Raw genomic sequence first — 57,044 nt, 5'->3', positions numbered from 1 at the left:
CTGCACATTCACGGTATTCAGGGCCATGTCGCTTACCCGCACCTGGCAGATAACCCGGTGCATCGCGCCATGCCGGCGCTCAATGAACTGGTGGCGATCGAGTGGGATCGCGGCAACGAATTCTTCCCGCCAACCAGCATGCAGATCGCCAACGTGCAGGCCGGTACCGGCAGCAACAACGTGATCCCGGGCGAGATGTTCGTCCAGTTCAACTTCCGTTTCAGCACCGAGTCGACCGACGCGACGATCAAGCAACGTGTGGAAGAATTGCTCGAACGGCATCAGTTGAACTACAGCATCGAATGGCGCCTGTCGGGTCAGCCGTTCCTGACCGCGCGTGGCGCACTGGTGGACGCGGTAGTTAACGCCGTCGAACATTATTCTGAGCTGACGCCGCAGTTGCTGACCACCGGCGGCACTTCGGACGGCCGCTTTATCGCCCAGATGGGGGCGCAAGTGGTTGAGCTGGGGCCGGTTAACGCGACCATTCATAAGGTCAACGAATGCGTGCACGCGGCCGACCTGCAACTGCTGAGCCGCATGTATCAACGCATCATGGAGCAATTGATCGCATGATCACGCCAGAAATGCTGACCGGGCGCTCGACCGACCATCTGGCGCCGCTGAGCGGTAACCACCGCATGCAGCCTGCCGCGGTGGCCGCGTTTCTCGCCATGCAGCAGGCAGCGCTTGCCGCCGGGTTCGATCTGCAGCCCGCCAGTACATTTCGTGATTTCGAGCGGCAACAGGCGATCTGGAATGGAAAATTCTGCGGCGAGCGACCAGTATTAGATAAAGACAGTCAGCCGATCGACATCGCTCCGCTGTCTGCCGCCGAGCGCTGCGAAGCGATCCTGCGCTGGTCGGCCCTGCCGGGCGCCAGTCGCCATCACTGGGGCAGCGACCTGGATGTCTACGATCCCTCGTTGTTACCCGAGGGGCAAAAGCTGCAGCTGGAACCCTGGGAATATGAGCAAGGCGGTTACTTTTACCCGCTCAATCAATGGATGACGGAGCACATGGCCGAATTTGGCTTTTACCGTCCGTTCACCGAAGTCGGCGACGGTGTCGCGGTGGAGCCGTGGCACCTGAGCTACCGCCCGCTGGCGCGCGAAGCCGAGCATCTGCTGACGCCGGCGCTGCTGTTGGCGGCCTGGAAAGATAAGGACATTGCCGGTGCCCAATGGCTTGAAGCCCATTTGCCGGCGATATTTTCGCGTTTTATACGCGCCGAAGGAAAGGAGTGAATATGGAATGGTTAGCTGACTACTGGTGGATTATCCTGCTGATTTTAGTGGGGATGATCATCAGTGGGATCAAAGAGCTACGCCGTGTCGACGTGAAAGGCTATCTGGCCGATAAGCCGAAACTGCCGCCGCATCGCGATAACAACGCCGAGTGGGACGACGAAGACGACTGGCCGAAGAAAAAATGACATCAGGGCGCATCATGCGCCCTGAAGCTTATTTAAAGGCGACCAAATCGCCGCGTTTGCCGAACATCGCCTCTTCCCAGTAGCGCTGCGGCACATAGTAATGCAGCCGTTCAAGCGCGCTGTTCATCATTTCCTGATTGATGGCATGTCCCACGTCCTGTTCCACATCCAGCGTAAAATCGACGCCGTTGGCCTGCAGCCGTTCCGCCGCCGCCCGGGCATGTTGCACCGAGATCACCGCATCCTGCTCACCGTGGATCAAATGCACCACGCTGTCGCCGAACGCCCTATCGGGCAGGCTGGCAAAGCGGCCGCTGAAAGCTACCACGCGGCCGGCCAGATTGGGTTCCACCTTCAGGGCTTCCAGCGCCATGATAGATCCCTGAGAAAAGCCCACCAGCGCCGTAGCGGCATCCTTCACGCCGCTCTGTTGCTGCCAGTAACGCACGGTTTCGACAAACTGTGGCATCACTTCGGCGATGCGCTCGGCTCGGTTCTCTTCGGTTACGTCCTGCACCGAAAACCACTGACGGCCATTGCCGTTACCGAAGGCAAAAGGCCCCCCCACGCTGACCACCAGCGCCTGCGGAAACTCTTTGGCGAAATAGCGGCCAATTTCCCCCATTGCTACCGGGGTATCGCCAACACCGTGAAACAGCAGGATCAGCTGTGCAGCCGGTGTTGCCGGGCTCTGGACAACGAAATGCTCATGTTTCATCGGTGACTCCTCGTGTGATTAAGATCCTGTCCGGCGCCAGATGCCCCGGTTTCTGCCAGCTACTATACGCCGTTGAGAAATCAGGAAAATCGGGTTTTATTGAGCAACATCTTCAATTTATTGCAACGACTGCGTCCACGCTTTCCAGCGCAGGCAGTGTGGTGCCTCCAGCTGTTCAAGCGCCAACCCCGCCTCCTGCCGCCAGCGGCGCAGCAAAACCTTTTGCCCGCTGAACCCCAGCAGTTCGACGCAGGCGGCCGGCGGCAACTGCTGTTGCAGATGCATGCGCAGCGCGGGCAACGGCAAGGCGCTGGCCAGCAGTAAACGTTGCAGCGCCCCCAGACTGGCTTCCAGCGGCCGATGGGCGAAGGCAAACCCGGCCAGCTCACGCCAGTCGTCTTCCCCCAGCTGCGTATCGCCGTCGTCACCGGTGATTTCTAACTGCAACTCGATACGCGGCTGCAGCCAACGCCAATCACGTGCCAGATGTTTATGGGCCGCATGGCGCAACGCCTCGCCCTGTTCGCTCAACGGCAAGATGGCCATGGCGGTATAACAACCGCTGCTGGCCTCCGTTTTGCTGCCGATGCGCGCCAGTTCAAAGCCGCAAGATTGCCAAAAACGCCACAGCGGTTCGGTGTAGCCAAAGCTGACCGAGAGATAATCCAGTCCCTGCGCTTGTCGGCGCTGCTGTTCTATCAGCTCGCGGGCAATGCCCTGTTGACGTAACGCAGGCAGTACCGCAATGCGGGTGATACGTCGCGAACGCAGCGTCGGTGCCCACCACTGGCCGCCGTGTGCCGCCAGCGATTGCGCCACCAAATTGCCGCGCGGTCGCCGCCGACCGGCCCACACCTCGTGTGCCAATTCGGCGCTCAAACCGCCTTCTTCAACCAGCCACAGGGCACCCACGACCTCATCCTCTACCTGTGCCAGGCCAAAGTGCATGCCGGGCGCATCCATCAGCCGCCGTAGATCCAGCGGTGAAGTCCGGTAATGGGCGCTGCTCAGCAAAGCGTAAAAACGCGCTAACCGTTGAGGATCGGCGCACAGCATCCCCTGTTCAGCCCCGCTGATGCTCACCGTCTTTTCCGTCGTCTGCCAGGGCGGTTGTTCGTTGAACAGCAACGCGTTGTCTATGACGCGCTCCAGGGCATCCCCCTGCGCCCAACGCATTGGCTGCTGTAGCCCCAGCGGCTGGAACGCGGGCAGTCCGGCGCAAAATTTGAGTAAAAAGCCGCGGCCGGTGCCTTCATAACCCTGCACCGTGGTGGTCAGCAACACGCGCGGGAAATGGCTAACCAGTTGCTGTAACAGCGGTCCGGGGATTGCCGCAGCTTCATCCACCAGCAGCCAGCCCACCTCGCTGACGTCATGTTCGCGGCAATGGGCCAATAATGCGTCCGGCGCCCAGAATTGCGCACGGCCCTGCGCCCATTCGGCGGCAACGTCGGTAGCGGCGCGGCTCGGTCCGGTTAACCAGCAGGTGAGTGAGGTGTTCGCCACCAGCATCCCCGCCACCGTGGATTTGCCACGCCCACGTGCCGCGGTCAAAACCCAAACGCCTGACTTGGCACTCAATAATTGCGCCAGCAGCCGTTGCTGTTCGAGGGTCGGTTGGCCATTCGGCGCCTGCCACTGCGGGCGCGTCGGCAATGGCGCCAACGTCAGCGCCTGATCCTGTCGCCAGATAGTGACTTCGCTGTCCGCCGCCAGGTGCTGCTGCAGATGATGAATAAAATTCGGGGTCGTGATCGGCTGTGGGCAGTCGCTCCAGCGCAGGCTGTCGTGGTCTGGTTGTTGCGGCCACTGCCGCCACGGCGGCGTCAGCAACAGCAGCCAACTGCCGGCACGCAGCGTGCCCGCCAGCGCGGCCAGCGCTTCAACGTCCAATCCCTTTGTCGCATCAAACGCCGCATGCAGCCGCTCTTGCCCAAGCAGTGTCCGCACCGCGCCACTCGCCAGCGCCGACATCCCCGGCGGCGGGTTGTCCCCCACCCACGGCCAGTCGCCCGGCAGGGTTGCCGCCAGCTGTTGCGCCTGCTGGCGACACCATTGCGGCTCGCCACTGAGCACCAGCAAGCGCCTGATGCCCTGCTGCTGCATAAGTTGTTGCATTACCTGTAACATAACCGAGGATCCACACCTGAAAAAAATGCCGGAGTCAGGCTCCGGCATTGCATGTTAACGGGATGCGAAAGTGTTGCAGGTGTTAGGATCGCCGCTGTCGAAGCCCTGTTTAAACCAGGTGTAGCGCTGCTGCGAAGTTCCGTGGGTGAAACTGTCCGGCACCACGCGTCCCTGTCCTTGCTGCTGCAAACGGTCGTCGCCGATCGCCTGCGCGGCGTTCAATGCCGCCTGCAAATCGCCCTCTTCCAACATCTGCTGCTTCTCGGCATATTTGCCCCACACGCCGGCAAAGCAGTCCGCCTGCAGTTCCATTTTCACCGACAGGCGGTTCACTTCCGCCTGGCTGGCGCCCTGCTGCATCTGACGCACTTTCGGCTCGATGCCCAGCAGGTTTTGCACATGATGACCGACTTCGTGCGCCACCACATAGGCCTGCGCAAAATCGCCGCCGGCACCCAGTTTGGTTTTCATGTCCTGATAGAACGACAGATCGATATAAACCGTTTTGTCACCCGGGCAATAGAATGGCCCCATAGCCGCCTGGCCGGTACCGCAACTGGTCCGCGTCACGCCGCGATACATCACCAGTTTGGGTGGCTGATAGGTTTTGCCCATGCGCTGGAAAACTTCTTTCCAGTTATCTTCGGTAGAAGCCAGCACTACCGAGGTAAATTTAGCCAGCTCATCGTCTTTTGGACTGATGCTGGCACTCTGCTGTTGAGTTTGCGGGCTAACGTCGCCGCCATTCAACAACGGTGAGAGATCGATGCCATAATAACCGGCCACCAACACCACGACCAGAATAGCGATACCGCCCTTGCCACGAGGAACACGGAAACCGCCGCCACCGCCACCCAGACCTGAAGACTGCCCGCGACGATCCTCAACATTGTCACTTTCCCGACGCCCTTGCCAACGCATAAATAAACTCCAGATTAGGTTTTTGTCATGTTACGTAGATCATTATAAATGCTCAGCGGCAAAGGAAATGTAGAATTTTTCTGGAAATGCAGACAGAAGGAACAGACGGCGAGGAAAGTCAGGAAAATGACGGGGCCGGAGAGACCCCGTATAGCGAGAAAACGCTTAGTCGAGCTTGACGCCGATGCGGCGAGCCACTTCTTCATAGGCTTCGATCAGGCCGCCCAGGCTCTGGCGGAAACGGTCTTTGTCCATCTTGTCCAGGGTGTTCTTGTCCCACAGACGGCTGCCGTCTGGGGAGAACTCATCACCCAGCACCACTTCGCCGTTGAACAGGCCGAATTCCAGCTTGAAGTCGACCAGGATCAGGCCCGCGTCGTCAAACAGTTTGCTCAGCACGTCGTTCGCCTGGTAGCTCAGCTCGCGCATGCGCGCCAGATGCTCTTTGTTCACCCAGCCAAAGGTTGCACAATAGGATTCATTGACCATCGGATCGTGCATGGCATCGTTTTTCAGGAACAGGTCAAACAGCGGCGGGTTCAGGACCAGGCCTTCTTCAATGCCCAGACGCTTCACCAGTGAACCGGCGGCGCGGTTGCGGATCACACACTCGACCGGCACCATGTCCAACTTTTTCACCAGCACTTCGTTGTCTGACAGCAGGCGTTCCATTTGCGTCGGGATGCCGGCCTCTTCCAGTTTGCTCATAATGAAATGGTTAAACTTGTTGTTCACCATGCCTTTGCGATCGAACTGCTCAATGCGCTGACCATCCAGTGCTGACGTATCGTTGCGGAACTCCAACACCAGCAAATCAGGGTTTTCGGTGGTGTAGACGGTTTTTGCCTTTCCGCGATACAACTCAGCTAGCTTTTGCATCTTACATACTCCAATAAAGAATTGTTTTAAAAATGCTTTAACACACAGGCGTGATATACCCAAAATAATGGGAGTTACAGCAAGGCGGCAGGTGCGGGACTCCCCGCGAGCTTACTCAAGTAAGTGACAGGGCGAATGCACGTAGCCAACACGGTTGTAGCTTCAAAAATGATGGGTATATTGTGCCAAAACTGCGACGCAAACGATACCGTATTGTTCAAAGAAAAAGGGGCCGTAGCCCCTTTTCCGTTAGTTTACGCTGGTTTTACTGAATGCTGCCTGGAAGGCCGCAACCAACCCGTCGTTTTGCGACTGGGTCAATGGCTTCCCTTTAGGATCGATAAATTGCAGGCTGGTACGGTTGTTCAAATCCCCCACCTGCAGTTTGTAATCGCCTTCTTTCAGTTCAGGATCCTTGGCGCCCAACGCATCCCAATCGCTACCGCTCAGGGATTTGTAGGTGACGGCGACGGTGCCCTGCGGACGGCTGCGGTCACCCACTTTCATCCCCAGTTTCTCCAACGCCGCAGGCAGGCGATCCCACACCACGGTGTACGGACCGCGAACTACCAGCATCGGCAGGCCGGTATCATCCGCGCTGCTCTGCACGTCCAGCACGCCGAAGCGGTTGGCCGTCTGGCTGCTCGCCAGGTTGTCCTGCTTGTCCAGACCTTCGACGATGGTATTCATCATCATGCCGTTATAGCGCTGCACTTCGGACGGGTCGGTAATCTGCTCGGTTTTACCCTGTTGCTGCAGACCCACGGTTTTCACCGTCAGTGCCTGCTGGTAACCCTGCTGCTGCACGCTGATCTGATAGCGGCCTTCGTACTGGTTGTCTTCATCCAGACGGTTCCACTTCACCCAGTCGGTGGTCAGGGTTTGACCAGCGTCCTGACGTGAGGCGATCGCAATGTTTTTCGTCTGCAGCATGCTGACAACGCGCGACCACAGGTTCTGGTTCTGCGGGCTGTTTTCCAGCAGCAGCGTACCGCTGTCGCCGGCATATTGCGCGCGTGAACCGCTCAGCAATGCCAGTGGTTGCACTGGCGGACGAATATCCAGTTGCTTGCCGACGCCGCCTTTCAGCGTGGTGGCCGGAACATCATAATTACCGCTTTGCACCGGCAGGATCATACCGGCTGGTGCGTTCAGTGGCTTGAGCACCGACGCATCGAGGTAAGACTCATCGCCGCTAACCTGGCGTTTGTAACGCTGATCGGTGGTACAGGCGGCCAGCATCATAACCAGCGAAATACCCACGACTTTTGCTACCGTCGACTTTTGCAATGAATAAACCATCAAATTTCCCTTAGAGTTACAGCAAACCGGCGCTTTTCAACGCGCGTTCCACTACCGGACGGGCAGCGTCGGTCAACGGCGTCATAGGCAGACGCATCGTATCGGTTGCCATCAATCCCAATGCCTTACAGGCCCATTTCACCGGAATTGGGTTTGCTTCTACAAACAAATCCTGATGCAACGGCATCAAGCGCTGATTTAAGCGGCGTGCTTCAGTAAAGTTGCCCTGTGCAGCCAGCGCGCAAAGTTGCGCCATTTCACGCGCCGCCACGTTGGCCGTCACGGAAATCACCCCTTTGCCGCCCAGTTGCATGAAATCCAGACCGCTGGCGTCATCGCCGCTCAGCAAAATGAAATCTTCATCATCAACCAGCACTTGGATCTGACTTACACGACTTAAGTTCCCTGTTGCCTCTTTAACAGCAACAATATTCTTAATTTTTGCCAAACGCGCAATCACCGGCGGCAGCATGTCACACCCGGTGCGCGAAGGCACGTTATAGAGGATCTGCGGCAGCGCGGTGCTGTCGGCAATCGCCTTGAAGTGCTGATACAGCCCTTCCTGAGTCGGTTTGTTGTAGTAAGGCGTGACCGTCAGGCAGCCCACTACGCCGCTATTTTCAAAGCGCTGGGTCAGCGAAATGGCTTCAGCGGTGGCGTTGGCACCGGTACCGGCGATCACCGGAATACGGCCTGCGGCCAGTTCCAGCGTCTGCAATACCACGTCAACGTGCTCGTCATGGGCAAGCGTTGCGGACTCGCCGGTAGTCCCTACGGAAACGATAGCCGCAGTTCCACTGGCTACATGATAATCAATCAATTTTTTTAGGCTCGCGCGATCGACAGCACCTGTGTCGTCCATCGGCGTAACCAGTGCAACAATACTTCCCGTAAACATTGGCCGTCCCCTCCACAAACAAGTCACTCATGGTACTTTTGCTGCCTATCCAAAAGCAAGCAAACAACGGTGTTGTAAGCGCTTGGCAGGCGGTTTTTTTTATGTTTACCATGGTAACCCCATTGAGCACGACAGGAAGCTCCATTTTGCCTAAGCCAGATGAACACTATCTCGTGATTACCGCGCTCGGCGCCGATCGCCCCGGAATCGTCAATGCCATCACCCGCCACGTCAGCAGTTGCGGGTGCAATATCGAAGATAGCCGTCTGGCCATGCTGGGTGAAGAGTTCACTTTCATCATGCTGCTTTCCGGCAGTTGGAACGCCATTACCCTGATCGAATCGACCCTGCCGCAAAAAGGCGCGGAGTTGGAACTGCTGATTGTGATGAAGCGCACCAACTCGCACGAGAGGCCACCGATGCCGGCCACGGTGTGGGTGCAGGTAGAAGTGAAAGACTCGCCGCACATCATCGAGCGCTTTACCGATCTGTTCGACTCCAGCCAGATGAACATTGCCGAGCTGGTGTCGCGCACCCAGCCCGCGGAAGGCGACTTGCCGCCGCAGCTGTATATCCAGATCACCGCACACAGTCCCGGCAATCAGGATGCATCAAATATTGAACAAGCCTTTCATCGCCTATGTACAGAATTGAAAGCACAAGGCAGTATTAGCGTTGTGAACTATCCACAGCATGATGAGAAAGATGGAGAGTAGTGATGAGCCCATTGAAAGCCGGTGACACAGCGCCGAACTTTAGTTTGCCTGACCAGGACGGTGAGGAAATTAATTTGGCCGACTTCCAGGGACAGCGAGTACTGGTTTATTTTTATCCCAAGGCGATGACGCCGGGTTGTACCGTACAGGCCTGCGGTTTGCGGGATAACATGGACGACTTGAAAAAAGCCGGTGTCGAAGTTCTGGGCATCAGCACGGATAAACCAGAGAAGCTGTCGCGTTTTGCCGAGAAAGAGTTGTTAAACTTCACGTTGTTATCTGATGAGGATCACCAGGTAGCACAGCAGTTCGGCGTTTGGGGTGAGAAAACCTTCATGGGCAAAACCTATGACGGCATTCACCGCATCAGCTTCCTGCTCGACACCAACGGCAAGGTTGAAAAAGTGTTTGATGATTTCAAGACCACCAATCATCACGACATCGTTCTGAGTTACCTGCAACAATAATTCTCACGAAGCGCAGCGGCCTGCTGCGCTTCGTCATTTCGCTTATTCCTGTTCCGTCTCCACCCGCAGTTCGTCCGGCCAGGCATGGATCACCGCCTTCACCAACGTCGCCAGCGGGATAGCAAAGAATACCCCCCAGAACCCCCACAGCCCGCCGAAAATGATCACCGACAGAATAATCACCAGCGGATGCAGGTTAACCGCCTCAGAGAACAAAATCGGCACCAACAGGTTGCCATCCAGCCCCTGAACGATCAGATAGGCGACGATCAGCGTCCAAAAGTCGGCACCGACACCCCATTGGAACATCGCCACCACCACCACCGGAATGGTCACCAGCACCGCGCCGATATAGGGGATCAGCACCGAGAAACCGACCAGCACCGCCAGCAGCAGCGAATAGCGCATATCCAGCACCACGAACACCAGATAGGTCGCCACACCGACAATCACCATCTCCAGCACCTTGCCGCGAATATAGTTGGTGATCTGTTGGTTCATCTCGATCCACACCTGCCCGGCCAGCCCGCGATTGCGCGGCAGCACCCGCCGCACGGCGTTGAGCATCTGCTCTTTGTCCTTCAGCAGGAAGAACATCATCATTGGCACCAGGATCAGGTAAATCGCCAGCGTCAGCAGACCGACCAACGAGGCCAGCGAGAACTTCACTACCGACTCGCCCATGCCCGACAGGCGGCCGCGCAGATTTTCCGCCATCATGTCGATGATGCCGGCATCCACCAGCGCCGGGTAACGCTTGGGCAGCGTCGCAGCAAAGTTATAGAACTGATTGAGCATGCCCGGCAGATCGGTCATCAGGTTGATGCCCTGCTGCCAGGCCGTCGGGGCCACCACAAACACCAGCAGCATCGCGATGCCGGCAAACATGATCATCACCATGCTCGCCGCCCAATTACGCGAACAGCCGATGCGCTGCAACCGCGCGGTCGGCCACTCCAACAGGTACGCCAGCACAATAGCCACCAGCAGCGGGGTCAGAATGCCATGCAGAAAATAGAGAATGAGGAACCCGGCGAGCAGGATCACCAACAGCGCGATGGCCTGCGGGTCGGTAAAACGGCGGCGGTACCACTGTAATAACATCTCCAGCATCAGAGAAGGCTCCTAGAGGTTTGACTGGCAGGCATTGCTGTTCCTGTAATAAGTATATTGACCGAACTCTGGCTAAGCCAAAAAGAGGAAAGGCTGAAGACCGGGTATTAAGCGTATGGTTGTACCATGACGCCCCTTTGCCATCCAGCGATGGATGGTACAGACAGGGGGAAAGAAAAAGATCGGTTTATTGCAGGGGGTTACAAAGACGGCTTTTCAGGCCCGCTGATGCGGGCTTTTTACTGATATCGGCGCCTGAGCCATTATTTCAACGCTTGCTCAGCGAGCAGCCCGATAGCGATGATCACCATGGCAGCGCCAGAAAAACGGCTGACAACCCGCGCAGCCTGTGGGCGCGTCTGCAATACCGACTGCGAGCCAAACCCCACCGCCAGATAGACCAACCCACAGCTGATCAGATGCAACAGGCCAAGCACGAGGATCTGCATCGGAATCGACCAACTGGCGTTGGCGTCGGTGAACTGGGGCAGAAGAGCCAAAAACAGCAGAAAAACCTTGGGATTCAGACCGCTGACGCAAACCCCTTTGCCGGCCCAACGCAGCCAGGAGCCGCAATCTTGCCCCTCGCCAGAATTCGGTGTCTGCGGATGGCGCAGCATGCTAAAACCGATCCAGAGCAAATATGCCGCACCAATCAGAGTCAGCGCCGTGAGGGCCATGGGCGTTCCGGCGACCAAAGTGCCCACCCCCGCTGCCACGATCGCGATGGCGATAAGGTGCCCGAACAATAATCCCACCACCGCAGGCACCACCACCCGGCCGCGCATACCGGCCGATAAGATATAGGCCCAATCCAGGCCTGGCGTAATCACAAACAGGATCGAAACGGCCCAAAACGCCGCAAAAATGGCGGGCGTCATGAACACAGCGCCTTATACAGTCGCCGATACGCGGTGGGTTGGCTTATCCGTTTAATCATTTAACGCGCCTCCGGTGGACAATCCAACGGCTAAAAAGCCAATAATGTCCAAAATTGTTCAATTATTGAAAAGAATATCCTCAAGTTGTTAGAATGTGGTTTCAATTATTTGCTTATAAATCGCAAATTGAGGGAAATTTTTCCAAATGGATAAGATAGACCGCAAAATCCTTGCTGAACTTCAGTTTGATGGGCGTCTTTCTGTTACCGACCTGGCTGACCGAATTGGGCTCAGCGTTTCCCCCTGCCACCGCAGGGTGCGTGCGTTGGAACAATCCGGGGTGATCAGAGGCTATCGTGCCCATCTCGATCCCGGCAGCCTGGGCTTTAACTTTTCCGCACTGGTTTTCGTCACCATGCGGGAAGGGGATCGCCAGGCTGTTGAAGCCTTCGAAAACGCCATGGTGGATATTCCCCAGGTTATTCAGGCGCAGCGGTTGTTCGGCGATCCCGACTATCTGTTGCATGTCATCGCCCGCGATTTACCGGCTTTCCAGCGGCTTTACGACGAACAGCTTTCCGCCTTGCCGGGGGTTCAGCGTTTGACCTCCACTCTGGTGATGAAAAGCGTGGTGCAGGACCGCCCCTTTCTGCCGTTATAAAGCCCAATCAGACCCAAGAGGAAACAGTTATGAACAGTGGTTTCGAGGACTCAAAAGCCTTGTACATCGGCATATGCACGGTGGTAGGCGATGCCTTCCTGGCGTTGGCCAATGAAGAGCATGAAACGCAAAAAACGGACGTGATCAATGAGCTTAAAACGGCGATTACCCGCGAAGGCCGGGATGTCAATCTGGATGAAGCGCGCGAATTGGCGATTGAGTGGCTGGAACGATAAGCAACGCGGGCGAAATTATTGTTAACGACCACATGGCCTGATATTGCCAGGGCAAAAGTTTCATGGCGCACAGCGGCTGTCGATGCAAATTGCCGCCGGCCGCTCCGGCGATAAAAATGGGAGCGGAGACGCTCCCATGGGGCATCAAGGCACAATCACGAAATCGGGATTGGCAACGGCGAACAGCGCCTGGCGATCCGCTGCCGGCGGATAGATCCACTGAGTGTTGATTTCCTGTTTGATCTTTTTGCCCTCTTCACGCGTGAAGCGCACCTGGCGATCCCAACCTTCGGTGTAGAGCGCGCCCCAGGCACCGAGATCAAGACAGGTCACATACTTCGGCTGGCTGTAAGGATGCACCGGCAAGCCCACCAGTTCCGCGGCGGCATTATGGCCCGCCACCCGGCCCAGGCTCATCGCATGCTGGCAGGTCATCAGGCTATGATTGCCCAGTGGGTCGGTCGCCGCCTTGACCGTATCCCCGGAAACAAAAATGCCGTCCGCCGCTGGGGCATGCAGGAACGCATCGCCGATAATGCGCCCCGCGCTGTCACGTTCACCCGGGATCTGTTCGACCAACGGATGCGCCCGCACGCCGGCGGCCAGTATCACCGTATCGGTTGCAATGCGCTCACCGTTCGACAGCGTCACACTGCCGGCGTCGATCCCCGTCACCCGTACCCCGGCTCGTGACTCAACGCCGCATTCTTCCAATGCCTGGCGGATCACCACGGCAGGTTCTGCCCCCATTCCCGCGCCAACCTCGGCTGCGGTATCGACAATCACCACGCGGATATTGGCTTCGCTGCCCAAAATAGCGCGCAAGCGCATCGGCATTTCGGTGGCGCTTTCCAGCCCGGTCAGCCCGCCACCGACCACCACCACGGTATTACGTGCCGGGGTTTCCGGTTGCGACACCAGCGCTTTTAAATGGGTATCCAGCCGTTGTGCGCTTTGCAGCGTATCAACATTGAATCCATGCTCGGCAAAACCGGCCACCGCAGGAACGAACAATTGGCTGCCGGTCGCCAGCACCAAGCGATCATATTCCAACTGAAGTTTTTGCCCTCCGCTGCGCTCTACCACCAGCGTCTTGTTTTCACTGTCTATCTGCTCAACCAGACCGGCCAGGTGGCGAACGCCAATGGCGGCAAGCTGTGCCGAGATATCCGGACTCACATTTTCCAGCACGGCTTCGTACAATCTTGGGCGGATCGTGACATTCGGGGTCGGCGAGACCATCGTTACCTCAACGGCCTGTTCCTTACCGGCAAGCGATACGGCTCGCATGGCGGAGACGGCGGCCCAAAACCCGGCAAAACCAGAACCGGCGATCACTATTTTCTGTGTCATGGAATGACTCCTTCAAACACCTGTTGTCGAGCGCCTGAAGTATTTTTCAGGCGAGTTTTACCGCTCCGCGCCTGAAAAAAGGGTGCAGAAGGGTGACCGCCTGTGGCACACAGGCGGGAAAAGAATCAGAGAAAATGCGGAGGCGTTATTGTGGCTTGGCGCGGGCGGGCTTGCCGCTGCGAGTCGTGCGCTCGCTCAAACGATCATCAATCCAGATGTTGACCTCGCCAAAGAACCCCTCTGGCGCTTTGCGCCCAAAACGAGCGGCGACGGCGCCCAGGGTTTGTACCGCAAGGGCATCACGCATGGCCTTCTCGGCCTGCAGCATCACCGCATGAACCGCACACTTGCCGGATACGGCCCAGTCTGGCGGGCTATCGTCGAACACCGCGCAACGGCCGCGCACTTCCTGGCAATCGAACAACGGTTTATGCCCTTCAATGGCATCAATGATTTCCAGGAACGTGATTTCATCCGCAGGACGAGCCAACCGGTACCCGCCGCGTACGCCTTCGCTCGCCGCGACGATCCCGGCCTTCTCCAGCTTGGGGAAGATTTTGGCCAGAAAACTGGGTGAAATCCCCTGCAGTTCAGCGAGGTCGCGGCTGCTGAGCGCACGCTGATCCTCGCCGACCAACCAAAGCAAGCAGTGGATGCCGTATTCAACGCTGGTGGTGATGTAAGCCATAGTCTGTTTTGCGATGCACTTTTGAATTCAATAACGCAGACTATATTAGTCCACGTTTATTCTGTCAATTAAAACACAGACAAACTTTGTCTTTGTTTTTGAGTGGCCGTCGGAAAGACGTACGACAGAGACGCAAGTGCGTTGATCGCCAAGGGAAGATTCAGAAATGAAAAATAAAACAATTCTGTCTGATTATTGCCGAACAGAAGTTTCATTGTCGCTTTCGGCTGACTATGATGTTATCTGCCGACAGGATGCCGCAACGCGTGCAGTTTTGTGAGCCAACACGCTTTCACACTGATTGTTCTGGCAAGTCCGGCATGGAAAAAGAACTCTTATGTGATGCTGACGTCTTAGAAATGACTATTTAAGGGAAAGGCCTGACTATGACCACCCGGTTGACCAAAACAGCGATTGCAGTACTGTTGCTCGGCACGCTCAACGCCACGGCAATGGCGCCGGTGCAGGCGGAAACCCAGGATCAATTGCCGGATATGGGCACCTCTGCGGGCGGCACCCTGAGCATTGGCCAGGAAATGGCGATGGGCGATTTCTACGTGCGTCAGCTTCGCGCCAGCGCGCCTCTGATCAACGACCCCCTGCTGACTCAATACATTAACCAACTGGGTAACCGGTTGGTGGCGAGCGCCTATTCGGTGCGCACGCCGTTTCATTTTTATCTGGTGCGCAATGACGAAATCAACGCCTTCGCCTTCTTCGGCGGCAACGTGGTGTTGCACTCTGCCCTGTTCCGCGAAACCGACAATGAAAGTCAGCTGGCTTCGGTGCTGGCGCACGAAATTTCGCACGTGACCCAACGCCACCTGGCGCGGGCGATGGAAGACCAGCAACGCAACGCCCCATTGACCTGGGTCGGCGCCCTTGGCTCAATCCTGCTGGCGATGGCCAACCCGACCATGGGGATGGCGGCGTTGAGCGGCACGCTGGCCGGTACCCAGCAAGGCATGATCAGTTTTACTCAATCGAACGAGCAGGAAGCCGACCGCATCGGCATCCAGGTGCTGCAACGCGCCGGGTTCGATCCGGAAGCGATGCCCGATTTCTTGCAGAAACTGTCCGACCAGTCGCGGTACGCCTCCAAACCGCCGGAAATGCTGCTGACCCACCCCCTGCCCGACAGCCGTCTTTCCGATGCGCGCAACCGCGCCAACCAGATGCCAAAACACCTGGTGCAGTCCACGCAGGATTACCTGATGGCCAAGGTGCGTTCGCTCGGCATGTACAGTTCAGAGCGCTACGGCCTGCGCGAAGAACTGCTCGACGCTTACAGCAAAGGTAACGTGCGCGAACAGATGGCCGCCAAATACGGCCGCGCCATCCTGTTCTATGAGGCGAAAAAGTATGATGATGCCCGTAACCTCATTCAACCGATGCTGACGCAAGATCCAAAAAACGTTTGGCTGATCGATCTGATGACCGATATCGATCTGGGTCAAAAACGAGCACCGCAGGCGATTGCCCGTCTGCAAGCCGCCAATGCTGCCCAGAGCAACAACCCGGTGTTGCAGCTCAACCTGGCCAACGCCTATGTTGAGGGTAACCAACCGGCGCAGGCGTCTAAAATTCTTAACCGCTACACCTTCGCCCACCCGGACGACCCCAACGCCTGGGATCTGCTGGCGCAGGCAAGCGCCGCACAAGGGTTGCGCGATGAAGAGCTTTCCGCTCGCGCCGAAAGCCTGGCCCTGACCGGCCGTCTCGATCAAGCCATTGGTTTACTCAGCAACGCCAGTTCGTTGCAAAAACTCGGCAGCCTGAAACAGGCGCGTTATGATGCGCGCATCGACCAGTTGCGCCAGTTGCAAGAACGTTTCCGCCAGTACCAGCGCAGCTGATTTTCATAAAGGATGAAGTTAAATGAAAAACGTCACTATTTACCACAACCCACGCTGCTCCAAGAGCCGCGAAACCCTGGCGCTGTTGGAACAGCATGGCGTGACGCCTGACGTGGTGCTGTATCTTGAAACGCCGCCATCGGTAGACCAGCTGAAGACTCTGCTGAAAGAACTGGGTTTTGGTTCCGCACGCGAGCTGATGCGTAAGAAAGAAGATCTGTACAAGGAATTGAAGCTGGCGGATGAGAGCCTGAGCGAAACTCAGCTGTTACAGGCCATGGTGGATAATCCGAAGCTGATTGAGCGCCCTATCGTGGTCAAAGGCAGCAAAGCGCGTATCGGCCGACCACCGGAGCAGGTACTGGAGATTTTGTAAGTCCCCTATCCGGCACTCTATTGACCAACATTATGATAATAGCCCTTACCTGGGCTATTTTTAATTGATTGTTATATAAATACTTTTCATCATCCTCCTGAGTCCTGGCTGATATTATCCCGCCAATGTGTTGTTTTAACACACAGCCACTGTTGACATGTGTCAACACTTAAAATATCCTCAAAATGAAGGTAGGCGGGTGATGAAAAACCATCCTAATAAACATATTCAGGCTGCTTTAGCCTATGCCATTTCACGAGGATAAAGGAGGATCATCATGACACTCTATAATTTCTCGTTAACACTCGCCGGCGTGACGTCAGAGACCCCGGGTTTGGAAGACGCTCTCTACGCCAGTGGTTGCGATGACGGGTTGATTTGTTTTTATGGCAAAGCGGTCTACGTGGAGTTCGATAGAGAAAGCGATAGCTTCGCCAACGCCATTCTTGGGGCCATCAGGAATATCGAATCCGCCGGTTTAGACGCGCAGGTCATGGCGGTCGATTCTCATCTGGTAGGGTTAAGTGATATTGCCGAACTCACCGGCATGTCGCGACAAGCTATCGCGATGCTGAAGGACGGTACTCGCGGCTCTGGAGATTTCCCTTCCCCCATTCAAAGGCTAAAGGGGTCATCCCCGTTATGGCACTGGCACAGCGTCGCGGCCTGGTTGGCGAGTAAGGGGAAAATAGGCCAGGCACTGGCCGAGAATGCGCTGTTTCTGGAAAACATCAATCTGGCGTTGCAGCTCCGGGCCAGCAAACAACGTGGCCAGATCGAGAGCTACTTAACCTTGCTGGAGCACGGCGAAAATTAAGCCTGCGAGCCACAATTACAGCCCGAGGATCTCTTTCACAAACGGGATGGTCAGCTTGCGCTGGGCGGTGATTGAGGCGTGATCGAGTTGATCCAGCGTCATAAACAAGGTGCGCATTTCGCGATCCAACCGTTTCAGCAGGAAACGGCCGACGTCTTCCGGCAGTTCAAAGCCGCGCAGTTTGCCGCGCAGTTGCAGGGCCAGCAGTTTTTCTTCATCCGACAGTGGTTGTAGCTTGTAGATTTGCCCCCAGTCCAGGCGTGAAGCCAGGTCCGGCAGGTAAAGATTCAATTGGCGTGGCGGACGATCGCCGGTAATGAACAGGCGTGTGCGGCCAGTTTCCAGAATGCGGTTGTAGAGATTAAAGATCGCCATTTCCCACTCTTCGTCACCGGCGATACATTCGATATTATCGATGCATACCAGCGCCAGCTGCTCCATACCGTCCAACACTTCCGGCACGAAATAGGCTCGCTTATCCAGCGGCACATAGCCCACCGCTTCACCGCGCTGCGAAAGCTCCGCACAGGCCGCATGCAACAGGTGACTGCGCCCACCGCCCTCGCGTGACCAGAAATAGATATAGCTGCCATGTTCCTGACGAACGGCGGACTGGATCGCGCTCAATAGGGATGGGTTCTCCCCCGGATAAAAACTGGCAAAAGTTTCATCATCGGGAAGATAAAGTGGCAGTGAAAGCTGTGCCGGCGTATTCAGAAAAGCACCTCAACCAAAACTGGCAGGAAAACGCGGTAAGTCTACCACAGAAAACAGGCTCTGTTGAACCGGCAGGATTTTATGCCGTAATAGTGAACAAAGGCTCCCGACGAGGTAAATTTTTCCTGCGCTATCGTCGGTGAAATTTGTATTTTATCCAAGACTTATCCTAGTATAGAAAGGCGAAACGCAATCGCCATAACAAGGTTTCTACAAGGATATAGACAATGAAAGTATGGAATAAAGTGATTTTGGCCTCAATCATTGGGCTATTGCTTGCCGGCTGCGATGACTCATCCAAAGTCGACGCCAATCTTGAAAAAGCCAAAGACAGCGCAGAGCAGATGAAAGACGCCGCACAGAAAAAAGCGGACGATCTGACCGATAAAGCCGCCGCGGTGGCCAAGGACATCAAGAAAGAGGCCACCACCCAGGCCGATCAATTGAAAGACAAGGCCTCGGTGATTAAAGACGATGCCGCCAAGCAGGCGGATGCCATCACCAATGATGCGAAAGCCAAGGCCGCCGCCATCAAAGACGATGCAGCCAAACAGAGCCAGCAGTTGGTCGATCAGGCGAAAACCATTAAGAACGATGCCATTAATGGTGCCAACGATCTGACCGAACAAGCCAAAGCGAAAACCGAAGCGATTAAAAACAGCGCTGAGAATAAAGCGGAAGAATTAAAAAGTGATGCCGATGCAGCTGGGAAAGAAAATACCCCGCCGGCCGCACAACAATAATACTTAGCAACAAAAGAAAGGAGCAGTAAATGGGGATTATTTCCTGGATTATCTTCGGCCTGATCGCCGGTATTTTAGCCAAGTGGATTATGCCAGGCAAAGACGGCGGCGGTTTTATTCTGACCGTCGTCCTGGGTATTGTCGGCGCCGTGGTTGGGGGCTATATCAGCACCTTCTTTGGCTACGGCAGAGTTGACGGTTTCAACTTCGGCAGCTTCGTGGTGGCAGTGATTGGCGCCATCGTCGTGCTGTTTGTATACCGTAAAATCCGCAGTTAATTTATTGCGCACTGACAAAACGGGCAGCCCATTTGGCTGCCCGTTTTCATTACTGCTGTTCGGCCGACTCGTCCGGCGCTTCGATCACATCCTCTTCCTTGCGGTACAGGCTGATAACCTTAAACAGCAGGCTGAGGCCGATGCCGACAATGGTCGCCAGCGCCATGCCTTTCAACTCGGCAGCGCCGATGTGCACCTTGGCCCCGCTGACGCCGATAATCAGGATCACCGAGGTCAGGATCAGGTTTTGCGCCTTGTTGTAATCCACTTTGGATTCAATCAGCACGCGAATACCAGAGGCACCAATTACCCCGTACAGCAGCAGTGATACACCGCCCATCACCGGCACCGGTACCGCCTGGATGGCCGCAGCCAGTTTGCCGACGCAGGAAAGCAGGATCGCCAGAATCGCCGCACCGCCAATCACCCAGGTGCTGTAAACCTTGGTGATGGCCATCACGCCGATATTTTCACCGTAGGTGGTGTTGGGCGTAGAGCCGAAGAAACCGGAAATCACCGTCGAGATGCCGTTGGCGAACATCGAACGGTGCAGGCCAGGGTCACGGAGCAGATCTTTCTTGACGATATTCGCAGTCACCACCAGGTGGCCGACGTGCTCGGCAATCACTACCAGCGCCGCCGGCAGGATGGTGAAGATGGCGAACCATTCAAAACGTGGGGTGTAGAACGTCGGCAGCGCGAACCAGTGCGCCTCGCGGATCGGGGTCAAATCCACCACGCCCATAAAGAACGACAGCGCATATCCCACCAGCACGCCGATCAGGATCGGGATAATGGCCAGAAAACCGCGGAACAGCACCGAGCCCAGAATGGTCACGCCCAGCGTCACCAGCGAGATAGTGATGGTAGTGGTGTCTGCGCTGACGCCGTCGGCCGGCAGCAAGCCCGCCATATTCGCCGCCACACCGGCCAATTCCAGGCCGATGACCGCGACAATCGCCCCCATCGCCGCCGGAGGGAAAATGACGTCCAGCCAGCCGGTACCGGCTTTTTTGACCAGCAGCGCGACCAGGCAGAACAACACCCCGCACATGATAAAACCGCCCAACGCCACCTCATAACCCAGCGGCAACAGCAGCAGCACCGGGGAAATGAACGCAAAGCTGGAACCGAGATAAGCCGGGATCTTGCCCTTGCAGATAAACAGGTACAGCAGCGTGCCAACGCCGTTAAACAGCAGCACCGTCGCCGGGTTTATCTTGAATAAAATAGGCACCAGCACGGTAGCGCCAAACATGGCGAACAGGTGCTGAAAACTGAGCGGAATAGTCTGGAATAGTGGCGGGCGCTCGCTGACGCCGATCACGCGACGGGTCATGGATGTTTTCCTCTGGGTCGTTATCAGTTGTGTTGGTTTGACTATCAATGCTCAATGGATTTCAAGTTACAGTCAGGCTGCAAGGGTAATAACGCTGTAGCTTGAAAGACGACGAGCATTAAAAAGCCGACTCATCAGTCGGCTTATTTTTGTTATTTGGTACCAAATATCTTATCGCCCGCATCACCCAGGCCCGGTACGATGTAACCTTTCTCGTTCAGGCATTGATCGATGGAGGCGGTGTACAGCTCGACGTCCGGGTGCGCTTTCTCCAGCGCGGCGATACCTTCCGGCGCGGCAACCAATACCAGCACCTTGATGCTGTTACAGCCGGCTTTCTTCAGCAGGTCGATAGTGGCAATCATCGAGCCGCCGGTAGCCAGCATAGGATCGACAACCAGTGCCAAACGCTCTTCGATGTTGGAAACCAGCTTTTGGAAATACGGCACCGGCTCCAGAGTTTCTTCGTCACGGTAAACGCCAACCACGCTGATACGCGCGCTCGGTACGTTTTCCAGTACCCCTTCCATCATGCCCAGACCGGCACGCAGAATAGGCACAACGGTAATTTTTTTCCCTTTAATCTGGTCTATTTCAACCGGGCCGCACCAGCCATCGATGGTGACTTTCTCTGTTTCCAGATCGGCGGTCGCTTCATAGGTCAGCAAACTACCCACTTCTGAGGCCAGCTCACGGAAGCGTTTGGTGCTGATATCATTTTCACGCATCAGGCCAAGCTTGTGTTTCACCAGCGGGTGTTTCACCTCAACGATCTTCATCATTTTTCTCCTATTAAGGTGGTTTACGGCCAAAAAAATCGCCGGATTATACCTCCTTTTGCCGACTGCGCCACCCACAATAGCCCGATCGGGATCAACAAAAGTTTGAATAACAGTATAGATGACGAAAAAGCGGAGCTGGTTCACAAGCCACTCGCAAACGTTTGCCTGCGCTGTTAGAATTGCCGCGCCTTATTCCGGAATCAATGCCGGAAGCACAGTATTCAAACCGCAAACCGTCGTGGGGATCGCGCAGTGACCGACAAAACCTCTCTCAGCTATAAAGACGCAGGTGTCGATATCGATGCTGGCAATGCATTGGTAGACCGCATCAAAGGTGTAGTTAAACAGACCCGCCGCCCGGAAGTGATGGGTGGTCTGGGCGGTTTTGGCGCCCTGTGTGCGTTGCCGCAGAAATACCGCGAGCCGATACTGGTTTCCGGTACCGACGGCGTAGGCACCAAGCTGCGTCTGGCGATGGACCTGAAACGACACGACACCATCGGCATCGATCTGGTCGCAATGTGTGTGAACGACCTGGTGGTACAGGGCGCTGAGCCGCTGTTCTTCCTGGATTACTTTGCCACCGGCAAACTGGACGTGGACACCGCGGCCAGCGTGATCACCGGCATCGCCGAAGGCTGCAAGCAGTCCGGCTGTGCACTGGTGGGCGGTGAAACCGCCGAAATGCCGGGCATGTACCACGGCGAAGACTACGACGTCGCCGGCTTTTGCGTCGGCGTGGTCGAAAAATCCGAGATTATCGACGGCAGCAAGGTTCAGTCCGGCGATGCCTTGATCGCCCTGGGCGCTTCCGGCCCGCACTCCAACGGCTACTCGCTGGTACGCAAAATTCTGGAAGTCAGCAACACCGACCCAACTACCACCGACCTGGAAGGCAAACCGCTGGCCGACCATCTGCTGGCGCCGACCAAGATTTATGTGAAGTCCGTGTTGGAGCTGATCGAGAAAATCGACGTGCATGCTATCGCTCACCTGACCGGTGGCGGCTTCTGGGAAAACATCCCGCGCGTGCTGCCGGAAGGTATGCAGGCTGTGATCGATGAGTCCAGCTGGCAGTGGCCGGCCGTGTTCAACTGGCTACAGCAAAACGGCAACGTCAGCCGTCACGAAATGTACCGCACCTTTAACTGTGGCGTGGGCATGGTGATCGCACTGCCGGAAGAAGCCGTTGAATCTGCCATCGCATTGTTGACCGCTGCCGGTGAAAAAGCGTGGAAGATCGGTAAACTGACCGCCTCTTCTGACGAACAGCAAGTGGTTATCAACGGATGAAAAAGATCGTGGTGTTGGTCTCCGGCCAGGGGAGTAATCTCCAGGCGCTGATTGACGCCTGCCAGCAGGGCAGAATTGCCGGCGAGATTGTGGCGGTGTTCAGCAACAAGGCGCAGGCTTACGGCCTGCAACGTGCAGAAGCGGCCGCTATTGCCGCTCATGCGCTGGATGCCAAGGCCTTTGCCGACCGGGCAGCGTTTGACGTCGCCCTGGCGGATGCCATCGACCAATACCAACCGGATCTGGTGGTGCTGGCCGGCTACATGCGCATCCTCAGCCCGCAGTTTGTGCAGCGCTATGCCGGACGCATGCTGAATATCCACCCTTCCCTGCTGCCCAAATACCCAGGGCTGCATACTCACCGTCAGGCCATCGACAACGGCGACAGCGAACACGGCACTTCGGTGCACTTCGTGACCGAACAGCTCGATGGCGGCCCGGTGATCCTGCAGGCCAAGGTGCCTATCTTCCCCGGTGACGAGGAAGACGATGTGGTTGAGCGGGTGCAGGCTCAGGAACACACTATTTACCCGCTGGTGGTGAACTGGTTTGTCGAAGGGCGCCTGGCAATGCGCGATAACGCCGCCTGGCTGGATGGCGAACGCCTGCCCGAACAGGGGCATGCAGCAGATTAAAGCGCCAATCTAAACTCACTCGAAACGGTGCCGCTCACGGCGCCGTTTTTTTTCGCCGCAACCCGGTCACCGACGTTATACTTCCCCACAGTGGCAACCGCCCCCTATCTACAACGACATTGAGGAACACACATGTCCAGCACTACCAGCGTCAGGCTACGCCCACTGGAACGGGATGATTTGACGTTTGTCCACCAGATGGACAACAACGCCAGCGTGATGCGCTATTGGTTTGAAGAACCCTATGAAGCCTTCGTAGAACTTTCCGATCTTTACGACAAACACATCCACGACCAGAGCGAACGCCGCTTTATCATCGAACATCAGGGTGCCAAGGTCGGGTTGGTCGAACTGGTGGAGATCGACCATATCCACCGCCGCGCCGAATTCCAGATCATCATCGATCCGACGCATCAGGGCAAAGGTTACGCCACTATCGCCGCCAAGCTGGCGATGGAATACGGCTTCTCGGTGCTGAACCTGTACAAACTTTACCTGATCGTCGACAAAGAGAACCCGAAGGCGATCCACATCTACAGCAAGCTGGGCTTCGAAGTCGAAGGCGAGCTGATTGACGAATTCTTCGTTAACGGCGAATACCGCACCGTACTGCGCATGTGCATTTTCCAGCCGCAGTATCTGGCGAAGTTCAAAACGCCCGTCAGCGATAAACCTCTGGTGAAGTAATAAAAACCCGCGAAAGCGGGTTTTTACTGTCATGAAACAGGAAGTCTATCCCACCGTCAGGAAAGGATAACTGCCGCATCAGCCATAGCGCCCGGTAATATAATCCTCGGTGCGGCGCTGGCGCGGTGAGGTAAAGATACTGTCGGTGTCGTTGTATTCCACCAAGCGGCCCTGGTGAATAAACGCCGTGTAATCGGAGACGCGTGCCGCCTGCTGCATGTTGTGCGTCACCAGCACCACGCTGTAGTGCTGCTTCAACGCGGAAATCAGCTCTTCAATGGTCAGGGTGGAGATCGGATCCAGCGCTGAGGTCGGCTCATCCAACAACAACACTTCCGGCTCGATGGCTATCGCCCGGGCAATCACCAACCTTTGCTGCTGGCCACTGGAAAGGCGAAACGCGTTCTCGCGCAGCCGGTCTTTCACCTCGTGCCACAGCGCGGCGGCTCGCAGCGAGCGTTCCACGGCTTCATCCAGGATCCGTCGGTCACGCACGCCCTGCAGGCGCAGGCCATACACCACGTTTTCATAAATCGATTTCGGGAACGGGTTTGGCCGTTGGAATACCATACCGACCCGCCGCCTTAAGGCCGCGACATCGATTTGCGCATCGCCAATACTCTGACCGTTCAGTTGCAGATCGCCTTCAATCCGGCAGTTATCCACCAGATCGTTCATGCGGTTGAAGCAGCGCAGCAGCGTGGATTTACCGCAGCCGGACGGGCCGATCAGCGCCGTCACCCGGTGTTTGGGAATGCGCAGCGAGATATTGTGCAGCACCTGTTTTTCGCCATAAAACAGGTTGAGGTCGTTTACCGCCAGCGCGGTATGTTCATCATCAAGATGCTGGACATCCAGCCGGGGCAAACTGCCTGGCGTCATCAAACTCATTAGGCACTCCCCAGGAATAACGTCGTTGTTACTGCGACCATGCTCTGTACCGCTCCCTCAGCGAATGGCGAATGCCCATCGCCGCCAGATTCAAACCCACCACAATCGCCACCAGCAGGAAGGCGGTGGCGAACACCAGTGGCCGCGCAGCTTCCACGCTCGGGCTCTGGAAGGCCATATCGTAAATCTGGAAGCTCAGGTGCATAAACTTCCGCTCCAGATGCAGATACGGGAAAATATCATCCACCGGCAGCACCGGCACGGATTTTACTACGCCCACCAGCATTAATGGCGCCGTCTCTCCGGCAGCACGCGCTACCGCCAGGATCAGACCGGTCATCATCGCCGGTGCCGCCATCGGCAAGACAATACGCCACAATGTTTCCGCCCGGCTGGCACCCAGCGCCAGCGAGCCTTGACGTAACGAAGCAGGAATGCGCGACAACCCCTCTTCGGTGGCGACAATCACCACCGGCAACGTCAGCAACGCCAGCGTCAGCGCCGCCCACAACACGCCCGGCGTGCCAAAGGTCGGGTTGGGCAGCGACTCCGGATAGAACAGCTGATCGAGCGTGCCGCCAATCATATAGACGAAGAAGCCGAGACCAAACACGCCGTAGACAATCGAGGGTACCCCGGCCAGATTGACCACCGCGATGCGGATCAGCCGGGTCAGCAGATTATTGCCGGCGTACTCATGCAGGTAAACCGCGGCAATCACGCCAAACGGCATCACCACGATCGACATCAGGATCACCATCAGCACCGTGCCGAAAATCGCCGGGAATACGCCGCCTTCGGTATTGGCCTCACGCGGGCTGTCGCTGAGGAATTTCTTCACCTGCTCACCCCAGTGCACCAGTTTCTGCGTGGTATTCATCGCATTGGGATACCAGGCATCGCGCACCTGGCTAAGGGCAATGGTGTGAGTCTGGCCGTGCATGTCGCGCAGCAGCAGCGCATCGCGGTGGCGATCGCGGTTCAAACCTTCCAGCCGCTCTGAAAGCAGTCCGTATTGGCGTTGCAGTTCCAGCCGCTCGGCTTTGATTGATGCCTGCGCACGGGCATCGAGCCGGTCGTCACGCTGCAGGCTTTTCTCACGCAGGCGCAACGCATCGAACCTTTGGTTAATACGGGCCATATCGCGAAACTGAATATCATGGGCCTGGCGGGAAAGCGCGGCAATCTGCGGTAAACGCTGCAGCAGCGCCTGGCTGAGATTGCGGCCGGTCAGCGGCTGACCGTCTTCCAGCATTCCGGCCAGATAGCCGTAAGCGGTGCCGTTGTTGTTGCGCTCCAGTACCAACAGATCGCGCGGCGCGCTTTGGCGAACGATGTCACCGGCCAGCAACGTGCGGAAATCCTGCCCTTCGCTCTCGCGGTTGCCCACCTTGATCAGGTAGCGTTCAAAACTCTGCGCATCCCCCGGCGGCAGCGCGATGCCGGACTCCAGCAGTTGGCGGCGCGGGATGCTCTGCTGCTGATACAGCTCGCCAATCATCGTCACCGGCCCTGCCGAACTCTGGTTCAGCTCAAACTGATAAACCGGGCTGGGCCAGAAATAACGCATCCCCTGCCCGGCCAGCAACAGCATAATACCGATCAACGCCAACAGGCTGACGGCCACCGATCCGGCGGTCAGCCAGATCCACGGTGAACCGCTTTTGGCCCAGAGCTTCATGGCGCCTCCTGGTTCAGCGTGTAACGTTCACGCAGCCGCAGCCGGATCGCCTCCGCCAGCGTGTTAAAGACAAAGGTGAAAATAAACAACACCAGCGCGGTCAGGAACAGCACCCGATAGTGGCTGCTGTCGGCGACCGCTTCCGGCATTTCGATGGCAATATTGGCCGCCAGGGCACGCAGCCCCTGGAACAGGCTACCGTCGATAACCGGCGTATTGCCGGTCGCCATCAGCACAATCATGGTTTCCCCCACCGCACGACCAAAACCAATCATCAGCGCCGAGAAAATGCCGGCGCTGGCCGAAGGCAACACCACCCGCATGACGGTTTGCCACTGGGTCGCGCCCAGCGCCAGCGATCCCTGGCTCAGCGTGGCAGGCACGCTGAACAGAGCGTCCTCCGCCAACGAAAAGATGATCGGGACCAGCGCAAAGCCCATCGCCACGCCAACCACCAGCGCATTGCGCTGATCATAATCATCGCCCAGCCAGAAATGCAGCGGCTCACCGAACAGTTTCACCTCCAGCCACGGCCCCACGCTGAACGCCAGCCAGACGGTCAGTATCATCAACGGCAGCAGGATCAGCAGATCGACGCCCGGCGGCAGACGGCGCGGCGCAAACCGGTTAACCAGCGCACCGCAGGCCAGTACGACCGCCGCCAACAGCAGCGGCAGCGACAGCACTGCCAGCAGGTAATGTTCAATCACCGGCGCCAGCCAGATGCCGGCCACCAGCCCAATCACCACCGTCGGCAAGGCCCCCATCACCTCAATAGCCGGTTTAATCACTCGCCGCAGCCCGGCCGACATGAAATAGGCGGTATAAATCGCCCCGGCCAGCGCCAGCGGAATGGCGAACAGCATGGCGTAGGCTGCCGCCTTGAAGGTGCCGAAAATGACCGGCATCAGGCTGAATTTGGCCTGGTAGCTGTCTTCGCCGGAGGTGGATTGCCAGACGTAGGCCGGCTCGGGGTAATTTTCGTACCACACCTTATGCCACAGCGAGCGCCAGGTAACGTCGGGATAAGGGTTGTCGATCGCATAATGTTGCCAGCCTTGCGCCGTTTCCAGCAACAGGCCGTCACCGCGCGGGGCGAACGCCATCTGCTGTACTCGGGCGTTCAGCCTGCCATTCAGTAAGGGTTGCGGCTGAATGCTGGAAAACAGCGAGAAACCGCCGTCGGGCCTCAGGGTGGCGAACACCCGCCGATAAGGCTCGGCCACCAGCAAATCCTGCGGCTCGGACTGGTGGTCGAAATGCTGCACCGGCGTCAGTTGCCAGCGCCGATCTTTTTCGACATCAAACCATTCACGCACGCCGCCGTCAGCCGCTTCGATCAGCAATGCGCTGCCGCCCGGCAACGCCGTCAGTTGATAAGGGGGATGGTCGCCGAGAGTGCGGGTTTCTTTTAGCAGCAACTGCGTGTCGTTAATGTGGTAACGCGCCAGTCGGTTCCCCGTCAACAGGTACAATTGACGGCCGTCCGGCGTCAGCACCAACTGCTGCGCCGTACTGTCCAACGCAATTTCGCTCAGCCGCGGCGGCGAGTCATTGCCGAAACGACCAAACACCAAACGGCGATCCTGGGTGACCCCGGCCAGCAGATACTGGCCGCGCCGCGCCTCGGCCAGCGCCAGCAAGGTTAAGGGTCTGCCCTGTTTATCCAACGCCAGCGGCCGTTGCCCAAGCGGAAACAGCCACTGCGGGGCCGACGCCCCTGCGGCAGCAAAATCGGCGCTGGCAACGATAAACCGGCCGTCGGCCTGTGCCAAAGCAAACAGATCGCGTTCGCCGGCGGCCTGCGTCAACAACGCCGGTTTGGCCAGCAACGTCTGTTGCGCCAGAGGTTTGCCGTCTTGTTGCGTCAGAGGGTAGAACTGGCCCTGGCCCTGCGCATCGATGCGATAACCGATACGCTGCTGTACATCCATCCCCAGCGCCAGCGCAGGCGCGGAGGTGCTAATCGCCAGCGGCTTCGCCTGCCCCATCGCCGCCGGTTTAAACAGCGGCAGCACCGCAAACAGCAGGTAAACGAAGATCAGCATCAACGTCATCAACACCAGCAGCCCGCTGACGGTAACAGCCGCCTGCACACTACGGTCGATGCGCGCACGCAGGCGATCCCGGGGATGTTGGTTTACCGTAGTTTGTGCCATGTCTCTCGCTGTCGCTGATGTAAGCAGGCTTGTGCCATAGAATAACCGGGCATCTTATGTCAGTTTTATGACGTTTGCATGACAAAGTTGCCCGCCGCTCGTATCGAACTTAACGCTACTGATTAACATTATTAAACCCATATATTGCTGAAAAATGATGACAAACCCGCTCACCTCTGGAGATACAGGCAGAATTAACGTCATTTTATGCTGCACAGACATGACCGGCGCCCCCGACGCCGCAGAGAATATTTTTGCGTCTTAAAATGCCTCGCCCCAAGGTAATGGATATGTTGGACTTTCCTGTCAATCTCTCGCAATAATGATAAAGGACACTAGAGCGGCATTCGGGCGCTGCGTCCCGGATCCTTTTCTAAAATTGAACTGGAGTGGCAATGGGTCAGGAAAAGCTCTACATCGATAAAGAACTAAGCTGGTTATCCTTTAATGAACGCGTGTTGCAGGAAGCCGCAGATAAGAGCAATCCTCTGATTGAGCGCATGCGTTTTCTGGGCATTTACTCCAATAACCTCGACGAGTTCTATAAGGTCCGCTTTGCCGATCTCAAGCGACGCATCCTGATCAGCGAAGAACAGGGCTCTGGCGGCGCTTCACGCCATCTGCTGAAAAAGATCCAGGCGAAGGTATTAAAAACCGACCAGGAATTCGACAGCCTGTATAACGATTTGCTGCTGGAAATGGCCCGTAACCAGATCTTCCTGATCAACGAGCGCCAGGTGTCGGAGAACCAGCAAATCTGGCTGCGGCAATACTTCAAACAGCATCTGCGCCAGCACATCACCCCGATCCTGATCAACCACGAAACCAACCTGGTGCAGTTCCTGAAAGACGATTACACCTATCTGGCGGTGGAGATTATCCGCGGTACGCGTATCGATTACGCGTTGCTGGAGATCCCGTCAGACAAGGTGCCGCGCTTCGTCAACCTGCCACCGGAAGCACCGCGCCGCCGCAAGCCGATGATCCTGTTGGATAACATTCTGCGTTACTGCCTGGACGATATCTTCAAGGGCTTCTTCGATTACGACACGCTCAACGCCTATTCGATGAAAATGACCCGTGATGCGGAATACGATCTGGTGACCGAAATGGAATCCAGCCTGCTGGAACTGATGTCCTCCAGCCTGAAGCAGCGTCTGACCGCCGAGCCGGTACGTTTTGTTTATCAGCGTGACATGCCGAATGAAATGGTGGAACTGCTGCGCGGCAAACTCGGCATCTCCAACTATGACTCGGTGATCGCCGGTGGTCGCTACCATAATTTCAAAGACTTTATTAGCTTCCCGAACGTCGGCAAGGCCAATCTGGTCAACAAGCCCCTGCCGCGTCTGCGGCATACCTGGTTCGAAAAATTCCGCAACGGCTTTGATGCCATCCGCGAACACGACGTGCTGCTTTACTACCCATACCACACCTTCGAACACGTGCTGGAGCTGGTGCGCCAGGCGTCGTTCGATCCCAGCGTGCTGGCGATCAAAATCAATATTTACCGCGTGGCGAAAGACTCGCGCATTATCGAGTCGATGATCCACGCCGCCCACAACGGCAAGAAAGTCACGGTGGTGGTGGAGCTGCAGGCACGCTTTGATGAAGAGGCCAACATCCATTGGGCCAAGCGCCTGACGGAAGCCGGAGTGCACGTCATCTTCTCGGCGCCGGGCTTGAAAATTCACGCCAAGCTGTTCCTGATCTCGCGCCGTGAAGGCGACGAAATTGTGCGCTATGCTCATATCGGCACCGGCAACTTTAACGAGAAAACCGCGCGCATTTATACCGACTATTCACTGTTGACCGCCGATTCACGCATCACCAACGAGGTGCGCCGGGTGTTCAACTTTATCGAAAACCCATACCGACCGGTGACCTTCGACAACCTGATGGTGTCGCCGCAAAACTCGCGTTTGAAGCTGTATGAGTTGATCGACCAGGAAATTGCCAACGCCCAGGCCGGGCACCCGGCCGGCATTATGCTGAAAATCAACAATCTGGTGGATAAAGGGCTGGTAGATCGGTTATATACCGCATCCGGCGCCGGTGTAAAAATCCGCCTGTTGGTGCGCGGGATGTGTTCTTTGATTCCCAACCTGCCGGGGATCAGTGACAATATTCAGATAATCAGTATCGTCGACCGCTATCTGGAACACGATCGGGTTTACGTTTTCGAAAACAAAGGTGACAAACGGGTTTATCTGTCCTCAGCCGACTGGATGACCCGTAACATAGATTACCGCATCGAAGTTGCGGTCTCGCTGCTGGATCCAACGCTGAAACAACGGGTTCTGGATATTCTGGAAATCCTGTTCAGCGACACGGTCAAGGCGCGTTACCTCGATAAAGAACTGAGCAACCAGTACGTACCGCGCGGCAACCGCCGTAAGGTCCGTTCTCAGGTTGCCATTTATGAGTATTTAAAAGCTCTGGAACAACCAGGACAGTAGGCCAGCAACTATGCCGCTAAAAAGCACTGCAACGAACAAACCGCAGGAAATCGCTGCCATCGACCTCGGGTCGAACAGCTTCCACATGGTGATTGCCCGCGTCGTCAACGGCGCCTTACAGGTGTTGGGACGTTTAAAACAGCGGGTCCACCTCGCCGATGGATTGGACAGCAACAATGTGCTCAGTGAAGAGGCAATAGAACGCGGCCTGGCCTGTCTGGCGCTGTTTGCCGAACGGCTGCAAGGCTTCCCGGCGGATAACGTCACCATCGTCGGTACCCATACCCTGCGCCAGGCGGTTAACGCCGAAGTGTTCCTTAAGCGCGCAGCCAAAGTGATCCCCTACCCGATTGAAATCATCGCCGGGCAGGAAGAAGCACGCCTGATCTTTATGGGCGTAGAACATACCCAACCGGAAAAAGGCCGCAAGCTGGTGATCGACATCGGCGGCGGCTCTACCGAACTGGTGATCGGCGAAGATTTTGAGCCACTGCTGGCGGAAAGCCGCCGCATGGGTTGCGTCAGCTTCGCCCAACAGTTCTTCCCGGGCGGCGAAATCAGCAAGAACAACTTCAAACGCGCACGTCTGGCGGCGGCGCAGAAGCTGGAGACGCTGGCCTGGCAGTACCGTATTCAGGGCTGGCAGTATGCGCTAGGCGCGTCCGGTACCATCAAGGCCGCACACGAAGTGCTGGTGGCGATGGGCGAAAAAGACGGCCTGATCACCCTCGAACGCCTGGATATGATGACCGAACAGGTGTTGCAGTTTAAAAACTTCAACGCGCTGAGCCTGCCGGGGCTGTCGGAAGACCGTCAGTCGGTATTTGTGCCGGGTTTGGCCATTCTGTGTGGCGTGTTCGATGCGCTGGCGATCCGCGACCTGCGTCTTTCCGACGGTGCACTGCGCGAAGGTGTGCTGTATGAGATGGAAGGCCGTTTCCGCCATCAGGATATTCGCAGCCGCACTGCCAAAAGCCTGGCCGATCACTACAATATCGACCGCGAGCAGGCCAAACGGGTGCTGGAAACCACCGAGTTGCTGTATGCACAGTGGATGGCGCAAAACACCAAGCTGGCGAATCCGCAGTTGGAAGCGCTGCTGAAGTGGGCCGCCATGTTGCACGAGGTGGGGTTGAGCATCAACCACAGCGGCATGCACCGCCACTCGGCTTATATTCTGCAAAACACCAACCTGCCGGGCTTCAATCAGGAACAGCAGTTGCTGCTGGCGGCGCTGGTGCGCTTCCACCGCAAGGGCATTAAGCTGGAAGAGTTGCCGCGCCTGAACCTGTTCAAGAAAAAGCATTATCTGCCGCTGATCCAACTGTTGCGTTTGAGCACCCTGCTCAACAACCAGCGTCAATCGACCACCACGCCGGAGACGTTGCGCCTGCACACCGACGATAACCACTGGACGCTGCGCTTCCCGGCCGGCTATCTGGCACAGAACAACCTGGTGCAACTGGATCTCGAACGTGAACAGGCCTACTGGAACGACGTCGTTGGCTGGAAACTGATTTGCGAAGAAGAAGGTTCACAAGACGAGCAACGCTCGGCCTGAGCCGGTTGCCCCCGTACTGCGGGGGCGCCAATCATCCCTGTTCCGCCAACAGCATCGCTAACGGCTGCGGTTCGCCGACAAAATACCCCTGCATATAGTCCACGCCGACCTCTTTCAACGCGATCAACTGCTCCATGCTTTCCACGTATTCCGCCACAATGGTCAACCGCTTCATCCGCGCGACTTTACAGATAGACGCAATCACCTGGAAATCTACCGCGCTGGTCAGCATATCGCGCACAAAACTGCCGTCGATTTTCAGCATGTCGACCGGCAACATCTTGAGGCGATCGTAGCCGGCGTAACCGGTACCGAAATCATCCAGCGCAATGCGGCACCCCATCTCGCGCAGCGTTTGCAAGTTGGCACCGGCATAATCGATATCCTGCAGCAGATGCGACTCGGTCACCTCCAGCGTCAGCTGATAGGGCTCGATTCGATACTGCTGCAACAGGTTGCGTACATCCTGGCTCAACATCGGTCGGCACAGCGAGGAAGGCGACAAATTCACCGCAAAGCGCGCGCTGGGCAGCTCGCTACGGTGACAGTCCATAAATTTCAACGTATTGCGCAACACCCACAGATCCAACCGATAGGCCAGGCCAAATTCATGCGCCACCGGCAGAAAATCGTTCGGCGATACCATTTGCCCCTGCTCATCGCGCATACGCAGCAGAATTTCATAATACCGATCGCCGCGTAGGCCCACGATCGGTTGCGCCATCAGGATAAATCCGTCGTTATCCAGCGAGTTTTGCACCCCATGCAACAGTGCCACTTTGCGCTTGATTTCGTCCTGTACCCCATGCCCACCATTCTGTACGCTCTCCGGTTTACCGCTGGTCAGCGAAACCTCCGCCAACGAGCTAAGCTCCCCCAACAACAGGTAAAGGTGTTCAAAATCGGGCACGACGCTGCAATACCCCAACCCCAACGGCGGATGAAGCGGCAAACCATTCCAGACCAGGCGGAATTTCTCCAGCGCGCGGTAAATTTCTTCGACCTTTTCTTCGCTGTCATCGCTATCCACGCGCAGCAACAAATCGTACCCCGGCAGATGGTAAACTCCCTCGCCGGGGGCCAGGACCTGGTACAGAAACGCCGCCAATTGCTGTTTGAAACGAATGCGTAACTGCATGCCATAGTTGCGGCTCAGCAGATCCAGTTCGCTGACACGCAGAAAACACAGGGTTGAAGGCGGGGACTGGGCCAGATCGCGTTTGAGGGCACGAAGATTAGGCAGGCCAATCACCGGATCTTGCAGCGCGGCGCTTTGCGCCCTGACGTGACGTAACCGTTGACGGGTATTGAGCGCCGACATCAGGAAAATACACAGGGTAAACACCACCATCATCGACGAGATCACGGCCAGGTTATGCAACAGATTGTCGGGCTGCGCATGGTCAGGATAATGGAAAAACAGCACCAGCAAGGTGGTGGACCAGATAATACAGTTGAATTGATAGCCGAAACGCATCGCGCCGTACAGTATCACCGGCAACAGTAATATCAGGCCGTAGCCCCCCAGCAGCAAAGGGTTGGCGTCGTTGACCAACAGATAAGACAGCAGCGCCACCATCGCGCCCAGTACCGACAACCACAGCAACAGCTCTTTTTTATCGGCGTTGGGTGCCATTTCGCCGCCAAAACGGCGCCACAGCGTCAGGGCGAATCGGGGTTTGTGCAGTATCCGCAACATGAAATAGAACAACGGCATGGCGGAAAGCGCCCCCAGCAGCAGCGCCTGGAAATTAACCAATATCATCAGGTAGCCGTTATCGCCGGGCACCATCCCCAGTTCGTCAGGCAACTGGGCAAAGGCGACCAGCAGCTTCAAACCGCAAACAAACAGCAGCGCCGGCAACGCCACCAGCCAGATCAACCGTGCTTTCAGCAGCGCCGGCACCCCAGGGGCCGCGCACCAGCGACGCTGGGTTTGTCTGCGATATCCCAACCAGCACAGGCTCAGACAAAACAGGTACAGCAGCGTCACCAGCAAAGCGCTTTCCAGACCCAGCCGGTGGGCATAACGCAGCATGATGGCGAGGGCAATGCCCGGCAGCGCCCGCCAATCGTAAACCATCAGCAGGGCAAGGCAGGCAGTCAGCGGCAGATAGAGCAAATAGACTTTGCCCTCGGGCAGTATGATCCGCGGCGACAGCCAACCGGCGAACGGGATCAATAACAGGCTCCAGATGAGGGGGCATCCCCACCAGTGCACGCGTAAACGCTTCCAGAATATTGGCTTAACCATAAAAATAACGAGTCCGTCAGGGCGTAATTCCATTCACGCGTTCAGGTAATAAGGCAGGTTCCTTTTCATACCTCTGTCCATTCATGAGGCAAGCTGAAAGTATCATATGCGACAGGAGAATGGCGTGAATTTTAAGCGCCAGGTTCACTGCGGGTTTGACTCGGATCAATCAAGAGGGAAAAGTTGGGTAAATATGTGTAAGCCAATTTTTTGAATTAGCTTAACGTGCTGATTAGATTGATGAACTCAAACTCTAGCTAAACAACGGTGAAATACCGGGTTCGCGCGTTGGAAATAAATAGACAATATTTGTCATCACTGGCTAGAATTCTGTTTACGATTTTTCGGCTTCATCGCCATTGAATAATCCCAATGCGCCTCGGGCCGTCGGCTTGCCGGGCGACGGGCATCACACAGGAAACCGGCATGCCGGGTGATATATGCGTAAAAAATCCACCGGACAGATGACGAAAATAGTGCTGTTTGTCAGCTTTATCATTTTGGTCGGCCGGCTGCTGTATGCCGCAGTTGTCGCGGTGCCTCATCATCAGGAAAAGAAACTCGCCCCTTATCAAAGCACCACCGAGATCGGCGGGAAAAACCAGGACACAACCCCCTGAACCCACAGATTCACATTCCCCAGCAGGGCTTGCGAATAGTTAAGCAGCCTGCCGTCGGCCAGCATTTCGGCGCGTCAGACCCCTTACTTATTCCTCAGCAACTGCTCCCATTTCATAAAAATGACGCCTGCGCTCACTATGCTCTATCTTGTCTAGAGCTCGTCTGTAAGGATCACTGAGTGCCAGTAAGGAAGACCATGTCAGCTGCAACGCATAACGTTAAAAAAGTCGCTGAGTATCGCCAGCGCATTCTTTCTCTGCTGTTAAACAACAAAGAGTTGGTCGATGGCATTCTCGGCCGGCCAGGGGATGACAACGCCCTCAGCAAAAGCGAACTGCTCAACCAGACCGCTGAAATCACCGGCCTGCTGGACGACATGCACGCCGCTGACCTGGCAGACTTGCTGGAAGCCCTGCCGCAGGACGAACGCCTGGCGTTGTGGCGGCTGGTGGGCAACGCCAAACGTGGCCAGACGCTGGTGGAGGTCGCCGAACCGGTGTGGGACAGCCTGATCGAAGAGATGAGCGACAAAGACCTGCTCAAAGCGATCAAAACGCTGGACGTCGATGAACAGGCCTATTTGGCGCAATACCTGCCGCGTAATCTGATGGGCCGCTTGCTGACCTCCATGGAACCGGAGCAGCGCGCACAGGTGCGCGAGATGATCCACTACGGCAAGGATACCGTCGGCTGGATGATGGATTTTGAACTGGTCACGGTGCGCCCCGACGTCACTATCGGCGCCGTGCATCGCTTCCTGCGCCTGCGTAAAACCATCCCGGAGGCCACCGACAAGCTCTTCGTCACCGATCGTAAAAATACCCTGTTGGGCGAACTGCCGCTCACCGCCGTATTGCTCAATGATCCGGAAACTCTGGTACAGACGGTGATGGACAGCGATCCCACCCGTTTTCTGCCGGAAGACAAGGCTGAAGCGGCAGCCAGCGCATTCGAACGTTATGACCTGATCAGTGCCCCGGTGATCGACGCCAAAGGCAAGCTGATGGGCCGTTTGACCATCGAAGAGATCGTTGACGTGGTCAATGAAGAAAGCGACAGCAACCTGCGCCGCATGGGGGGCTTGAGCCCGGAAGAAGATGTGTTCGCCCCGGTCAGCAAAGCGGTGAAAACCCGTTGGGCATGGTTGGCCATCAACCTGTGTACCGCGTTTATTGCCTCGCGCGTCATAGGTCTGTTTGAACACACCATTTCACAACTGGTGGCGCTGGCGGCCTTGATGCCGATCGTCGCCGGTATCGGCGGCAACACCGGTAACCAGACCATCACCATGATCGTGCGTGCGCTGGCGCTGCACCAAATTGAGGTCGGCAATATTTCCCGCCTGATGTTCAGGGAACTGGGGGTGGCGATTATCAATGGCGTGGTCTGGGGCGGCATCATGGGGGTCGTGACCTGGCTGCTGTACGGCGACTGGGCAATGGGCGGCGTCATGACGCTGGCGATGATCCTCAACCTGCTGGTGGCGGCGCTGATGGGGGTAGTGATCCCGATGACCATGCTCAAGCTCGGCCGTGACCCGGCGGTCGGTTCCAGCGTCTTGATCACTGCGCTGACCGACACCGGCGGCTTCTTTATCTTCCTCGGCCTAGCTACGCTGTTCCTGCTTTAATCTCATTACCGGCCTGGCGCATCAGCACTCATGCTGAATGCGCCACCGCTGGCCGCTACATCCCTATCAAGCATGACTCCCTCTGCCTTTCGGGCTGTGACCTCGCTGTCGCTTGCTCCCCTCACGCATTTTTTACTTATCCCGCCAGAGGTTAGTGGTATAACTAACGGGTCAACGTTAATCGCCTGCACACCCTCTCGATACGGAAATCAGCATGCGAATTAATGTCCTACCCCCTCTATACACGTGATTGCTCAGGGATGAATGGCTATGAAAAACGAGTGGTTTGCCGCCAGAGAGCTAACCGGCATTGCAGGACTCCCCTCCTCGCCACAGGGAATCAATTTAATGGCCCGCCGCGAAGGCTGGATCAGCCGTCGGCGCAAAGGCGTGCAGGGTAAAGCGGTGGAATACCACATCAACAGCCTGCCGATCGGTGCGCGCAGCCTGCTGATATTGCAAGAAGATCCCGCGGAGTATCAGGTTGAACGTCAGGATCCGCTGGCAGTATGGGTTGAGTATTACTATCACCTGAGCGAAGCCGAGCGCGAGAAGATACTGACCTTCCTGATGCGCGAAGGGATAGACAGTCTGCTGGCACGAATTAACGCCAAAGCGTAACCCGCTGCCGCTAGCCGGCGGCCTCCATTGACGGCGCCCAACCGTCGTTATGCCACAGATGCAGCGTGGCGTAGGAACGCCAGGGGCGCCAGCTTTCGGCATAGCGTTCAATCTGGCGCGGCGTCATGCCGGGAAAACGCTGTTTGATCAGGTAGTCCCCCGCCAGGAACACGTCCGGCCACGACCACGCTCGCATGGCAATATAGCTGGCCGTCCAACTGCCAATCCCCGGCAGCGCGGTCAGCGCCTTGATCCCCTGTTCAATATCCAGCACGTTCTCCAGTTGCAACCGCCCTTCGGTGACCGCCTGCGCAATGCCGATTAACGCCGCCGCCCGTTTCAGTTGCACGCCCAGCGGACGCAGCACTTCAGGCTGTAACCGCGCAATCTGTTCAGCGTTGGGAAAGACATGGGTAATGCCGCCGTAAGGCTGCTCCAATGGGGTTCCCCACAGTTCGGCCATCCTTCCGGCAAAGGTTGCCGCCATTTTGACACTGACCAACTGCCCCAAAACCGCGCGGGTCGCCTGCTCGAAACCGTTGACGCAGCCAGGCAACCGCAGGCCCGGCGCATCAGCAGCCAACGGCCCCAACGCCTGGGCGATAAGATCCGGCGCGGCGTCAAGATCGAACAGCTGGCGAGTGCGGCGCAACACTTCCGTCGTCACCCGGCTAAGCGAGGGAGCAATCTCCACCCGTACCCGATTGCGTGCCTCTTCCGGCTGCACGCTGACCCAGCCGCGATATTCAACGCCGCCCTGGGTGATGGCGATCGCCCGCAAATACTGCTGCCCCTCAACCCGTTCCACACCGCTCACCGCACGGGTTTGCAAAAAGCCGAGCATCCGCGGCCAGTCGTACGGCGGCCGGTAACCCAGATGAAACACCAGACCGCTGGCAACGGTACGTTCGTTACGACCACTGCTGTTGCGCAGCGCCGAGGGGATTAACCGATAGCGTTGCTTGAACAGCTCATTAAAGCGCCGCAGACTGCCGAAACCTGCGGCAAACGCCACCTCGCTCAGCGGCAGGTCGGTATCCGCCAGCAGCCGCTTGGCCTGCAATAGCCGGTGCGACTGAGCATAATCGATCGGCGAGGCGCCAAACTGATCGGCAAAGATACGCCGCAGGTGGCGATCGGAAATGCCCAATCGGGCCGCCAGTTGCTCACAGCTGTGCTCCGACAGGTATCCCTGTTCGATCAACTGCACCGCCACCTGAGCGTAGCGGTTGCCCAGATCGATCAACGCCAACCCCGGCGCCAATTCCGGCCGACACTTCAGGCAGGGACGGAACCCCGCCAGTTCCGCCGCCGCTGCGCTCGGATAAAAGGTGCAGTTCTCGATTTTTGGCGTACGGGCGCTGCACACCGGTCGACAATAAATGCCGGTCGACGAAACGCCAACGAAGAAGCGGCCGTCGAATTTGCGATCGCGCGCACTCAGTGCCTCATACAACGCCTGTTGTTGGTTTTTCATAGCCACGCTCGGGGTCAGTTTTTTGTTCATTATGCGACTCGATGGGTGTGCTGACGTGCGGGATTCGGACATTAAGTTAAGCACGCCGTCCCGTTTGCCGCTAAATTTTTCGTCAGTTGAGCGCTCGTACATTGCCCAGGGGACAAGTCTCGGGTAAAGTCGCCCCCCTTCATTGGCATGGGGATTGAGAAAAGACATGTTTATTGGATTCGACTACGGAACGGCCAACTGTTCCGTCGCAGTGATGCGAGATAACGGCCCCGAGTTGCTGACGTTGGAAAACAACGAGCCCTACCTGCCGTCGATGCTGTGCGCGCCGACGCGCGAAGCCGTGAGCGAGTGTTTGCACCGCCACTGGCAGGTGCCGACCGCCAGCGAGGAAAACCAGCAGTTGCTGCGCCGGGCAATCAACTACAACCGCGAAGAAGACATTCCGGTGGCTAACGACAGCGTGCTGTTCGGTCTGCAAGCGCTGGCGCATTACGTTGAAGATCCGGAAGAAGTGTATTTTGTCCGCTCACCGAAATCCTTCCTCGGTGCCAACGGCCTGAAACCGCAACAAATCGCGCTGTTTGAAGATCTGGTGTGCGCCATGATGTTCCACATCAAGCGCCAGGCGGAAAACGTGCTGCAGGACAGCATCAGCCAGGCGGTCATCGGCCGTCCGATCAACTTCCAGGGCATCGGCGGTGAAGAGGCTAACCGACAGGCGCAGGGTATTTTGCAACGCGCAGCCGAGCGCGCCGGGTTCAAGGAGATTGAATTCCAGTTCGAGCCGGTTGCCGCAGGGCTGGATTTCGAAGCGACGCTGAACGAAGAGAAAACCGTGCTGGTCGTGGACATCGGCGGCGGGACGACCGACTGCTCGGTTCTGTTGATGGGCCCGCAATGGCGCGATCGCTCCGATCGCCAGCAAAGCCTGCTGGGGCACAGCGGTTGCCGCGTCGGCGGTAACGATCTGGATATCATGCTGGCGTTCAAACAGTTGATGCCCCTGTTTGGCATGGGGGGCGAAACCGAAAAAGGCATCGCCCTGCCTGCACTGCCCTACTGGAACGCGGTTGCTACCAACGACGTCCCGGCACAGATCGACTTTTACAGTGCTGCCAACGGCCGTATGTTACGTGATTTGATCCGCGATGCCGCCGAGCCTGAAAAGGTCAAACGCCTGCTGAAAGTGCACCAGCAACGTCTGAGCTACCGCTTGGTACGCGCGGCGGAGGAAAGTAAAATCGCCCTGTCGGCGCAGCAAAACATCAGCGCGCCGCTGGCTTTCGTCCAGACTGATTTGGCGGAAACCATCAGTCAGGATCAACTGGCAGAAGCCATCTCACAGCCGCTGCTGCGCATTCAGGAGCAGGTCAGCGCTGCGCTGGCCAGCAGCCAGACGGCACCGCAGGTGATTTATCTCACCGGCGGCAGCGCACGTTCCCCCCTGCTGCGCGCTGCGCTGCAACAACAGTTGCCGGGCATTCCTATCGTCGGTGGCAACGACTTCGGCTCGGTCACCGCCGGCCTGGCTCGCTGGGCGCAAACGCTGTTCCGTTAATCGCCGTGAGGCGCGGCTTGCCGCGCCTTAGCCTGATGACAAACACCCGAAAAACGTGGTTTTCGGGTGTTTGGGATAAACCAGAAGACATAATCCTTTGTTTTTATTGCCCCCCAGTTCAGGGCTTTTACCGCAAAGAACTTTGTCAGTAATCTGAGGCGCGGCTTGCCGCGCCTTTGTTCACTGGAGCCAAGTCGATGAGTGAAATACTCCCCTTAGAAAGTGATCGGTTGCTGTTACGTGCCTGGCGCGACGAAGACCTTCCGGCATTTGCCGCCCTCAACGCCGACCCACAGGTGATGCGTTATTTCCCCGCCCCGCTGACAGCCGAGCAAAGCTACGCGCAGGCTGACAAGATCCGTCAGTTCATGCAGCAAAACGGTTGGGGTTTATGGGCGGTGGAAGAAAAAGATGGCGCGCCTTTTATCGGTTTTGTCGGGTTGGCGATCCCGGCTGACGATCTGCCCTGCTCACCCTGCGTAGAAATCGGCTGGCGGTTAGCGGCAGCGCACTGGGGTAAAGGCTATGCTTCTGAGGCCGCCGGTGCCGCACTGCGCTACGCTTTCGAACGCCTGGATTTGGCTGAAGTGGTGTCTTTTACCGCCGAAAGCAACAAGCCATCACGCCGGGTAATGGAACGCATTGGCATGATGTCCCATGGCGAAAGTTTCCTGCATCCCCGACTGCCCGCAGGCCACCCGCTGCAAAAACATGTACTGTATCGGCTGGCACAACAATCATGGCGGGAGCAACAATGCTGATCATACTTTCCGGGCTGCCGGGCAGCGGCAAAACCACACTTGCACGGGCGCTGGCCAGTGCATTACCCGCAATGCATCTGCGAATCGATACCCTTGAACAGGCGATCCGCAACAGCGGATCTCTGGTCAATGACATTGGCCCTGCGGGATATTTTGCCGCTTATGGCGTCGCCGAAGATAACCTGCGCCTGGGTCACACCCTGATTGCCGACTCAGTCAATCCGCTGCCTGTCACGCGCGAAGCCTGGCGGCAGGTGGCGCAGCGGGCGGGAAGCCGCTGGCTGGAAATTGAAGTCCATTGTTCTGACCGCGCCGAACACCGCCATCGGGTAGAGACCCGCCACGGCGACATCGCCGGATTGCAACTGCCCGACTGGCGGAGCGTCAGCGCCCACGATTACGCCCCCTGGACCACGCCGGTGACGCGCATCGACACCTCGGGCCGCACGGTGGAAGCCTGCCTGGCTCAGCTGTTGCCCATCGTCAGCGCCGCCCGCGGCTAGTACAGCGTATCCCGCAGCCGCTGCGGCAGCGCGCTGTCGTATTCTTCGCCATCGAACCGCGTTTTACTCACCTCAGCCAGAATGCTGCCGGTGCTGGGCAAGGCGGAGCGCTCAAGGCGACTGGCTTCGTCCCATAATCCGGAACGCAGTATCGCCCGGCTGCATTGGAAAAACACCGCCTCCACACGAATGCGCAGCACCGAACGCGGCAACATATTGCGGTGGGCGAAGCGCTGCAGCACCGACGGCGTCACCAGAATTTCCGCCCGGCCGTTGATCCGCAGCGTCTCGCCGATGCCGGGGATCAGCAGCAGCAGCGCCACCCGGTCGTCATGCAAAATATTGCGCAGGCTGTCGATGCGGTTGTTGCCGCGCCGGTCCGGCAACAGCAGGGTTTTCTCGTCTTCGATATGGATAAAACCGGCCGGATCGCCGCGTGGGGAAACGTCCATTCCGTCCGGCCCGACGGTAGACAGCGCGGCAAACGGCGCCGCTTCGATAAAGGGACGATAAACCGGATGAATATAGCTGACTTCTTTAAACACCGACGGCGCGGCGGGCTGGCCGTACAGCTGCTCCAGCGCCGCAAGATCGTTGATAATATCGCTTTGCATGGCAGTTCCTGAATGGATCACAGTGACCCATTCAGAATAGAGCAAAAATGCCGTCGGGCAATCAGCTTTACCCGACGCTGGCCTGGTTCAGGGTACTGATATCATCGGCGTCCAGCCGCAGCCGGGTGGCGCTAATCAGCTCATCCAACTGTTTTAGCGAGGTGGCGCTGACGATGGGCGCGGTGATATCCGGCCGCGCTATCAGCCAGGCCAATGAAACCTGCGTCGGCGAAGTGTGGTGTTTTTCCGCGACCCGATCCAGCGCCGCCAAAATTTTGAAACCGCGCGGATTAAGGTATCGCTTAACGATGGTGTCACCACGCTGGCTCTTGCCGATATCTTTTTCGCTGCGGTATTTGCCGGTCAGGAAACCGCTGGCCAGCGAGAAGAAGTTGATCACGCCCAGCCCCTGGCGCTGTACCACCGGTGCCAGCGTGCGTTCATATTCCTCACGCGCATAAAGATTGTATTCCGGCTGCAGGGTTTCATAACGCGCCAACCCATTCTGCTCACTGACTTTCAACGCCTCTTCCAGACGATCGGCCTGGTAGTTGGAAGCGCCTATCGCCCGCACCTTGCCGGCTTTGATCAACCCATCGAACGCCGCCAGGGTTTCCGCCAACGGCGTGTCCCGATCATCATCATGTGATTGATAGAGGTCGATATAGTCGGTCTGCAGACGGCGCAGGGAATCCTCTACCGCCTGCTGGATATAGCGTGGTGACAACCCCTGCTTGCCTTCGCCCATCGGCTTGCCGACTTTGGTGGCAATAATCACCTGGTCACGCTTGCCGCTCTTTTTCAGCCATTGGCCGATAGTGGTTTCCGATTCTCCACCCTGGTTGCCCGGCACCCAGCTCGAATACACGTCGGCGGTATCGATAAAATTGAGCTGATTCTCCACCAGCGCATCCAGCAGGCTAAATGAAGTTTCGCGATCTGCCGTCCAGCCAAACACGTTACCGCCGAAGGTCAGTGCCGGCACTTTGATGCCCGAACGGCCCAGTTCTTTTTGACTCATTGCATACTCCGTGGGGTTAATGATTCGCAGGTTAATTATTAGCGCGAAAGCAGGATTTTCGCTAAAACGCATTCGCTATAAGCCGGATGGCAACGCTTATAAACATAGCAGGATTAAATCTACAACTTATTCAGACAATGCTGACGGTTCCTCCATATTTCCTTCATTTTTATGCCGTCTTTCCTCGCTAAACTAGTATTCTGTAAGGAGTGTAACTTTTTTGGCAATGAGTGCCTGCACGCCTGCCTTTTGGAGAGATTTTCGCCACCATGAATGCAAAAAACCCACGTCGTTCACTGTTACTGCGCCTGTTGGTGGTGGTCATTGTGGCTATTGCCGCCGTGCTGATTTGGCGTCACTTCAGCGCTTCGCAACCTGCCGACAATGCCGCTCCGGGCGCGCGTCACGCCGGTGGGGACAAAGCAGCCGCAGGCGGTGGGCGACGGGGAGCGCCAATGTCGCCGGTACAGGCGGCAACCGCCACGCAACAGACGGTCCCGCGCTATCTTTCCGGGCTGGGCACCGCCACCGCCGCCAACACCGTGACCGTCACCAGCCGGGTCGATGGCCAACTGATGGCGGTCCACTTTACCGAGGGGCAGCAGGTCAAGGCCGGCGATCTGCTGGTTGAGATCGACCCGCGTCCGTTTGAAGTGCAGTTGACTCAGGCACAGGGACAACTGGCCAAAGACCAGGCCACGCTCGCCAATGCCCGGCGCGATCTGGCGCGTTACCAGCAATTGGCCAAAACCAATCTGGTCTCGCGACAGGATCTGGATACCCAGCTGTCCCTGGTGCAACAGACCGAAGGCGCGATCAAAGCCGATCAGGGCACCGTCGACAGCGCCAGGCTGCAAATCACCTACAGCCGCATCACCGCGCCGATTGACGGCCGCGTCGGCCTGAAGCTGGTGGACGTCGGTAATTACATCACCAGCGGCAGCACCACCGGCATTGTGGTGATCACCCAGACTCACCCTATCGACGTGGTATTCACCTTGCCCGAAGGCAATATCGGCGATTTGATCAAAGCGCAAAAAGCCGGCCCGGTCAGCGTCGAAGCCTGGGATCGCACCAACCAGAATCAGCTGGCGACCGGTTCGCTGTTGAGCCTGGATAACCAGATCGACACCACCACCGGCACCATCAAACTGAAGGCCCGCTTCACCAACGAGGACGACGCGCTGTTCCCCAATCAGTTTGTTAATGCTCGCTTAAAGGTAGCCACGCTGCATGACGCGATAGTGATCCCCACGGCGGCGCTGCAAATGGGCAACGAAGGCAACTTCGTCTGGACCCTGAGCGAAGATAACAAGGTCAGTAAACATCTGGTGACCACCGGCGTGCAGGACAGTCAAAAAGTGGTGATCAACGCCGGTCTGAACGCCGGCGATCGGGTGGTGACCGACGGCATCGATCGCCTGACCGAAGGCATGCAGGTTGAAGTGGTGACGCCGCAGACGGCTTCACCAGCCGGCAAACCGACTCCCTCATCGCGCACTCAGGGGAAATCCTGATGCAGGTGATGCCACCTAACGCCGGCGGCGGCCCATCCCGCCTGTTTATTCTGCGCCCGGTCGCCACCACGTTGTTGATGCTGGCGATCCTGCTGGCAGGGATTATCGGTTACCGCGCCCTGCCGGTTTCCGCCCTGCCGGAGGTGGACTACCCGACCATTCAGGTGGTCACGCTATACCCCGGCGCCAGCCCGGACGTGGTCACCTCGGCGATTACTGCCCCGCTGGAACGTCAGTTTGGCCAGATGTCCGGCCTGAAACAAATGGCGTCGCAAAGTTCCGGTGGCGCGTCGGTCGTCACCCTGCAATTTCAGCTTGAACTGCCGCTCGACGTCGCCGAGCAGGAAGTCCAGGCGGCAATCAACTCCGCCACCAACCTGTTGCCGAACGATCTGCCCTACCCGCCGATCTACAGCAAGGTTAACCCGGCCGATCCCCCGATCCTGACGCTGGCCGTGACCTCCAGCGCCATGCCGATGACCCAGGTGGAAGACATGGTGGAAACCCGTGTCGCACAGAAAATATCCCAGGTGACCGGCGTCGGGCTGGTGACGATTTCCGGCGGTCAGCGCCCGGCCGTGCGCGTAAAACTCAATGCTGCGGCCGTTGCCGCCTATGGCCTGGACAGCGAAACCATCCGCACCGCCATCAGCAACGCCAACGTCAATTCCGCCAAGGGTAGCCTGGACGGCCCGACGCGCTCGGTCACGCTCTCCGCCAATGACCAGATGAAGTCCGCCGAAGACTACCGTCAATTGATTGTCGCCTACCAGAATGGTGCCGCTATCCGCCTGCAGGATATCGCCACCATCGAACAAGGCGCAGAAAATACCCGGCTGGCGGCCTGGGCCAATAAACAGCCGGCGATAGTGCTGAACATTCAGCGCCAACCGGGGGTGAACGTCATTACCACCGCCGACAGCATCCGCGAGATGTTACCTACGCTGATTAAAAGCCTGCCGAAGTCGGTCGACGTCAAGGTGCTGACCGATCGCACCACCACCATTCGTGCCTCGGTCAGCGACGTGCAGTTCGAGCTGCTGCTGGCGGTCGCGCTGGTGGTGATGGTGATTTACGTGTTCCTGCGCAACGTGCCGGCCACTATTATTCCCAGCGTCGCCGTACCGCTGTCGTTGATCGGTACCTTCGCCGCCATGTACTTTCTGAACTTCTCGATCAACAACCTGACGTTGATGGCGTTGACCATTGCCACCGGCTTTGTGGTCGATGACGCCATCGTGGTGATCGAGAACATTTCGCGTTACATCGAAAAGGGCGAGAAGCCGCTCGACGCCGCGTTGAAAGGCGCCGGCGAAATCGGCTTCACCATTATTTCATTGACCTTCTCGCTGGTGGCCGTCCTGATCCCCCTGCTGTTTATGGGCGATATCGTCGGCAGGCTGTTCCGCGAGTTTGCCGTGACATTGGCGGTGGCGATTTTGATTTCTGCGGTGGTTTCGCTGACGCTAACGCCGATGATGTGCGCGCGCATGCTGAGCCATGAATCCCTGCGTAAACAGAACCGTTTTTCTGCCGCCTCCGAGCGCTTCTTTGAGCGGGTCATCGCCCGCTACGGCAAATGGCTGAAAACGGTGCTGAATCACCCTTGGTTGACACTCGGCGTGGCATTCAGCACGCTGGTGCTCACCGTCTTGCTTTACCTGCTGATCCCGAAAGGTTTCTTCCCGGTGCAGGACAACGGCATCATTCAGGGCACGCTGGAGGCACCTCAGTCGGTGTCGTTCAGCAATATGGCCGAGCGCCAGCAGCAGGTGGCGGCAGAAATCCTCAAGGATCCGGCCGTGGAGAGCCTGACGTCGTTCGTTGGCGTCGATGGCAGCAATGCTACGCTCAACAGCGGCCGGTTGCAGATCAACCTCAAGCCGTTAAGCGAACGCAGCGACCGTATTCCCGCCATCATCACGCGCCTGCAACAGCAAAGCACGCAGTTCCCCGGCGTGAAGCTGTATCTGCAACCGGTGCAGGATCTGACCATCGACACCCAGGTCAGCCGTACCCAATACCAGTTTACGCTGCAGGCGATGTCGCTGGACGATCTCAGCCTGTGGGTACCGCAATTGATGACGGAACTGAAGCAGGCACCGCAGTTGGCTGACGTGACCAGCAACTGGCAGGATCAGGGACTGGTGGCCTACGTTAACGTCGATCGCGACTCGGCTTCCCGCCTTGGCATCAGCATGAGCGACGTGGATAACGCCCTGTACAACGCCTTTGGCCAGCGGCTGATCTCCACCATTTACACCCAGGCCAACCAGTACCGCGTGGTGCTGGAACATGACGTCAGCACCACGCCTGGCTTGGCGGCGCTGAATGAGATCCGCCTGACCAGCAGCAACGGCACCATAGTGCCGCTGAACACCATTGCCAAAATCGAGGAACGTTTCGGCCCGCTGTCGGTGAATCACCTCGATCAGTTCCCGGCGGCAACCATCTCCTTTAACGTGGCCGGCAATTATTCGCTCGGGGAAGCGGTCGAGGCCATCACCCTGGCGGAAAAAAACCTCAATATGCCGAAAGACATCACCACCCAGTTCCAGGGCGCAACGCTGGCGTTCCAGGCGGCGTTGGGCAGCACCCTGTGGCTGATCCTGGCGGCAGTGGTGGCGATGTATATCGTGTTGGGCGTGCTGTATGAGAGCTTTATTCACCCGGTCACCATTCTCTCCACCCTGCCGACCGCCGGGGTCGGCGCCTTGCTGGCGCTGATGATGGCCGGCAGCGAGCTGGATGTGATCGCCATTATCGGCATCATCCTGCTGATCGGCATCGTGAAGAAAAACGCCATAATGATGATCGACTTTGCGCTGGCCGCCGAGCGCGAGCAGGGAATGACGCCGTACGATGCGATTTATCAGGCCTGTCTGCTGCGTTTCCGGCCAATACTGATGACCACGCTGGCCGCGTTGCTGGGTGCGTTGCCGCTGATGCTCAGCACCGGCGTCGGCGCGGAACTGCGTCACCCGCTCGGGGTTTGTATGGTCGGCGGGCTGGTGATGAGCCAGATCCTGACGCTGTTCACCACCCCAGTGATCTACCTGCTGTTTGACAAGCTGGCGCGTAACACTCGCCGTCAGCCGGATGCGCAGGAGCTGCCGTGAAATTCTTCGCCCTGTTCATCTACCGACCGGTAGCCACCACCCTGCTGACGTTGGCGATCGCCATCAGCGGCGTGATTGGCTTTAGCCTGCTGCCGGTCTCGCCACTGCCGCAGGTCGACTATCCCGTGATCTCGATCAGCGCCTCATTACCGGGCGCCGATCCGGAAACCATGGCTTCGTCGGTAGCAACACCGCTGGAACGCGCGTTGGGGCGGATCGCCGGGGTCAATGAAATGACCTCAATGAGCTCACTGGGCAGTACGCGCGTCATTCTGCAGTTCGACCTCGACCGTGATATCAACGGCGCTGCACGCGACGTACAGGCCGCGATCAACGCGGCGCAAAGCCTGTTGCCCACCGGCATGCCGAGCCGCCCGAGCTACCGTAAGGTCAACCCGTCCGACGCGCCAATCATGATCCTGACGCTGACTTCGGAAACCTACAGTCAGGGACAGCTTTACGACTTCGCCTCGACCCAACTGGCGCAAAAAATTGCCCAGACCGAAGGGGTGGGCGACGTCTCGGTCGGCGGCAGCTCCCTGCCTGCGGTACGGGTCGAACTCAACCCGAGCGCACTGTTCAATCAGGGCATATCGCTCGACGCGGTGCGACAGAGCATCAGCGATGCCAACGTGCGCAGGCCGCAGGGAGCGGTAGATAATCAGCAACAACGCTGGCAGATCCAGGCCAACGATGAGTTGAAAACCGCTGAGGTCTACCGGCCCCTGATTATCCACTACAACAACGGCTCGGCGGTGCGCCTGAGCGACGTGGCCGAGGTCAAAGACTCGGTGCAGGACGTACGCAATGCCGGGATGACCAACGCCAAGCCGGCGATTATTCTGGCCATCAGTCGGGCGCCGGACGCCAACATCATTGAAACCGTCGATCGCATTCGCGCCGAATTGCCCGCCTTGCAGGACAATATCCCGGCGTCGATCCAGCTGAATATCGCACAGGATCGCTCGCCGACTATCCGCGCTTCGCTGGCGGAAGTGGAACAGTCGCTGATGATCGCTATCGGGCTGGTGATCCTGGTGGTGTTCATCTTCCTGCGTTCCGGCCGCGCGACGCTGATCCCCGCCGTGGCGGTGCCGGTATCGCTGATCGGTTCTTTCGCCGCCATGTACCTGTGCGGCTTTAGCCTGAATAACCTGTCACTGATGGCGCTGACCATCGCCACCGGGTTTGTGGTCGATGATGCCATCGTGGTGCTGGAGAATATCTCGCGCCACGTCGAAGCCGGCATGAAACCGATCAACGCCGCGTTGCAGGGGGTTCGGGAAGTCGGCTTTACCGTGCTTTCAATGAGCGTGTCACTGGTGGCGGTGTTTATCCCGTTGCTGTTGATGGAAGGCCTGCCCGGCCGCCTGTTCCGTGAGTTTGCCGTTACCCTGTCGGTCTCGATCGGGCTGTCGTTGATTATCTCTCTGACGCTGACGCCGATGATGTGCGCTTACCTGCTGCGCCACCAGCCGGCACGCGCGCAGCGGCGCATTCGCGGCTTCGGTAAAATGCTGCTGGCGCTGCAAAAGGGCTACGGCCGCTCGCTGAGCTGGGTGCTCGGCCATTCGCGTTGGGTGCTGGCGATCTTCCTCGCCACCATCGCACTCAATGTCTGGCTGTATATCAGTATCCCGAAAACCTTCTTTCCGGAGCAGGATACCGGCCGCCTGATGGGCTTTATCCAGGCCGACCAGAGCATCTCCTTCCAGGCCATGCGCGTTAAGCTGGAAGATTTCATGAAGATCGTGCGCGAAGATCCCGATGTGGAAAACGTCACCGGCTTTACCGGTGGTTCACGCACCAACAGCGGTTCGATGTTTATCTCGCTGAAGCCGCTGTCGGTCCGCAGCGATGATGCGCAGAAAGTGATCGCCCGGCTGCGCGCCCGGTTAGCCAAAGAGCCGGGAGCCAGCCTGTTCCTGATGGCGGTGCAAGATATCCGCGTCGGCGGCCGACAGGCTAACGCCAGTTATCAGTACACGCTGCTGGCGGATGATCTTGCCGCGCTGCGCGAATGGGAGCCGAAGATCCGCATCGCACTGGCCGCGCTGCCGGAGCTGGCGGACGTTAACTCCGATCAGCAGGACAAAGGCTCGGAAATGGACCTGGTTTACGATCGCGAAACTATGGCCCGGCTGGGCATTTCGGTTTCCGACGCCAACAACCTGTTGAATAACGCCTTTGGCCAGCGTCAGATTTCAACCATCTATCAGCCGCTCAATCAATACAAAGTGGTGATGGAAGTCGCGCCGCCCTATACCCAGGACGTCAGCTCGCTGGACAAAATGTTCGTGATCAACAAGGACGGCAAGACGATCCCGTTGTCCTATTTTGCCCATTGGCGCCCCGCCAATGCGCCGTTGTCGGTCAACCATCAGGGGCTGTCGGCCGCGTCGACCATCTCGTTTAACCTGCCGGATGGCGGCAGTCTGTCGGACGCTACCGCCGCCGTGGACCGTACCATGACGGCACTTGGCGTGCCTTCAACCGTGCGTGGCGCTTTTGCCGGCACCGCCCAGGTGTTCCAGGAAACGCTGAAATCCCAGTTACTGCTGATCGCCGCCGCCATCGCCACGGTGTATATCGTGCTCGGCATTCTTTATGAAAGCTATATTCACCCGCTGACCATCCTGTCCACCCTGCCCTCCGCCGGAGTGGGCGCCCTGCTGGCGCTGGAGCTGTTCGGTGCACCGTTCAGTCTGATTGCGCTGATCGGCATTATGCTGTTGATCGGTATCGTGAAGAAAAACGCCATCATGATGGTCGACTTCGCCCTCGATGCGCAGCGCAAGGGCGGCATCAGCGCACATGACGCTATTTTCCAGGCTTGTCTGCTGCGCTTTAGGCCCATCATGATGACCACGCTGGCGGCGCTGTTCGGCGCATTGCCGCTGGTGTTGACTCACGGCGACGGTGCCGAGCTGCGTCAGCCGCTGGGGATCACCATCGCCGGCGGCCTGATCGTCAGCCAACTGCTGACGCTGTACACCACTCCGGTGGTTTACCTGTATTTTGACCGGCTGCAGATGAAGTTCCGCCGCGGCAAGAAACTGGATCCTTTGCCCCAATAATGGCTGATTGATGCTTATAAAACACACCGCCTCAGTACAGTGGCAACTCTGGATTGTGGCGTTCGGCTTCTTTATGCAGACGCTGGACACCACCATCGTCAACACCGCCCTGCCGTCGATGGCCGTCAGCCTGGGGGAGAATCCGCTGCGCATGCAGTCGGTGATCGTCTCCTATGTGCTGACGGTGGCGGTCATGCTGCCCGCCAGCGGCTGGTTGGCGGATCGGGTTGGGGTACAGCGGGTGTTCTTCAGCGCTATCGTGTTGTTCACCCTGGGTTCCATCCTGTGCGCCCGTTCGGAAACCCTGAACGAGCTGATCGCCTCACGCGTGGTTCAGGGCATCGGTGGAGCCATGATGGTGCCGGTCGGCCGCCTGACGGTGATGAAAATCGTCCCGCGTGAACAGTATATGGCGGCGATGACCTTCGTTACCCTGCCCGGACAAATCGGCCCGCTAATGGGGCCGGCGTTGGGTGGTTTTCTGGTGCAGTACGCCAGTTGGCACTGGATTTTCCTGATCAATATTCCGGTGGGGATCGCCGGGGCCATTGCCACGCTGTTGCTGATGCCCAACTACCGCATGCAGACCCGCCGCTTCGATATCAGCGGCTTTATCATGCTGGCGATCGGCATGGCGACGCTGACGCTGGCGCTTGACGGTCACAAAGGGATGGGGCTGTCTTCTCCCGCCATCGTCGCCCTGGTGATGGCCGGTGTAGCGGCGCTGGCCGGCTATTGGTGGCATGCGCGCGGTAACAGCCGGGCTCTGTTCTCGCTGCGACTGTTCAAAACGCAGACCTATAAAGTGGGGCTGACGGCCAGCCTGCTGGGCCGTATCGGCAGCGGCATGCTGCCGTTTATGACGCCGCTGTTTATGCAGGTCGGCATGGGATTTTCCCCGTTCCACGCCGGGTTGATGATGATCCCGATGATTATCGGCAGCATGGGAATGAAACGTATTGTGGTGCGGGTGGTTAACCGCTTTGGGTACCGCAATGTGCTGGTGGCCGCCACGCTGATGCTGGCGTTGATCAGCCTGAGTTTCCCGCTGGTGGCGATGCTCGGCTGGATCTGGCTGCTGCCGGTGGTACTGTTCCTCCAGGGCATGGTCAATTCATTGCGCTTCTCGGCCATGAACACCCTGACGCTGAAAGATTTGCCTGACCGCTTGGCCAGTAGCGGCAACAGCCTGCTGTCGATGGTGATGCAACTGTCGATGAGCCTCGGCGTCAGCATCGCCGGTATTCTGATCGGCAGCTTTGCCCATCACCAGGTGGTCACCGACAGCCCGGCCATCCACAGCGCATTTATTTACAGCTACTGCTGCATGGCGTTAATCATCGCCCTGCCCGCGCTGGCCTTCGCCCGCGTTCCGGCCGATACCGCGCCCAACCGTACGCTGACCAAAGAGCCGGGCACCGGCTCCACGAGGTTGCAATAATGAAAATAGGCATCACCGGCAAGCTGTTCATGGCCATCTTCGCCACCTGCATGCTGGTGCTAATTACCATGCACTGGGGCGTTCGCATCAGCTTCGAACGCGGTTTTATCGACTACATCAAGAACAGTAACGAGCAGCGCATCAATATGCTGAGCGAAGCATTGGAAGAACAGTACAGCCGCCACGGTAACTGGGTTTTTCTGCGCAATAACGATCAGGTGATTTACCAGATCATGCGCTCGTTCGAACAAAACAGCGACAGCAGCCACAATTTGCCGCCCAAAGGCTGGCGCACCCAATTCTGGGTGGTGGACAGCCAATACAACCGGCTGGTCGGGCATTCCGGCCCGGTGCCCAAAGAAGGCCCACGCCACCCGATCCGTTACAACAATGAAATCGTCGGCTGGGTGATCACCACGCCGATAGAAAGGCTGACGCGCAATACCGACATTAGCTTCGATCAGCAACAAAGGCGCACCAGTTGGATGATTGTCGCCCTTTCCACCCTACTGGCGGCGGCGGTTACCTTGCTGATGTCACGCGGGTTGCTGGCGCCGGTCAAACGGCTGGTAGCCGGTACCCATCGGCTGGCGGCGGGGGATTTCAGCACCCGCGTGGCCGTCAGCAGCCAGGATGAACTGGGCAGGCTGGCGCAAGACTTCAACCAACTCGCCACCTCATTGGAAAAAAACGAGCAAATGCGGCGCGCCGTGATGGCCGACGTATCCCATGAGTTGCGTACCCCGCTGGCAGTGCTGCGCGGCGAGCTGGAAGCGCTGCAGGACGGCGTACGCCAGCCGACGGCGGCCTCACTGGGTTCACTGCAGGCGGAAGTCTCTACCCTGACCAAGCTGGTGGACGATCTGCACCAATTGTCGCTCTCCGATCTCGGCGCGCTCGCCTACCGTAAATCACCAGTCGATTGCGTGCATTTACTGCAAATCGCCGTCGCCAGCTTCCGCGAGCGTTTTCGCGCTAAAGGGCTGGAAATCGTGACAAAACTGCCCGAACAAGCGCCGCTGTTTGGCGACCCGGATCGGCTTAACCAACTGTTCAACAACCTGCTGGAAAATAGCCTGCGTTACACCGACGCCGACGGCAAACTGGAGATCGGCGCCCAGACGCTGCCGGGCCGTCTGCTGATTTATTGGCAGGACAGCGCACCGGGCGTCAATGACGAACAGTTGGCGCGCATTTTCGAACGTTTCTACCGCACCGAAGGTTCGCGTAACCGCGCCAGCGGCGGCTCCGGTCTGGGGCTGTCGATCTGTCAAAACATAGTGGAAGCACACAACGGAACGATCTACGCGCAGCACTCGCCTTTGGGCGGCGTGCGGATTACAGTAGAATTCGCCACCCCGGTAATGAATAAGGCGTCATGATGGAAACCCAGAATCAACCATTGCAAATTATGATTGTTGAAGATGAGCCCAAGCTCGGCCAACTGCTGGTGGACTACCTGCAGGCCGCCGGCTATGCCACGCGTTGGCTGACCAACGGCAGCGAGGTCGTCCCGGCGGTGCATGAGCATCCGCCTGCGCTGATCCTGCTGGATCTGATGCTGCCGGGCAGCGATGGGTTGACCGTATGCCGCGAACTGCGCCGTTTTACCGATGTGCCGGTGGTGATGGTGACGGCGAAGATTGAAGAGATCGATCGCCTGCTGGGCCTGGAGATCGGGGCAGACGATTACATCTGCAAACCTTACAGCCCACGTGAAGTGGTGGCGCGCGTAAAAACCATTCTGCGCCGTTGCTATCGCCCACTGGACAATATGCAGGAAGAAACGCAGCTGCACATTGACGAACCGCGTTTCCAGGCCAGCTATCAGGGCCAGATGCTGGATCTCACCCCAGCGGAGTTCCGCCTGTTGAAAACCCTGGCCAGCCAGCCGGGCAACGTGTTCTCGCGCGAACAACTGCTGAATAATCTGTATGACGACTACCGGGTCGTGACCGACCGCACCATCGACAGCCATATCAAAAACCTGCGGCGCAAGCTGGAGCTGATCGACGGCGAGAAATCCTTTATCCGCTCGGTGTACGGTGTCGGTTACCGCTGGGAGTCCGAACCTTGCCGCCTGGTGAATGGGCTTTAACCGGCCCTAGGTCCAGTCCTCTACCGTCAGACCCGGTACCATGGCGAACGCCCGATCGTTAGTCACTATTGTCGCCCCGCGGCTCTGCGCGTGTGCGGCAATAAGCTGATCCAGCGCCCCCATCACCCGCCCCTTGCTCGCCATTTCCGCCCGCAACGAACCATAGCAATGTGCGGCTTCACTGTCCCAGGCATAGACCGTCACGGAGTCAAGAAATGCCGCAACCGTCGCTTTTAACGCAAGGTTCTGCCGCTTTGCCACGCCATAGAGCAGCTCCGCCTGCGTAATGCTGGAAATGCACACCGCAGAAGGCGGGATGTTTTCCATTGCGCTCAGCAAGCGGGGATGCCGACGGAACAGCTGGCTGACCGTATTGGTATCAAACATATACATGCTTACTCTTCCTCGGCGAACGGATCGCGAGTCGCGCTCCCCTGGTCACGTTCTTCAATTGACAGGAAGTCATGCGGCACCTGCGTTTTCTCGATCATTTGCAGCAATGGCGCCCAACTGTCAGGTTTGGCCGGATATTTTGATAGAATCACGTTTCCCTCCCGATCGCGGCGGATATACACACGATCTGTATCAAATTCAAATTCCACGGGTAACCTCACCGCCTGATTTCTGCCGTTTTTAAACAGCTTCGCGACGCGTTCCATTTCCATCTCCTCTAACAGGCATAGGCCTAAGCATATGCCTGTTAAAAGTCGATGCCAAGAAGCTTTGATTATTTTTCGACCGCAACTTATGCAGCGGCCTCACCTTAGCCTCCAAGCACCATGGGTGAAACACCGCGTGATCAAGAATGCGGCAGGCTGCGCAAACTTTCAGCATCACCCTTCCCCATTAGCTTCCCGTGCTACCGCCGTACCCGCGACACAAAACTCCCTGTCAGCGCAAAAAAAAGGCGTTTATTTTGCGCTACCCTTCTCAAGTCCGGTTTATTAGCCGCCCAATTTCAAGCCATTGGCTACACTTACATCACTAATCGGAACCCACAGGAGAGGAACCATGGCAATCGGTCACTATGAGCTGAAAAAAGCAAAGAATGGACAGTACCACTTCAACCTGAAAGCCAGTAATGGCGAAATCATTCTGGCCAGCGAGATGTACGCCAGCAAAGCCTCGGCGGAGAATGGCATTGCCTCGGTGCAAACCAATTCCCCTCACGAAGCGCAATATGAACTGAAGCACAGCTCCAGCAATCAGCCTTACTTTGTGCTGAAAGCCAAGAACCATCAGGTGATCGGCGTCAGTGAAATGTACAGTTCTGAAACGGCGGCAAAAAACGGCATTCAGTCGGTGATCAAAAATGGTCCGGCCACCGACGTGCGCGATTTGAGCGCATAATGCCTCTCAAAGGCGCGCGGTGCCCGCCATCGCGCGTTTTTCTTATGACCAGGATCAATCTCCCTGTAATAAATCCGGTTACCTGCTGATTTCTCGCCGCGCTGCCGCTACAATTCCCCGCTTTTACTGCGCCATTTGGTGGTGTGGTACTGACCTGAAATCAGACCGAGACTCATTATGTTTACACCGGAACTCCTCTCCCCAGCCGGCACGCTGAAAAACATGCGTTACGCCTTTGCCTATGGCGCCGACGCCGTTTATGCCGGCCAGCCGCGTTATAGCCTGCGGGTACGTAACAATGAATTCAATCACGAGAATCTGGCTCTGGGGATTAACGAAGCCCACGCGCTGGGAAAAAGATTCTACGTGGTGGTGAATATCGCCCCGCATAACGCCAAGCTGAAAACCTTCCTGCGCGATCTCAAGCCCGTGATCGACATGGGCCCGGATGCGCTGATTATGTCCGATCCCGGCCTGATCATGATGGTGCGCGAAGCCTTCCCTCAGATGGACATCCACCTGTCGGTGCAGGCAAACGCGGTAAACTGGGCGACGGTGAAGTTCTGGCAGCAAATGGGGCTGACGCGGGTGATCCTGTCGCGTGAATTGTCGCTGGAAGAGATCGCCGAGATCCGTACCCAGGTGCCGGATATGGAGCTGGAAATCTTCGTTCACGGCGCCCTGTGCATGGCCTATTCCGGCCGCTGCCTGCTGTCCGG

General features: G+C 57.5%; 53 protein-coding genes (2 of these 53 running past the window's edge). 31 read left to right on the top strand and 22 right to left on the bottom strand.

From position 1 onward, the window contains the following. The 3 genes in view from dapE to ACGS9J_RS15320 are tightly spaced (at most 2 nt apart) and all read left to right on the top strand, a layout consistent with a single transcriptional unit that may run on beyond the window. Positions 1–576, top strand: the 3' portion of a protein-coding gene (dapE, locus tag ACGS9J_RS15330; RefSeq protein WP_442231715.1) for a succinyl-diaminopimelate desuccinylase. The gene continues 552 nt to the left of window position 1, outside the view; only the last 576 of its 1,128 coding nucleotides appear in the window; its start codon lies beyond the left edge, outside the window; its stop codon occupies positions 574–576. After that, entirely contained in the window at positions 573–1,247 is a 675-nt protein-coding gene (locus tag ACGS9J_RS15325) for a M15 family metallopeptidase (RefSeq protein ID WP_442231714.1), read from the top strand. Before dapE ends, ACGS9J_RS15325 begins: the two co-directional genes overlap by 4 nt. 2 nt (positions 1,248–1,249) lie before the next feature. Continuing rightward, complete coding sequence (locus ACGS9J_RS15320) at positions 1,250–1,435, top strand: YpfN family protein (protein ID WP_020828048.1); 186 nt, start codon at positions 1,250–1,252, stop codon at positions 1,433–1,435. Between the two features lie 28 nt (positions 1,436–1,463). On the opposite strand, the gene ypfH is transcribed toward ACGS9J_RS15320, so the two are convergent. From ypfH to dapA, 6 genes are all read right to left on the bottom strand, one after another. After that, complete coding sequence (ypfH, locus tag ACGS9J_RS15315) at positions 1,464–2,153, bottom strand: esterase (protein WP_442231713.1); 690 nt, start codon at positions 2,151–2,153, stop codon at positions 1,464–1,466. Positions 2,154–2,270: 117 nt separating this feature from the next. Next, a complete protein-coding gene (locus ACGS9J_RS15310) occupies positions 2,271–4,283 on the bottom strand; it encodes a tRNA(Met) cytidine acetyltransferase TmcA (RefSeq protein WP_442231712.1) in 2,013 nt (670 codons plus the stop codon). Between the two features lie 54 nt (positions 4,284–4,337). Beyond that, positions 4,338–5,204 carry a KPN_02809 family neutral zinc metallopeptidase gene (ypfJ, locus tag ACGS9J_RS15305; RefSeq protein WP_012146218.1) on the bottom strand — a complete coding sequence of 289 codons (867 nt, stop codon included), beginning with the start codon at positions 5,202–5,204 and terminating at the stop codon, positions 4,338–4,340. Between the two features lie 165 nt (positions 5,205–5,369). Further along, a complete protein-coding gene (gene purC / locus ACGS9J_RS15300; RefSeq protein WP_442231711.1) occupies positions 5,370–6,083 on the bottom strand; it encodes a phosphoribosylaminoimidazolesuccinocarboxamide synthase in 714 nt (237 codons plus the stop codon). 249 nt (positions 6,084–6,332) lie between these two features. Continuing rightward, positions 6,333–7,385: an outer membrane protein assembly factor BamC gene (bamC, locus tag ACGS9J_RS15295; protein ID WP_442231710.1), complete on the bottom strand. Its 1,053-nt coding sequence runs from the start codon at positions 7,383–7,385 to the stop codon at positions 6,333–6,335. A gap of 16 nt (positions 7,386–7,401) precedes the next feature. Further along, on the bottom strand, positions 7,402–8,283 hold the full coding sequence (dapA, locus tag ACGS9J_RS15290) for a 4-hydroxy-tetrahydrodipicolinate synthase (protein ID WP_442231709.1): 882 nt from the start codon (positions 8,281–8,283) through the stop codon (positions 7,402–7,404). 110 nt (positions 8,284–8,393) lie between these two features. Here dapA and ACGS9J_RS15285 point away from each other — a divergent pair, with 110 nt between their 5' ends. Next, complete coding sequence (locus ACGS9J_RS15285) at positions 8,394–8,999, top strand: glycine cleavage system transcriptional repressor (RefSeq protein WP_197022814.1); 606 nt, start codon at positions 8,394–8,396, stop codon at positions 8,997–8,999. A 2-nt stretch (positions 9,000–9,001) separates the two neighbouring features. Further along, entirely contained in the window at positions 9,002–9,466 is a 465-nt protein-coding gene (gene bcp / locus ACGS9J_RS15280; RefSeq protein ID WP_442231708.1) for a thioredoxin-dependent thiol peroxidase, read from the top strand. Between the two features lie 42 nt (positions 9,467–9,508). On the opposite strand, the gene ACGS9J_RS15275 is transcribed toward bcp, so the two are convergent. Both ACGS9J_RS15275 and ACGS9J_RS15270 read right to left on the bottom strand, forming a co-directional pair. After that, positions 9,509–10,579 (bottom strand): AI-2E family transporter, encoded by a 1,071-nt coding sequence (locus tag ACGS9J_RS15275; RefSeq protein ID WP_442231707.1) that lies wholly within the window; start codon positions 10,577–10,579, stop codon positions 9,509–9,511. 263 nt (positions 10,580–10,842) lie between these two features. After that, positions 10,843–11,460 carry a LysE family translocator gene (locus tag ACGS9J_RS15270; RefSeq protein ID WP_442231706.1) on the bottom strand — a complete coding sequence of 206 codons (618 nt, stop codon included), beginning with the start codon at positions 11,458–11,460 and terminating at the stop codon, positions 10,843–10,845. A gap of 205 nt (positions 11,461–11,665) precedes the next feature. Here ACGS9J_RS15270 and ACGS9J_RS15265 point away from each other — a divergent pair, with 205 nt between their 5' ends. Beyond that, complete coding sequence (locus tag ACGS9J_RS15265) at positions 11,666–12,121, top strand: Lrp/AsnC family transcriptional regulator (RefSeq protein ID WP_020828061.1); 456 nt, start codon at positions 11,666–11,668, stop codon at positions 12,119–12,121. A gap of 29 nt (positions 12,122–12,150) precedes the next feature. Further along, the gene (locus ACGS9J_RS15260) at positions 12,151–12,357 is read left to right on the top strand and encodes a DUF2767 family protein (protein ID WP_262033250.1); all 207 of its coding nucleotides are present in this window, start codon (positions 12,151–12,153) and stop codon (positions 12,355–12,357) included. Positions 12,358–12,501: 144 nt separating this feature from the next. On the opposite strand, the gene ACGS9J_RS15255 is transcribed toward ACGS9J_RS15260, so the two are convergent. Together ACGS9J_RS15255 and ACGS9J_RS15250 are read right to left on the bottom strand one after the other, a co-directional pair. Beyond that, the gene (locus ACGS9J_RS15255) at positions 12,502–13,710 is read right to left on the bottom strand and encodes an NAD(P)/FAD-dependent oxidoreductase (protein ID WP_442231705.1); all 1,209 of its coding nucleotides are present in this window, start codon (positions 13,708–13,710) and stop codon (positions 12,502–12,504) included. A 145-nt stretch (positions 13,711–13,855) separates the two neighbouring features. After that, on the bottom strand, positions 13,856–14,398 hold the full coding sequence (locus ACGS9J_RS15250) for an RrF2 family transcriptional regulator (protein WP_442231704.1): 543 nt from the start codon (positions 14,396–14,398) through the stop codon (positions 13,856–13,858). Positions 14,399–14,784: 386 nt separating this feature from the next. Here ACGS9J_RS15250 and ACGS9J_RS15245 point away from each other — a divergent pair, with 386 nt between their 5' ends. From ACGS9J_RS15245 to ACGS9J_RS15235, 3 genes are all read left to right on the top strand, one after another. After that, the gene (locus ACGS9J_RS15245; RefSeq protein ID WP_442231703.1) at positions 14,785–16,254 is read left to right on the top strand and encodes a beta-barrel assembly-enhancing protease; all 1,470 of its coding nucleotides are present in this window, start codon (positions 14,785–14,787) and stop codon (positions 16,252–16,254) included. A 22-nt stretch (positions 16,255–16,276) separates the two neighbouring features. After that, the gene (gene arsC / locus ACGS9J_RS15240) at positions 16,277–16,630 is read left to right on the top strand and encodes an arsenate reductase (glutaredoxin) (protein WP_442231702.1); all 354 of its coding nucleotides are present in this window, start codon (positions 16,277–16,279) and stop codon (positions 16,628–16,630) included. 277 nt (positions 16,631–16,907) lie between these two features. Next, entirely contained in the window at positions 16,908–17,447 is a 540-nt protein-coding gene (locus tag ACGS9J_RS15235; RefSeq protein WP_442231701.1) for a helix-turn-helix transcriptional regulator, read from the top strand. 15 nt (positions 17,448–17,462) lie between these two features. On the opposite strand, the gene hda is transcribed toward ACGS9J_RS15235, so the two are convergent. Continuing rightward, on the bottom strand, positions 17,463–18,164 hold the full coding sequence (gene hda / locus ACGS9J_RS15230; protein WP_442231735.1) for a DnaA inactivator Hda: 702 nt from the start codon (positions 18,162–18,164) through the stop codon (positions 17,463–17,465). A 227-nt stretch (positions 18,165–18,391) separates the two neighbouring features. Between hda and ACGS9J_RS15225 the strand changes: the two genes are divergently transcribed. After that, positions 18,392–18,907: an E3 ubiquitin--protein ligase gene (locus tag ACGS9J_RS15225; RefSeq protein WP_442231700.1), complete on the top strand. Its 516-nt coding sequence runs from the start codon at positions 18,392–18,394 to the stop codon at positions 18,905–18,907. Between the two features lie 29 nt (positions 18,908–18,936). Next, positions 18,937–19,185: a GlsB/YeaQ/YmgE family stress response membrane protein gene (locus tag ACGS9J_RS15220; RefSeq protein WP_002487967.1), complete on the top strand. Its 249-nt coding sequence runs from the start codon at positions 18,937–18,939 to the stop codon at positions 19,183–19,185. Positions 19,186–19,234: 49 nt separating this feature from the next. On the opposite strand, the gene uraA is transcribed toward ACGS9J_RS15220, so the two are convergent. Both uraA and upp read right to left on the bottom strand, forming a co-directional pair. Then, positions 19,235–20,524, bottom strand: coding sequence for a uracil permease (gene uraA / locus ACGS9J_RS15215; protein WP_442231699.1), 1,290 nt, complete (start codon positions 20,522–20,524; stop codon positions 19,235–19,237). 152 nt (positions 20,525–20,676) lie between these two features. Further along, positions 20,677–21,303 (bottom strand): uracil phosphoribosyltransferase, encoded by a 627-nt coding sequence (gene upp, locus ACGS9J_RS15210; protein WP_020828072.1) that lies wholly within the window; start codon positions 21,301–21,303, stop codon positions 20,677–20,679. Between the two features lie 255 nt (positions 21,304–21,558). Between upp and purM the strand changes: the two genes are divergently transcribed. The 3 genes from purM (at position 21,559) to speG (ending at position 23,921) form a co-directional block, all read left to right on the top strand. Then, positions 21,559–22,599, top strand: a complete 1,041-nt coding sequence (purM, locus tag ACGS9J_RS15205) for a phosphoribosylformylglycinamidine cyclo-ligase (RefSeq protein WP_442231698.1) — start codon at positions 21,559–21,561, stop codon at positions 22,597–22,599. Then, on the top strand, positions 22,596–23,234 hold the full coding sequence (gene purN, locus ACGS9J_RS15200) for a phosphoribosylglycinamide formyltransferase (RefSeq protein WP_442231697.1): 639 nt from the start codon (positions 22,596–22,598) through the stop codon (positions 23,232–23,234). The genes purM and purN overlap by 4 nt, the downstream gene beginning before the upstream one ends. Before the next feature lie 132 nt (positions 23,235–23,366). Beyond that, a complete protein-coding gene (gene speG / locus ACGS9J_RS15195; RefSeq protein ID WP_442231696.1) occupies positions 23,367–23,921 on the top strand; it encodes a spermidine N1-acetyltransferase in 555 nt (184 codons plus the stop codon). Positions 23,922–23,999: 78 nt separating this feature from the next. Here speG and pstB read toward each other — a convergent pair whose 3' ends face one another. Genes pstB through ACGS9J_RS15180 form a run of 3 tightly spaced genes read right to left on the bottom strand, consistent with a single transcriptional unit; the run spans position 24,000 to position 28,652 of the window. Beyond that, positions 24,000–24,812 carry a phosphate ABC transporter ATP-binding protein PstB gene (pstB, locus tag ACGS9J_RS15190; protein ID WP_442231695.1) on the bottom strand — a complete coding sequence of 271 codons (813 nt, stop codon included), beginning with the start codon at positions 24,810–24,812 and terminating at the stop codon, positions 24,000–24,002. 28 nt (positions 24,813–24,840) lie between these two features. Next, positions 24,841–26,493, bottom strand: coding sequence for a phosphate ABC transporter permease PstA (pstA, locus tag ACGS9J_RS15185; protein ID WP_442231694.1), 1,653 nt, complete (start codon positions 26,491–26,493; stop codon positions 24,841–24,843). Next, positions 26,490–28,652 (bottom strand): ABC transporter permease subunit, encoded by a 2,163-nt coding sequence (locus ACGS9J_RS15180; protein WP_442231693.1) that lies wholly within the window; start codon positions 28,650–28,652, stop codon positions 26,490–26,492. The genes pstA and ACGS9J_RS15180 overlap by 4 nt, the downstream gene beginning before the upstream one ends. Positions 28,653–29,047: 395 nt before the next feature. On the opposite strand from ACGS9J_RS15180, the gene ppk1 reads away from it, so the two are divergent. Both ppk1 and ppx read left to right on the top strand, forming a co-directional pair. Then, positions 29,048–31,111, top strand: coding sequence for a polyphosphate kinase 1 (ppk1, locus tag ACGS9J_RS15175; RefSeq protein WP_442231692.1), 2,064 nt, complete (start codon positions 29,048–29,050; stop codon positions 31,109–31,111). Positions 31,112–31,121: 10 nt separating this feature from the next. Continuing rightward, positions 31,122–32,672, top strand: coding sequence for an exopolyphosphatase (gene ppx / locus ACGS9J_RS15170; protein ID WP_442231691.1), 1,551 nt, complete (start codon positions 31,122–31,124; stop codon positions 32,670–32,672). A gap of 31 nt (positions 32,673–32,703) precedes the next feature. Here the strand turns inward: ppx and ACGS9J_RS15165 are convergent, their stop codons facing one another. Then, positions 32,704–34,926, bottom strand: a complete 2,223-nt coding sequence (locus ACGS9J_RS15165) for an EAL domain-containing protein (RefSeq protein ID WP_442231690.1) — start codon at positions 34,924–34,926, stop codon at positions 32,704–32,706. Between the two features lie 440 nt (positions 34,927–35,366). On the opposite strand from ACGS9J_RS15165, the gene ACGS9J_RS15160 reads away from it, so the two are divergent. The 3 genes from ACGS9J_RS15160 (at position 35,367) to ACGS9J_RS15150 (ending at position 37,798) form a co-directional block, all read left to right on the top strand. Further along, a complete protein-coding gene (locus ACGS9J_RS15160) occupies positions 35,367–35,546 on the top strand; it encodes a YfgG family protein (RefSeq protein ID WP_442231689.1) in 180 nt (59 codons plus the stop codon). A gap of 197 nt (positions 35,547–35,743) precedes the next feature. Then, positions 35,744–37,177: a magnesium transporter gene (mgtE, locus tag ACGS9J_RS15155; RefSeq protein WP_442231688.1), complete on the top strand. Its 1,434-nt coding sequence runs from the start codon at positions 35,744–35,746 to the stop codon at positions 37,175–37,177. Positions 37,178–37,447: 270 nt separating this feature from the next. Beyond that, positions 37,448–37,798, top strand: a complete 351-nt coding sequence (locus ACGS9J_RS15150) for a DNA-binding protein (RefSeq protein WP_442231687.1) — start codon at positions 37,448–37,450, stop codon at positions 37,796–37,798. 10 nt (positions 37,799–37,808) lie between these two features. Here ACGS9J_RS15150 and alkA read toward each other — a convergent pair whose 3' ends face one another. Further along, positions 37,809–39,305: a DNA-3-methyladenine glycosylase 2 gene (alkA, locus tag ACGS9J_RS15145; RefSeq protein WP_442231686.1), complete on the bottom strand. Its 1,497-nt coding sequence runs from the start codon at positions 39,303–39,305 to the stop codon at positions 37,809–37,811. Between the two features lie 166 nt (positions 39,306–39,471). Here alkA and yegD point away from each other — a divergent pair, with 166 nt between their 5' ends. The 3 genes from yegD to ACGS9J_RS15130 all read left to right on the top strand — a co-directional run bounded on the left by yegD (position 39,472) and on the right by ACGS9J_RS15130 (position 42,088). Continuing rightward, on the top strand, positions 39,472–40,824 hold the full coding sequence (gene yegD / locus ACGS9J_RS15140; protein WP_442231685.1) for a molecular chaperone: 1,353 nt from the start codon (positions 39,472–39,474) through the stop codon (positions 40,822–40,824). Positions 40,825–41,021: 197 nt separating this feature from the next. Next, the gene (locus ACGS9J_RS15135) at positions 41,022–41,585 is read left to right on the top strand and encodes a GNAT family N-acetyltransferase (protein WP_442231684.1); all 564 of its coding nucleotides are present in this window, start codon (positions 41,022–41,024) and stop codon (positions 41,583–41,585) included. Beyond that, positions 41,579–42,088: an AAA family ATPase gene (locus tag ACGS9J_RS15130; protein ID WP_442231683.1), complete on the top strand. Its 510-nt coding sequence runs from the start codon at positions 41,579–41,581 to the stop codon at positions 42,086–42,088. The genes ACGS9J_RS15135 and ACGS9J_RS15130 overlap by 7 nt, the downstream gene beginning before the upstream one ends. Here ACGS9J_RS15130 and ACGS9J_RS15125 read toward each other — a convergent pair. Together ACGS9J_RS15125 and ACGS9J_RS15120 are read right to left on the bottom strand one after the other, a co-directional pair. After that, positions 42,085–42,702 (bottom strand): pyridoxamine 5'-phosphate oxidase family protein, encoded by a 618-nt coding sequence (locus ACGS9J_RS15125; RefSeq protein ID WP_442231682.1) that lies wholly within the window; start codon positions 42,700–42,702, stop codon positions 42,085–42,087. The genes ACGS9J_RS15130 and ACGS9J_RS15125 overlap by 4 nt on opposite strands. 67 nt (positions 42,703–42,769) lie before the next feature. Beyond that, positions 42,770–43,723, bottom strand: coding sequence for an aldo/keto reductase (locus ACGS9J_RS15120; protein ID WP_442231681.1), 954 nt, complete (start codon positions 43,721–43,723; stop codon positions 42,770–42,772). Positions 43,724–43,992: 269 nt separating this feature from the next. On the opposite strand from ACGS9J_RS15120, the gene ACGS9J_RS15115 reads away from it, so the two are divergent. The 6 genes from ACGS9J_RS15115 to baeR are packed head-to-tail and all read left to right on the top strand — an operon-like array spanning position 43,993 to position 54,975. Next, positions 43,993–45,240, top strand: coding sequence for an MdtA/MuxA family multidrug efflux RND transporter periplasmic adaptor subunit (locus ACGS9J_RS15115; protein WP_442231680.1), 1,248 nt, complete (start codon positions 43,993–43,995; stop codon positions 45,238–45,240). Then, complete coding sequence (locus ACGS9J_RS15110) at positions 45,240–48,359, top strand: MdtB/MuxB family multidrug efflux RND transporter permease subunit (RefSeq protein ID WP_442231679.1); 3,120 nt, start codon at positions 45,240–45,242, stop codon at positions 48,357–48,359. The genes ACGS9J_RS15115 and ACGS9J_RS15110 overlap by 1 nt, the downstream gene beginning before the upstream one ends. Continuing rightward, entirely contained in the window at positions 48,356–51,436 is a 3,081-nt protein-coding gene (gene mdtC / locus ACGS9J_RS15105) for a multidrug efflux RND transporter permease subunit MdtC (protein WP_442231678.1), read from the top strand. The genes ACGS9J_RS15110 and mdtC overlap by 4 nt, the downstream gene beginning before the upstream one ends. Positions 51,437–51,446: 10 nt before the next feature. Then, complete coding sequence (locus ACGS9J_RS15100; protein ID WP_442231677.1) at positions 51,447–52,877, top strand: MFS transporter; 1,431 nt, start codon at positions 51,447–51,449, stop codon at positions 52,875–52,877. Further along, positions 52,877–54,259 (top strand): two-component system sensor histidine kinase BaeS, encoded by a 1,383-nt coding sequence (baeS, locus tag ACGS9J_RS15095; protein ID WP_442231676.1) that lies wholly within the window; start codon positions 52,877–52,879, stop codon positions 54,257–54,259. Before ACGS9J_RS15100 ends, baeS begins: the two co-directional genes overlap by 1 nt. After that, positions 54,259–54,975, top strand: a complete 717-nt coding sequence (gene baeR / locus ACGS9J_RS15090) for a two-component system response regulator BaeR (protein ID WP_442231734.1) — start codon at positions 54,259–54,261, stop codon at positions 54,973–54,975. The genes baeS and baeR overlap by 1 nt, the downstream gene beginning before the upstream one ends. 6 nt (positions 54,976–54,981) lie before the next feature. On the opposite strand, the gene ACGS9J_RS15085 is transcribed toward baeR, so the two are convergent. Then, on the bottom strand, positions 54,982–55,368 hold the full coding sequence (locus ACGS9J_RS15085; protein ID WP_442231675.1) for a type II toxin-antitoxin system VapC family toxin: 387 nt from the start codon (positions 55,366–55,368) through the stop codon (positions 54,982–54,984). A 2-nt stretch (positions 55,369–55,370) separates the two neighbouring features. Beyond that, positions 55,371–55,634: an antitoxin gene (locus ACGS9J_RS15080; RefSeq protein ID WP_442231674.1), complete on the bottom strand. Its 264-nt coding sequence runs from the start codon at positions 55,632–55,634 to the stop codon at positions 55,371–55,373. A 352-nt stretch (positions 55,635–55,986) separates the two neighbouring features. Here ACGS9J_RS15080 and ACGS9J_RS15075 point away from each other — a divergent pair, with 352 nt between their 5' ends. Together ACGS9J_RS15075 and trhP are read left to right on the top strand one after the other, a co-directional pair. Next, entirely contained in the window at positions 55,987–56,325 is a 339-nt protein-coding gene (locus tag ACGS9J_RS15075; protein ID WP_442231673.1) for a YegP family protein, read from the top strand. Between the two features lie 177 nt (positions 56,326–56,502). After that, positions 56,503–57,044, top strand: partial view of a prephenate-dependent tRNA uridine(34) hydroxylase TrhP gene (trhP, locus tag ACGS9J_RS15070; RefSeq protein ID WP_442231672.1) — the 5' end (the start) only. Its footprint extends 811 nt past the window's final position; the window shows 542 of its 1,353 coding nt (coding positions 1–542); its start codon is at positions 56,503–56,505; its stop codon lies beyond the right edge, outside the window.

Source organism: Serratia quinivorans, from assembly GCF_052113645.1.
GTDB classification, from domain to species: domain Bacteria; phylum Pseudomonadota; class Gammaproteobacteria; order Enterobacterales; family Enterobacteriaceae; genus Serratia; species Serratia quinivorans_B.
This window is presented reverse-complemented; position numbering and strand designations above follow the sequence as displayed.

Excerpts from the sequence above, each read along its gene's own strand:
- ypfH (WP_442231713.1), bottom strand. The coding sequence starts at position 2,153 with ATGAAACATGAGCATTTCGTTGTCCAGAGCCCGGCAACACCGGCTGCA.
- ACGS9J_RS15130 (WP_442231683.1), top strand. The coding sequence starts at position 41,579 with ATGCTGATCATACTTTCCGGGCTGCCGGGCAGCGGCAAAACCACACTT.
- upp (WP_020828072.1), bottom strand. The coding sequence starts at position 21,303 with ATGAAGATCGTTGAGGTGAAACACCCGCTGGTGAAACACAAGCTTGGC.
- ACGS9J_RS15285 (WP_197022814.1), top strand. The coding sequence starts at position 8,394 with ATGGTAACCCCATTGAGCACGACAGGAAGCTCCATTTTGCCTAAGCCA.
- purN (WP_442231697.1), top strand. The coding sequence starts at position 22,596 with ATGAAAAAGATCGTGGTGTTGGTCTCCGGCCAGGGGAGTAATCTCCAG.
- ACGS9J_RS15265 (WP_020828061.1), top strand. The coding sequence starts at position 11,666 with ATGGATAAGATAGACCGCAAAATCCTTGCTGAACTTCAGTTTGATGGG.
- ACGS9J_RS15180 (WP_442231693.1), bottom strand. The coding sequence starts at position 28,652 with ATGGCACAAACTACGGTAAACCAACATCCCCGGGATCGCCTGCGTGCG.
- ppk1 (WP_442231692.1), top strand. The coding sequence starts at position 29,048 with ATGGGTCAGGAAAAGCTCTACATCGATAAAGAACTAAGCTGGTTATCC.
- speG (WP_442231696.1), top strand. The coding sequence starts at position 23,367 with ATGTCCAGCACTACCAGCGTCAGGCTACGCCCACTGGAACGGGATGAT.
- dapA (WP_442231709.1), bottom strand. The coding sequence starts at position 8,283 with ATGTTTACGGGAAGTATTGTTGCACTGGTTACGCCGATGGACGACACA.
- ACGS9J_RS15255 (WP_442231705.1), bottom strand. The coding sequence starts at position 13,710 with ATGACACAGAAAATAGTGATCGCCGGTTCTGGTTTTGCCGGGTTTTGG.
- ACGS9J_RS15250 (WP_442231704.1), bottom strand. The coding sequence starts at position 14,398 with ATGGCTTACATCACCACCAGCGTTGAATACGGCATCCACTGCTTGCTT.
- alkA (WP_442231686.1), bottom strand. The coding sequence starts at position 39,305 with ATGAACAAAAAACTGACCCCGAGCGTGGCTATGAAAAACCAACAACAG.
- ACGS9J_RS15235 (WP_442231701.1), top strand. The coding sequence starts at position 16,908 with ATGACACTCTATAATTTCTCGTTAACACTCGCCGGCGTGACGTCAGAG.
- baeS (WP_442231676.1), top strand. The coding sequence starts at position 52,877 with ATGAAAATAGGCATCACCGGCAAGCTGTTCATGGCCATCTTCGCCACC.
- ACGS9J_RS15320 (WP_020828048.1), top strand. The coding sequence starts at position 1,250 with ATGGAATGGTTAGCTGACTACTGGTGGATTATCCTGCTGATTTTAGTG.
- ACGS9J_RS15110 (WP_442231679.1), top strand. The coding sequence starts at position 45,240 with ATGCAGGTGATGCCACCTAACGCCGGCGGCGGCCCATCCCGCCTGTTT.
- mgtE (WP_442231688.1), top strand. The coding sequence starts at position 35,744 with ATGTCAGCTGCAACGCATAACGTTAAAAAAGTCGCTGAGTATCGCCAG.
- ACGS9J_RS15165 (WP_442231690.1), bottom strand. The coding sequence starts at position 34,926 with ATGGTTAAGCCAATATTCTGGAAGCGTTTACGCGTGCACTGGTGGGGA.
- ACGS9J_RS15080 (WP_442231674.1), bottom strand. The coding sequence starts at position 55,634 with ATGGAACGCGTCGCGAAGCTGTTTAAAAACGGCAGAAATCAGGCGGTG.
- ACGS9J_RS15135 (WP_442231684.1), top strand. The coding sequence starts at position 41,022 with ATGAGTGAAATACTCCCCTTAGAAAGTGATCGGTTGCTGTTACGTGCC.
- ppx (WP_442231691.1), top strand. The coding sequence starts at position 31,122 with ATGCCGCTAAAAAGCACTGCAACGAACAAACCGCAGGAAATCGCTGCC.
- ACGS9J_RS15310 (WP_442231712.1), bottom strand. The coding sequence starts at position 4,283 with ATGTTACAGGTAATGCAACAACTTATGCAGCAGCAGGGCATCAGGCGC.
- arsC (WP_442231702.1), top strand. The coding sequence starts at position 16,277 with ATGAAAAACGTCACTATTTACCACAACCCACGCTGCTCCAAGAGCCGC.
- baeR (WP_442231734.1), top strand. The coding sequence starts at position 54,259 with ATGGAAACCCAGAATCAACCATTGCAAATTATGATTGTTGAAGATGAG.
- ACGS9J_RS15085 (WP_442231675.1), bottom strand. The coding sequence starts at position 55,368 with ATGTATATGTTTGATACCAATACGGTCAGCCAGCTGTTCCGTCGGCAT.
- ACGS9J_RS15100 (WP_442231677.1), top strand. The coding sequence starts at position 51,447 with ATGCTTATAAAACACACCGCCTCAGTACAGTGGCAACTCTGGATTGTG.
- ACGS9J_RS15325 (WP_442231714.1), top strand. The coding sequence starts at position 573 with ATGATCACGCCAGAAATGCTGACCGGGCGCTCGACCGACCATCTGGCG.
- ACGS9J_RS15220 (WP_002487967.1), top strand. The coding sequence starts at position 18,937 with ATGGGGATTATTTCCTGGATTATCTTCGGCCTGATCGCCGGTATTTTA.
- ACGS9J_RS15225 (WP_442231700.1), top strand. The coding sequence starts at position 18,392 with ATGAAAGTATGGAATAAAGTGATTTTGGCCTCAATCATTGGGCTATTG.
- bcp (WP_442231708.1), top strand. The coding sequence starts at position 9,002 with ATGAGCCCATTGAAAGCCGGTGACACAGCGCCGAACTTTAGTTTGCCT.
- pstB (WP_442231695.1), bottom strand. The coding sequence starts at position 24,812 with ATGAGTTTGATGACGCCAGGCAGTTTGCCCCGGCTGGATGTCCAGCAT.
- ACGS9J_RS15115 (WP_442231680.1), top strand. The coding sequence starts at position 43,993 with ATGAATGCAAAAAACCCACGTCGTTCACTGTTACTGCGCCTGTTGGTG.
- yegD (WP_442231685.1), top strand. The coding sequence starts at position 39,472 with ATGTTTATTGGATTCGACTACGGAACGGCCAACTGTTCCGTCGCAGTG.
- purC (WP_442231711.1), bottom strand. The coding sequence starts at position 6,083 with ATGCAAAAGCTAGCTGAGTTGTATCGCGGAAAGGCAAAAACCGTCTAC.
- ACGS9J_RS15245 (WP_442231703.1), top strand. The coding sequence starts at position 14,785 with ATGACCACCCGGTTGACCAAAACAGCGATTGCAGTACTGTTGCTCGGC.
- ACGS9J_RS15270 (WP_442231706.1), bottom strand. The coding sequence starts at position 11,460 with ATGACGCCCGCCATTTTTGCGGCGTTTTGGGCCGTTTCGATCCTGTTT.
- ACGS9J_RS15120 (WP_442231681.1), bottom strand. The coding sequence starts at position 43,723 with ATGAGTCAAAAAGAACTGGGCCGTTCGGGCATCAAAGTGCCGGCACTG.
- ACGS9J_RS15260 (WP_262033250.1), top strand. The coding sequence starts at position 12,151 with ATGAACAGTGGTTTCGAGGACTCAAAAGCCTTGTACATCGGCATATGC.
- uraA (WP_442231699.1), bottom strand. The coding sequence starts at position 20,524 with ATGACCCGTCGCGTGATCGGCGTCAGCGAGCGCCCGCCACTATTCCAG.
- bamC (WP_442231710.1), bottom strand. The coding sequence starts at position 7,385 with ATGGTTTATTCATTGCAAAAGTCGACGGTAGCAAAAGTCGTGGGTATT.
- ACGS9J_RS15275 (WP_442231707.1), bottom strand. The coding sequence starts at position 10,579 with ATGCTGGAGATGTTATTACAGTGGTACCGCCGCCGTTTTACCGACCCG.
- ACGS9J_RS15160 (WP_442231689.1), top strand. The coding sequence starts at position 35,367 with ATGCGTAAAAAATCCACCGGACAGATGACGAAAATAGTGCTGTTTGTC.
- ACGS9J_RS15150 (WP_442231687.1), top strand. The coding sequence starts at position 37,448 with ATGAAAAACGAGTGGTTTGCCGCCAGAGAGCTAACCGGCATTGCAGGA.
- ypfJ (WP_012146218.1), bottom strand. The coding sequence starts at position 5,204 with ATGCGTTGGCAAGGGCGTCGGGAAAGTGACAATGTTGAGGATCGTCGC.
- ACGS9J_RS15125 (WP_442231682.1), bottom strand. The coding sequence starts at position 42,702 with ATGCAAAGCGATATTATCAACGATCTTGCGGCGCTGGAGCAGCTGTAC.
- pstA (WP_442231694.1), bottom strand. The coding sequence starts at position 26,493 with ATGAAGCTCTGGGCCAAAAGCGGTTCACCGTGGATCTGGCTGACCGCC.
- ACGS9J_RS15075 (WP_442231673.1), top strand. The coding sequence starts at position 55,987 with ATGGCAATCGGTCACTATGAGCTGAAAAAAGCAAAGAATGGACAGTAC.